This window comes from Cupriavidus alkaliphilus (genome assembly GCF_014191175.1).
Classification (GTDB): domain Bacteria; phylum Pseudomonadota; class Gammaproteobacteria; order Burkholderiales; family Burkholderiaceae; genus Cupriavidus; species Cupriavidus alkaliphilus.
Genome location: NZ_JACHWE010000013.1, coordinates 1 through 55,504, shown reverse-complemented (window position 1 = coordinate 55,504; position 55,504 = coordinate 1). Strand labels below are relative to the sequence as shown.

Sequence of the window (55,504 nt, the reverse complement as noted above, 5' to 3'; positions counted from 1 at the left end):
AGGGCGTGTCGGTGCAGAAGCGGTCGTCGGCATTCATGATGGTGATCGCGCTGTATTCGCCCGACAACAGCTACGACCAGACCTTTGTCGGCAACTACGCCAACATCTATGTGCTGGACGCGCTCAAGCGCATTCCCGGCGCCAACCAAGCGTCGATCTTCGGCAGCCCCGACTACGCCATGCGCATCTGGCTGCGGCCGGACCGGATGGCGTCGCTCGGCATCACCGTGGAAGACGTCAAGAACGCGGTCAGCGCGCAGAACCAGCAGTATTCCGCCGGGCGCATCGGGCAGTCGCCCACCGACGGCGAAGTCAAGCTGACCTTTCCGATCGCCACCAAGGGCCGCATGACCGAGCCCGCCGAGTTCGAGAACATGATCCTGCGCGCCCAGTCGGGCGACGCCGCGCTGGTGCGCCTGAAGGACGTGGGCCGGGTCGAGCTGGGCCAGAAGGACTACTCGCTGCGCAGCCGCTACAAGGGCAAGACCGCGACGCTGATGGCGGTCTACCAGCAGCCCGGCGCCAATGCGCTGGACGTGGCCAAGCAGGTGCGCGGCACGCTGGCCGAGCTGAAGAAGTCATTCCCGCCCGGACTGGAGTATGAGGTGGCGCTGGACACCACCGAGTTCGTGCAGGAGTCCATCGGCGAAGTGGTGCACACGCTGCGCGACGCGGTGATCCTGGTGATCCTGGTGGTGTACCTGTTCCTGCAGAGTTTCCGCGCCACGCTGGTGCCGATCCTGGCGGTGCCGGTGTCGATCATCGGCGCCTTCGTCGGCATGAGCATGTTCGGCTTCTCGGTCAACATGCTGACACTGTTCGGCATGGTGCTGGCGATCGGCATCGTGGTCGACGACGCCATCGTGGTGATCGAGAACGTCGAGCGCAACATGACCGAGTTCAACCTGCCGCCCAAGGAAGCCGCCAAGCGCGCCATGGACGAGGTCAGCGGGCCGGTGGTGGCGATCGTGCTGGTGCTGCTGGCGGTGTTTATCCCGGTGGCGTTCCTGTCGGGCATCACCGGGCAGCTGTACAAGCAGTTCGCGGTGACGCTGGCGGTATCGGTGGTGCTGTCCGGCGTGGTGGCGCTGACGCTGTCGCCGGCGCTGGCGGCGATCCTGCTCAAGCCCGGCGAGCAGAAGAAAAACCGATTCTTCCGCTGGTTCAACGCCAAGTTCGACCGCCTGATCGATCGCTATGACGCCGCCAACCAGGCAATCATCCGGCGCACGGTGGTGTCGCTGGGGGTGATCGTGGCGATGCTGGCGGCGATCGGGCTGATGTTCGCGCGCATCCCGTCGTCGTTCCTGCCGGTGGAGGACCAGGGCTATCTGCTGGGTGCGGTGATCATGCCGGATGCGGCCAGCCTGGACCGCACCCAGGCGCTGTCGCGCCGCGCCGAGGACTGGTTCGCCAAACAGCCGGGGGTGGCCGCGGTGGCCGCGCCGACCGGCTTCAGCCTGATCGATTCGCAGAACAAGTCCAACGCCGGCACGCTCTTTGTCTCGCTCAAGGGCTTCAGTGAGCGCGGCGACGGCGAAAGCGCGGCCGACCTCATCGCCAACGCCAAGAAGGAGTTCTCCACCTACCGGGACGGCGTGGTGATCCCGATCAACCCGCCTTCCATCCCGGGCCTGGGCAGCACCGGCGGCTTCGAGTTCTGGCTGCAGAGCACTGGCGACGGCACCTACCAGCAGCTCGAGGGCAAGGTGCGCGCCTTCATCGCCAAGGCGCACGAGCGGCCCGAGCTGACCGGCGTGAACTCCACCATCAACACGCGCTCGCGCCAGCTGATGGTGGAGGTCGACCGCGAGCGCTCCGAGACCCAGGGCGTGCCGGTGGAGCAGGTCTACTCGGCGCTGCAGACCATGTTCGGTTCGCTCTACGTCAGCCAGTTCCCGAAGAACAGCCGGCTGTTCCAGGTGATCCTGCAGGCCGAGCCCGACTACCGCTCGCGTCCGGAGGATATCGACAAGGTCTACGTGCGCAACCGCAACGGCGAGATGGTACCGATCAAGGCCGTCACCACCGTCAAATACGTACCCGGGGCCGATATCGTCACGCGCTTCAACAACTTCCCGGCCGCCAAGATCATGGGCGACGCTGCGCCCGGCTACAGCTCGGGCCAGGCGCTGCAGGCGATGGAAGACATTGCGAAGGAAGTGCTGGGCGAAGGCTACAGCTACTCCTGGAGCGGCCAGGCGTACGAGGAGAAGAGCGCGGGCTCCACCGCGATCTATGTGTTCGCCTTTGCCTTGCTGATGGTGTTCCTGATCCTGGCGGCGCAATACGAGAAGTGGTCGCTGCCGATCGGCGTGCTGCTGGCGGTGCCGTTTGCACTGTTCGGCGCGTTGCTGGCGATCCTGATGCGCGGCATGCAGAACGATGTGTACTTCCAGATCGGCCTGACGGTACTGATTGCGCTGGCGGCCAAGAATGCCATCCTGATCTTCGAGTTCGCGGTGGAGATGCGTCACAAGGAAGGCCTGAGCGCCTACGACGCCGCGCTGCACGCGGCCAGGCTGCGGCTGCGGCCCATCATCATGACCTCGCTGGCGTTCATCCTCGGCTGCGTGCCGCTGGCGATTGCCAGCGGCGCCTCGGCGGCGAGCCGGCAGTCGCTCGGCACCGGCGTGATCGGCGGCATGCTCGGCGCTACGGTGATCGCGCTGTTCTTTATCCCGCTGTTCTTCTGGGGCCTGGAGACGATGTCCGAGCGCAAGCCCAAGCCCAAGGGCGCCGCGCCGACAACAACTACACCACCCACAACGCCACCGGCCACGCCGCCGACCGGAGAGCCGTCATGAGCGCGCGCCGCAAGCTGGCCGGCGCCTGCGTGGCCGCGCTGCTGGGCGGCTGCGCCATTGGCCCCAACTACCAGCGCCCCGAGACTCCTGACCCGGCGCAATACCGCCTCGACACCGGCGTGCTGACGGTGGCCGCCGACAGCGCCTGGTGGGACAGCTTTGGCGACCCGGTGCTCAATGCGCTGGTGGATGCGGCGCTGCGCAGCAACTACGACGTGCGCATCGCCGCGGCCCGCATCGACGAGTTCCGCGGCCAGCTGATGGTGGCGCGCAGCGGCTTCTTCCCGCAGCTGGGGCTGTCCGCGTCGGCGGCGCGCCAGCGTGCCGGCACCTTCAACGGCACGCCCTTCGCGGGGCTCGACGGGCCGCGCAATTCGTACCAGCTTCTGGCTAATGCCAGCTGGGAACTGGACCTGTGGGGCCGCATCCGGCGCCAGGCCGAGGCCGCCGAAGCCGAGCTGTGGAATGCCGAGTACGGGCGCCGCGGCGTGGTGCTGGCGCTGGCGGCGTCGGTGGTGCAGGGCTATGCCACGCTGCGCGGGCTGGATGCGCAGCTGGAGATCGCGCAGCAGACGCTGGCGTCGCGCGCCAGCGGGCTGGATATCTTCCGCCAGCGCTACGAAGGCGGCGTGATCTCGCAGGTGGAACTGGCGCAGGCGGAAAACGACTACTACTCGACCGAGGCGTCGATCCCGCCGCTGCGTACCGCCATCGCCCAGACCGAGAACGCGCTGTCTCTGCTGCTGGGGCGCGAGCCCGGTCCGGTCGAGCGCGGCAAGCCCGTGCACGATCTGCTGCCGCCGCCGGCGGGCGCCGACCTGCCGGCGGCGCTGCTGTCGCGCCGCCCCGACGTGCTGCAGGCCGAGCAGGCCGCCATCGCCGCCAACGCGCAGCTGGGCGCGGCGCAGGCGCTGTACCTGCCGGCGGTAAACCTGAGCGGGCTGTTCGGTGCCATTGCCAGCACGCCCGGCGCGCTGTGGCACAGCGCCTCGCAGGTGTGGGGCATCGGCGCCGGGCTGACCCAGCCGGTCTTCCAGGGCGGCGCCATCCGCGGCCAGGTGCAGAGCGCCGCGGCGCAGCGCCAGCAGGCCATGCTGGCCTATCAGGGCACGGTGCTGGCGGCGCTGGCCGACGTCAACAGCGCGCTCGCCAACAGCATCGAGACCCGCAAGCGGCTGGTCAGCCTGCGCCAGCAGGAGAAAAGCCTGCTGGTCTATGCCGACCAGTCCAGCGCGCGCTACGAGGGCGGCTATTCCAGTTACCTGGAAGTGACCACCGCGCAGGAGAAGCTGTTTGCCACGCAGCTGGCGGCGGTGCAGGGCCAGGTCAATGTGCTGACCGGCGCCGCGGCGCTGTACAAGTCGCTCGGCGGCGGCTGGCCCGCGGTGCCGCAGGATGTGCGCGGGGCCGGCATGCAGGGGGATGCGAAGGTGTTGACGCGGTAGCGGTAGATTTACTCACCGCTGTAGGCGGAACTGGCCATCACCTCACGCAGACGCTCCCCTCTCCCGCGAAGTGGGAGAGGGGTGGGGGAGAGGGCCGGAGCATCAACGAAGTAAAGCGCGTCGGTATGCCGGCGCCTGCCCTCGCCCCCGGCCCCCCTCTCCCGCAGGCGGGAGAGGGGAGCAAACCGGCGCGGTGAGTCCGAGCCGGCGCTGCCAACTTCACCGCGCCGACCACTCCCCCTGCCTGACCCCCAGCGCCGTGACCACGCCATACGCCGTGATCCCCAGCGCCACGCCCAGGAAATGCCCGTCCAGCCCCATGCCGAACGTATTGGCCAGCACCCAGCCGCCGCCCGCGGCCAGCGCGATCCGGCACAGGCCGGCCGCCACCGGCCAGCGCATGCGGCCCGCGCCCATCGAGGCGAAGTACAGCGCCATGCCGAGCCCGAAGCCGCCGAATGCCGGCCCCACCCATGACAACGCGCGCGCGGCGATGGCGATCACTTCCGGGTCATGGGTGAACAGGCTGGCAAAGCGCACCGGCGCCAGGCCGACGGCGGCGCCCGCGCTGCCGGCGATGCCCAGCGCCAGCAGTGCGCCCACCCATGCCGTGCGCCGCGCCGTATGCCAGTCGCCGGCGCCCACGGCGCGGCCGACCAGCGCCGTCAGCGCCGAGCCCACCCCGAAGGCCAGCGGGATCATCAGGAATTCCAGCCGCGCCGAGATGCCGTAGGCCGCCACCGCGGCGGTGCCATGGTGGCGCAGCTGCGCGGTGACCAGGATGGTGGTCAGGTTGGCGACCGAGGCCAGCGCGCACGCCACCAGCCCCACCGACAGGATGCGCGCGAACAGAGGCCACGACAGCCGCACCCGCAGCACCGGCACGAAACCCGCGCCGCCGCGCGCGACCACGATCGCCATCGCCAGCGCCGCGGCCCACGACACCGCCGCCAGCGCCGCGCCGATGCCGGCCAGGCCCATGCCGGCGGGCTCGGCCAGCAGCCACGACAGCACCGGGAACGCGATCCACATCAGCGCCAGCACGCGCGCCGCCAGCGCATGGCGGCCGCCGCCGCGCAGCACCGATGCCAGCGTGTTGGCCAGCCAGGCCGGGATCGCGCCGGCGCCGAACAGCCAGATCGCATAGGTGGCGGCCGCTTCGGCGGCGGTGGCGCCCGCCACCGCGCCCAGCACCGCGCGCGGGAACCCGGCCAGCGCCACGGCAAACGCCAGCCCGGCGATCACGGCGATCCACAGCGCATGCATCACCAGCGCCGAGGCATCGTCACGCTTGTTGGCGCCCAGCGCGCGCGCGATGGCCGCGACCACGCCGCCGCCCATGGCGCCGGTCGACATCTGCTGCAGCAGCAGCGCAAACGGCAGCACCACGGCCCAGCCGGCCAGCGCCGCCGTGCCCTGGCGCGCGGCCAGCCAGGTTTCGATCAGCTGGGCGGCCGCCTGCAGCAGCGCGATCAGCGCGGTGGGCCCGGCCAGCTTGCCGATGCGGCGGGCGATTTCGGTGGCCGGCACCGCGTCGGCCGGCAGGCTGCCCGCGGGCAAGGCGCGCGTGTCAGTCATGGCCGCGCTCCGGCCTGCTCTCCGGTCCTACCGCCGCGGCTTCGGCGTCGCCGAAGCGGCGGCGCAGGAAGCGGCCGGCACCCGGGCCCGGCAGCACGCGCACATCGTCCAGCGTGATCGCGCTGCCGTCGGCGCGCGTCAGCGCGGGCTCGGCGATTTCCGTGCCGGTACGGCGGTCCTGCAGCAGCGTCAGCGGCCCCTTTTCGTCGGTCATCCAGCGGTCGGCCCAGGCCTTGAGCGCCACATAGGCCGGAAAGAAGTCGCGGCCCTTGTCGGTCAGCTGGTAGACATGGCGGGCGCCGCCCTCGGGCGCGACGCGCGCCAGCAGCCCGTGCGCCACCAGCGTCTTCAGGCGCGCGCTCAGGATGTTGGGGGCGATGCCCAGGTTGCGTTCGAACTCGTCGAAGCGGGTGCTGCCGTAGAAGGCCTCGCGCAACACGAGGATGGCCCAGCGTTCGCCCAGCACGGCCATCGAGCGGGCCACGGGGCAGGGCATCGCGGTGAAATCGGTAGGGGGCATGGGTCTCCGCCGTTATGTGCTGCTTGCTTTCAGTTTGCAAGCTGGCTGCAGCATAGCTTGCAAATCGAAAGTTCGCAGGCGGGCCGCTTCCATGTCCCGGCAAAAGCGTGCGTTCACCGGTCAGCGGTGCCGGCTACTTCACCGCGTCGCGAAATACCTCGAGCTTCTCCAGTTCCTCGCGCAGGAAGCCGATCAGCGCGCGCGTCGCCATCGACGGATGCAGGTTGGGCGTGGTGATGATGAACAGCTTGTTGCCCAGCCCCTCCGGACGCCAGTCCGGCAGCACCGGCACCAGGTGGCCGGCGCGCACTTCTTCCCAGCCGATATAGACCGGCAGCATGCCGATGCCATGGCCTTCGCGCACGGCGCGCGCCAGGAACAGGAAGTGTTCGGACTGCAGCGCGGGCGTCAGCGCCACGTCCACGCGCTGGCCGTCGCGGTACAGCGACAGCGGGAACTGCCGGGGCGGGTAGGGCGGGCACAGGAGGCTGCAGCCGGCGAGGTCCGGCGGCACCTGCACCGGCGCAATCCGCGCGAGATATTGCGGGGATGCATACAGTTGCCAGCGGATATCGCAGATTTCACGCGCTACGTGGTCCAGCGGCGGCGCCGAGGTGACCTTCAGCGCCACGTCGATCTCGGCCGCGATCAGGTCGTTGACGCGGTTGGCAAAGAACACGCGCAGCGTGATGCCGGGATGCTTGTGCGCGAACTGCAGCAGCATCGGCGCGATATAGGCGTCGCCCAGCCCGGTGGGCACGCTGACGCGCACATGGCCGCGCAGGGTCTTGCCCAGGCTGTCGATCTCGGCCTGCGCCGAGGCGACTTCCAGCAGCATGCGCACGCCGTGCTGGTACAGCGCATGGCCGGGTTCGGTCAGCTCCAGGCGGCGCGTGGTCCGGCGCAGCAACTGCGCGCCCGCCTGGTGTTCCAGCTCGCGCAGCTGGCGGCTGACCTGCGAGCGCGTAACGCCGCGCCGGCGCCCGGCTTCGGCGAGGTTGCCGGCATCGACGATGTCGACGAAGGCCTGGATCAAGTTAAGGTCCATCGGGGATTGCCTGCAGCATTGTCACGTCTGGCGCAACATTGTGATTCCGCCCGGCCTGATTGTCGATACGGGGCTACGCCGATACAGTGGTCGGCTGACAGAACCCGGCAAGGAGACAGCGGATGGCCACGGACCTTTGGTATCAAGACCTGCACCGCAGCGGCGAGGACTTGCTGGCGCGCGGCGCCCGCCTGGGCGGCGGCCTGCGCGCGCTCGGCGTGCAGGAGGGCGACGTGATCGCGGTACTGCTGCGCAACGACCCGGTGTATGCCGACGTGGTCCATGCCTGCCGCATCGCCGGCTGCTACTACTGCCCCATCAACTGGCACTTCACCGCCGAGGAAGTGCGCTTCCTGCTGAGCGACAGCGGTGCCAAGGTGCTGCTGGCCCAGGACGACCTGCTGCCCGCGGTGCGCGACGCGGTCCCGGCCGGCGTGCCGGTGCTGTCGGTGGGCGGTCCCGCCGCAGGCGCGACTGAATATGAGGCGTGGCTCGCGCAGCAGCCCGCCTATGACGGCCCGCGCGTGGCGCCGCGCGGCCATATGGCGTACACCTCGGGCACCACCGGCCGCCCCAAGGGCGTGGTGCGCCAGGCGCTGCCGCTGGACGGGCTCGAGCAACAGCTTGCGCGCATGCGTTCGGTGGTGCGGCAGACCTACGGGCTGGAGCCGGGCTGCCGCGCGCTGATGTCGGCGCCGCTGTACCACAGCGCGCCGGGCTCGTTTATCCAGAACGCGCTGCAGATGGCCGAGCGCCTGGTGCTGACGCCGCGCTTCGACGCCGAGCAGGTGCTGGCGCTGGTGGAGAAGCACCGCATCGACGTGCTCTACCTGGTGCCGATCATGTACGTGCGCCTGCTCAAGCTGCCGGCCGAGGTGCGCGCCAGGTACGACCTGTCTTCGATCCGCTTCGTCGCCTCCACCGGGTCTCCGTGCGCGCCCGAGGTCAAGCGCGCGATGCTGGAGTGGCTGGGCCCGGTGATCCATGAAACCTATGCCTCCAGCGAAGCCGGCATGATCACCGTGGCCACGCCGGCCGACGCCGCCGCGCGCCCGGGCACCGCCGGCAGGCCGGTCGACGACGCGCAGCTGCGCATTCTCGACGAACACGGCCGCGAGTGCGCGCCGGGCGAAATCGGCCTGGTCTATGTGCGCCAGCCCGCTTACCCCGACTTCAGCTACCGCAACAATGAGGCCGCGCGCGCCGCCATCGACCGCGACGGGCTGGTGACGCTGGGGGACATGGGCTATGTCGATGCCGACGGCTACCTGTTCATCTGCGACCGCGCCTCGGACATGGTGATTTCCGGCGGCGTCAACATCTACCCGGCGGAGATCGAGCACGAACTGGTGCGCTATCCCGGCGTGGCCGACTGCGTGGTGTTCGGCATTCCCGACACGGAATACGGCGAGCGCCTGCTGGCCATGGTGCAGCCGATGCCGGGCGCCGAGATCCGCGAGGCCGAGGTGATCGACTGGCTGCGCGAGCGGCTGTCCGGATTCAAGGTGCCGCGCAGCATCGTGGTCGAGGCGCAACTGCCGCGCGATGAAACCGGCAAGCTGGCCAAGCGCCGGCTGCGCGACCGATACTGGGAAGGCCGCCAGCGCCGCGTCTGAGCGCACCGGTGGGATTTGCACCAAGCACAAGCCGATAACGACAGGAGGAGACGCGATGCAGAACAAACCGACCAGGACAACCGGTCTCAAGCCAAGGCGCGCCTGGCTCGCCGCGATCGCGGCCGGCGCGGGATGCGCGCTGGCGCTCTGGGGCGGGGCCGCGCAGGCGGCCTATCCCGACCGCCCGCTCAAGCTGGTGGTGCCGTACACGCCGGGCGGCTCGACCGACCAGTTCGGCCGCGCGCTGGCCGACGGCATGTCGCGCCAGCTCGGCCAGACCGTGGTGGTGGAAAACCGCCCCGGCGCAGCCACCATGATCGGCACCACCAGCGTGGCGCGCGCGCCGGCCGACGGCTACACCATGGTGCTGGCGACCAACGGCAGCATGGTGCTCAACCCGATGCTGTACAAGAAGATCCAGTACGATCCGCCCAAGGATTTCCGCATCTTCAGCATCGGCGCCGAGGCGCCGCTGGTGGTGGTCACCAACACCCGGGTGCCGGCCGGCAATATCCGCGAGTTCGCGGCCTACGCCAAGGCCGAGGGCGGCAAGCTCAACTATGCCTCGGTGGGGCTGGGCAACGCGCTGCAGCTGGCCACCGAGATGCTCAAGACCGAACTGGGCATCGGCGTCACGCACGTGCCCTACAACGGCAGCGCCCCGGCGCTGGCGGCGCTGCTGGCCAACGACGTGCAGCTGATGGTGGATGTGGTCAGCACCTCGCTGCCGCATATCAAGGCGGGCAAGCTCAAGGCGCTGGCGGTCACCGGGCGCCGCCGCCTGGATGTGCTGCCCGACGTGCCGACCGTGGCCGAGAGCGGCTATCCCAACTTCCAGGCCGCCACCTGGTTCGGCCTGGCCGTGCCCGCGCAGACGCCGCCCGAAGCGGTGGCCAGGCTGCAGGCCGCCGCCGACCACGTGCTGAAGGATCCGCAGTTCCGCGCCACCTTCAGCGCCCTGGGGCTGCTGGTGCAACCGCCGCGCACGCAGGCCGAGATCGACCGCTATCTCGAGGCCGACCGCGCGCACTGGGGCAAGGTGATCAAGGCGAACAACATCTCGCTGGACTGAGGGGCGGCCGGCATTCATCCGCCGATCACCGGCCGCGCGCCGGTCATCGCAGCGACGATGGGGGTATAGTCGACGCCATCCACGCGCCACGCCCCCGTCATGACCGATCGCGAGCCCAACGATCCCACGCCTCCTGGTTCGGCTGCCGATAACCCGGGCGCCAACCCGGGCACCGGACGTGACCCGCAGGCGTCCGACGCCGGCGCGCCGCCGCCCGATCCCCGCCTGCTGAACCAGATCAGCCGCCGGGCGCGCGTGGCGGCGTGGCGCAAGTCGCGCCAGGCCGGGCGCATCTCGCGCACCACGCTGCGCTATGCCGCGTTCATGTTCGGCGCGGGTTGCGTCGGGCTGTTCTCGCTGGTGTTCGCGTGGATCGCCGAAGTGGCGCTGCGCTGGAACCACCAGCTGACCCAGGCCACGCCATGGCTGGCTTTCGTGATGCTGCCGTTCGGGCTGGCCGCGCTGCGCTGGCTGACCATCCGGCTGGCGCCGCAGGCGCGCGGCAGCGGCATTCCGCAGGTGATCGCGGCGGTGACCTTGCCGCCGTCGGGCCCGGCACAGACGCTGCTGGTGTCGTTGCGCCAGTCGATGTGGAAGGTGGTGCTGACCGCCGCCGCGCTGCTGGCGGGCGCCTCGGTCGGGCGCGAGGGCCCGTCGGTGCAGGTGGGTGCGGCGGCGATGCTGGCCTGGGGGCGCTGGTGCCAGGAGAAGCTGCGCTTTCGCATCGGCCTCCATCCCAATGCGCTGATCGCCGCCGGCGCGGCCGGCGGACTGGCGGCGGCGTTCAACACGCCGCTGGCCGGGGTGGTGTTCGCCATCGAGGAGCTGGGCCGCGGCACGGCGGTGCGCTGGGACCGCCTGGTGCTGTCGGGCGTGCTGACCGCGGGTTTCCTGTCGCTGGCGGCGCTGGGCAACAACCCGTATTTCGTGGTCAAGGTGCCGATGCTGGGCCTGCATGAGGCCTGGGGCCCGGTGCTGCTGTGCGCGGTGGTCACCGGCGTGCTGGGCGGCGTGTTCGCCAAGGCGCTCAAGGGCGGCGTGCCGGCGCTGCTGCCGGCCGCGTGGCGCGACTGGCCGGGGCGGCATCCGGTGTGGACGGCGTTCGGCTGCGGCCTGGTGGTGGCGATCATCGGCTGGGCCACCGCGGGCGCGACCTTCGGCACCGGCTATGAGCAAGCCGCGGCGCTGATCAATGGCGAATCGCATGCCACGCTGTGGTTCGGCCTGGCCAAGCTGGTGGCGACGGTGGTGTCGTACTTCGCCGGCATCCCCGGCGGGATCTTCACGCCCGCGCTGGCGATCGGCGCGGGCATCGGCGAAAACGTCGCGCACTTTGTCAGCGGCATGGCCGAGCCGCGCGTACTGGCGCTGGTGTCGATGGCCGCGTTCCTGGCCGCGGCCACGCAGGCGCCGATCACCGCCAGCGTGATCGTGATGGAAATGACGCGCACGCAGGACCTGACGGTGTTCCTGCTGGCGGCGTCGCTGCTGGCATCGTTCATCTCGCGGCAGTTCTCGCCGCACCCGTTCTACCACCAGGTCGGCCACACCTTCCGGCGCGAGGCCCTGGCGCTGACGCGCAAGGCGCCGGCAGGGTAATGCCGGCGCGGCGCGCAAGTGGCGGCGCCGCCGGCGCCATCGGGTAAGCTAGCGCACGCCCCCTTGTCACCCCTGCCGAGCGCGGCCGCAAGTGAAGCGCTCGGCACGATCTCGCGCCGCGCAGGAACAACCCGGCTGGGGCGGGCTCCAATCCGGAGCCTTTCATCAGGAGTCCGTCTTGAAATTCCCCGTTGCCGGGCTGGCGCTTGCCGGCCTGCTGGGCGCCGCCGGCGCCAATGCCGCCCCCGCCGCCCCTGCCGCCACCCCAGCCTCCGCACCGGCCGCCAGGCCCTCGGCCCAGGCGGAAAACAGCGCGCTGGCGCCGCTGCTGGCCATGCTGGAAATCGGCAACCCGCTGCCGGCGCTGCCCGACTGCGCCGACAAGCGCTCGCCCGACGGCCGCGATGTCACCGGCTTTTGCGTCGAACTGAAGGGCGATGGCCTGATGCGCCAGGTCGGCGTGCCGCGTGCGCAGCGCCCGGCGTTCATGGATGGCCCCTATGTGGTGGCCTTTGTCGATCGCAATGCGCTGGTCGGCCTGGTGGTGCCGACCGCCGGCGCCAATTCGCAGCAGGCCGCGGCCGACAGCATCAGCGCGCTGTACGGCAAGCCCTTCCGCCAGGAGCAGGAGGACATGCCCGACAAGGCCGGCAAGACCGTCAAGACGCTGCATGCCGGCTGGATCCACCGGCCGCTGACGGTGGAGCTGTATGCGATGCCGGAAGATCCCAACACCGGCACCATCGAGATGCTGCTGCCGCAGGCGCGCGCGCTGATGGCGGACAAGGATGCCGAGGTCGACAAGCAGCTCAATCCGCCCCCGGCACCGGCGGCCAAGGGCGGCAAGGCCGCCGCGGCCAAGCCCGCGCCGAAGACGCCGGGCAAGCCGGAAAAGCCCGGCAGCTGGTAACGGCACAGGCCCGCGGCGCACCGCACGCGTGCGCCGCCGGCTGCCTCACAGTCCTTCCATTACCTTGTCCAGCCCCCGCACCACGCCGCGCACGGTGTGGACCTTGCGGATCGCCAGCAGTGCGCCGGCAACATAGGGCTTGGAGCCGTCGCCGGCCTCGTGCTTCAGGTGCAGGCGCTGGCCGTCGGCGCCGAAGATCACTTCCACGCCCAGCTGGTAGCCGGGCAGCCGCACCGCATGCACCTGCGTGCCGGACATGGTGGCGCCGCGGGTTTCCCTGGGGCCGTTGACCTGGTCGAGCGGCACCGCCTGCGCGGCGGCCTTGACCTGGCCGAGCCGGTACGCCAGCTCGCGCACCGTGCCGGAGGGCACGTCGATCTTGCCGGCCTTGGCGTAGTCGATGATCTCCCAGTGTTCCAGGTGGCGCGCCGCCATCTCGGCAAACTTCTGCAGCAGCACCACCGTGATGGCGAAATTGCCGCAGGCGAGCACGCCGCGCTCGGCCTGGCGCGCGGCCGCGTCGATCTCGGCATAGTCGTCGTCGGTCAGCCCGGAGGTGCCGACCACCACGTGCGCACCATGCGCCAGCGCCTGCAGGATGTTGTGCTTGGCGATCCCGGGCCTGGTGTATTCGACGTAGACGTCGTACGGCGTCTCGCCCAGCACTTCGATGCTGGCGGCGGCCACGCCCGGGGTACCGGCATGGCCGGTCAGCTGCGCCAGGGTCTGGCCGGCGGCGCCGCGCGACAGGCCGGCCACCAGGGTCATGTCGGCCGCATGGGCCACGCCGCGCGCCAGTTCGCCGCCGGCCCAGCCGGTCACGCCGCCCACGGCGACACGGATCGGATTGTTCATGTTCTGTTGCTCCGCAAAGGCTGATGGGTCTGGCAGCATACCGCGTCAGCCGGCGGCGCGCCGGCGGTCGAGCTTGCGCGCCAGCACGATCGAGGTGGTGGTGTGGTTGACGCCGTCGAGCATGCCGATCTCGTCGAGCAGCCGGTCGAGCCGGTCATGCGTGTCGCAGCGGATCGCCACCAGGTAGTCGACCGGGCCGCTGACGGAATTGACCTCTTCGATCTCGGGCAACCGCTGCAGCGCGCGCAGGATCGCGGGCGCGGACTTGGGCTGCACCGACAGGCCGCAATAGGCGAGGATGGCGTTGTCTTCCATGCGCTGGCCCAGCCGCACGCCGTAGCCCGCGATCACGCCGCTGCGCTCCAGCCGCGCGATGCGCGCGACCACGGTGGTGCGTGCGATTCCCAGCTGCCGGGCCAGGTTGGCGGCGCTTTCGCGCGCGTTGGCCTGCAGCAGCGACAGCAGGTGGCGGTCGGTGGTGTCGAGTTCGGTCATTGCGTCGGGATACCTCGTCGTTTCGTTCGATTATGGCGGTTTTTCGTCGTTCTTGTGCCTTCATTGTGCCGGCCGGGCTATCCATACTCCAGTCAACGGAATCCTCTTTTTCTTGTGGACGGAGACACCATGCAAGCCTCGAACCTTGGCCGGCAGGCCCCGCGCGACCTGCCCAGGGCGGCCCGCCCGCTGCACGTGACGGTGCTCGGCGCCGGCAAGATCGGCCGCACCATTGCGGCCATGCTGCACGACAGCGGCGACTACCGCGTCAGCGTGGTCGACCATGACGCACGCCGCCTCGATGGCCTGCCGCGCGGCGTGCTGGCGCGCGCCGGCGATCCCACCGAGCCGGGCACCTGTGCCGCGCTGCTGGCCGGCGCCGACGCCGTGCTCAACGCGCTGCCGTTCCATGCCGCGATCAGCGTGGCTTCGGTGGCGGCGCGCCTGGGCGTGCATTACTTCGATCTGACCGAGGACGTCGCCGCAACCCAGGCCATCCGCCAGCTGGCGCAGGGCGCGCGCTCGGTGCTGATGCCGCAATGCGGGCTGGCGCCGGGCTTTATCGGCGTGGTCGGGTACGACCTCGCGCAGCGCTTCCTGCGCGGCGGCGGCGAACTGCTGGACCTGCAGATGCGGGTGGGGGCGCTGCCGCGCTACCCCAGCAATGCGCTCAAGTACAACCTCACCTGGAGCACCGAGGGACTGATCAACGAGTACTGCAACCCGTGCGAGGCCATCGTCGACGGCCGTCGCGTGGAACTGACGGCGCTAGAGGGGCTGGAGAGCTTTGCGCTGGACGGCATCGAGTACGAAGCCTTTAATACATCGGGCGGGCTGGGCACGCTGCCCGAGACGCTGGCCGGCCGGGCGCGCCATGTCGATTACAAGTCGATCCGCTATCCCGGCCACTGCGCGCTGATGAAGCTGCTGCTCAACGACCTGCGCCTGCGCGAACGCCGCGACTGGCTGCGCGATATCTTCGATCGCGCCATCCCGGTGACCGAGCAGGACGTGGTGATCGTGTTCGCCACCGCCACCGGTTATCCGGCCGGCGGCGAACGCGGGCGCGGGCCGCTGACGCAGGCTTCGTTCTCGGCCCGCATCGGCGGGGTCGACGGCGCGGGCGGGCATGTCAATGCGATCCAGCTGACCACTGCCGCCGGCATCTGCACCGCGCTGGACATGGTGGCCACCGGCGCACTGCCGCAGGCCGGCTTCGTACGGCAGGAGTCGATGCCGCTGGAGGCCTTCCTGGCCAACCGCTTCGGTCGCCATTACACGCAGCATCCGCTCCAGGAGAGCCTCGTATGAAAGCACAAGAATTTGCTGCCTGCTGGGATTCGCTGGGCCTGCCACGGCCTTGGCGCGAGGGCACGCCGGCCGGCGCCGTGACGGTGCGCTCGCCGGTCGACGGCGAGGCCATCGGCCACGTGCCGCCCTGCGCGCCGGCGCAGGCCGACGCGCTGATCGCGCGCGCGCACGCGGCGCAGAGCACCTGGGCGCTGCTGCCGGCGCCGGCGCGCGGCGAGATCGTGCGGCGCTTCGGCGAGGTGCTGCGCGAACACAAGGCGGCGCTGGGGCGGCTGGTGTCGCTCGAATCCGGCAAGATCCTGCAGGAAGGGCTGGGCGAGGTGCAGGAGATGATCGACATCTGCGACTTCGCGGTCGGCCTGTCGCGCCAGCTGCACGGGCTGACCATCGCCTCCGAGCGCCCGCAGCACGCGATGCGCGAGACCTGGCACCCGTATGGCCTGTGCGGCGTGATTTCGGCGTTCAACTTCCCGGTGGCGGTGTGGGCATGGAATGCGGCGCTGGCGCTGGTATGCGGCAACGGCGTGATCTGGAAGCCGTCGGAGAAGGTGTCGCTGTGCGCGCTGGCCGCGCACGGCCTGCTGGAGCGCGTGCTGGCCGCGGCGGCGCCGCAGCACAGTGGCATCTCGGCGGTGCTGCCGGGCGGGCGCACCCTGGGTACCCACCTGGTCGCGCACCCTGCGGTGCGGCTGGTCAGCGCCACCGGCTCGACCCGCATGGGCCGCGAGGTCGGCATCGCCTGCGCCGGGCACTTCAAGCGCTGCATCCTGGAGCTGGGCGGCAACAACGCCGCCATCGTCGCCCCTTCGGCGGATATCGAACTGGCGGTGCGGGCCATCACCTTTGCCGCGGCCGGCACCGCGGGGCAGCGCTGCACCACGCTGCGCCGCTGCTTTATCCATGCCGACCTGATGGACACCATGGCGAGCCGGCTGATCACCGTGTTCGACCGGCTGCCGGTCGGCGATCCGCTGCAAGACGGCACGCTGGTCGGCCCGCTGATCGACACCGCCGCCGGCGACGCCATGGCCAACGCGCTGGCGGCGTGCCGCGCGCAGGGCAATATCGTCACCGGCGGCGAGCGGCTGCTGGCCGACCGCTATCCGCATGCGCACTACGTGCGGCCCGCGCTGGTGATGACCGACGCGCAGCACGACACCATGCTGACCGAAACCTTCGCCCCGATCCTGTACCTGATGCCTTACACCACGCTGGACGAGGCCATTGCCCTGAACAATGCCGCCGCGCACGGGCTATCGTCGTGCATCTTCACCGAATCGATGCGCGAGGCCGAACGCTTCCTGTCGTCGGCGGGCAGCGACTGCGGCATCGCCAATGTGAATATCGGCACCAGCGGCGCGGAAATCGGCGGCGCCTTCGGCGGCGAGAAGGCGACGGGGGGCGGCCGCGAGTCAGGCTCCGATGCGTGGAAGGGCTATATGCGCCGCGCCACCAACACCATCAACTACGGCGATTCGCTGCCGCTGGCGCAGGGCATCCGCTTCGAGATCTGACGGCATTCTGGGTTGGGCGGCAGGGCGCGTAGGGAACGGTAACAAGCGTTACACGGCTTTGACGCCGTATTACGCGTTCCGCCCGTATAACGTCAGCAAGGCAGGCACATGCCCGTTGCGACCCCAAGGATGAAATGATGAGAATGCTGACGATTGGACTGGCTGCCGGTGCGGCATCGGTGACCCTGCTGGGCGGCTGCGCCGTCTATCCCACGCCCGCCGGCCCGGCGGTCGGTCCGGCGCCGGTGTACGTTGCGCCCGCCCCGGTGGTGGTGGCGCCGCGTCCGTACTACTACGGCGGCTACGGCTACTATGGCCGCGGTTATCGCCGCTGGTAATCGTTCCCGGTAAGTGCGGCGGCGCGGCTCAGTTCCCGGCCGTGTCGCCGGCACGGGCGTTCAGCCCGCCCCAGCTTGGCGCCAGGGCTTGACCGATCTGGGGCAGGTCCACCAGGTCCAGCACGCGCCCGACCGTATGGTCGACCAGTTCGGCAATGCTCTGCGGCTTCTGGTAGAAGCCCGGCACCGGCGGGAACACGATCCCGCCCATTTCCGTCACCGCAGTCATGTTGCGCAGGTGCGCAAGGTTCAGCGGCGTTTCCCGCACCATCAGCACCAGCTTGCGGCGCTCTTTCAGCGTGACGTCGGCGGCGCGCGTGATCAGGTTGTCCGAGAAACCATGCGCGATCGCCGCCAGCGTGCGCATCGAGCACGGCGCCACCACCATGGCGTGCGCGCGGAACGAGCCGCTGGCGATGGTGGCGCCGATGTCGCGCACGTTGTGCACGACGCTGGCCAGCGCTTCGACCTCGGCGCGGCCGATGTCCAACTCGTGCTGCAGGTTCATCACGCCGGCCGGCGAAATCAGCAGGTGGGTTTCCACCGCGGGCGCCGCGCGCAGCACCTGCAGCAGGCGCACGCCGTAGATGGCCCCGGTGGCGCCGGTGATGGCGACGATCAGCCGTTGCGGTGTGCCGCCAGCCCCGGACATGGCGAGACTCAGCCCTTCAGCAGGGTTTGCAGTTCGCCGTTCTGGTACATCTCCATCATGATGTCCGAGCCGCCGATGAACTCGCCGTTCACGTAGAGCTGGGGAATGGTCGGCCAGTTGGCGTATTCCTTGATGCCCTGGCGGATGCCTTCGTCGTCCAGCACGTTGACCGTGGTCGGCGCGTCGACGCCGCAGGCCTTCAGGATCTGGATGGCGCGGCCCGAGAAGCCGCACATCGGGAATTGCGCGGTGCCCTTCATGAACAGGACTACGGGGTTGCCCTTGACGATCTGGTCGATCTGTTGCTGCACGTCGCTCATGGTTTGCTTTTCAGTGGGGCGAGGCCGTGTCGCGGGCGCCGCCTGGGGAGAATGGAATACCGCGCGGCCGGGCCGCACGGCGGGAATCTGACGGCAATTTTACCGGAATCGCCGCGGCGCTTCAGGGTGCCGCGGCGGTACCGGCGGGCTGCGCGCCCGGCCAGCGTCCGCCGGTGCAGCGCTCCAGCCCGGCCAGGTCACGCGCGGTGAAGACCTCGTCGAAGCCGCTGGCTTGCAGCAGCTGGCGCGTGGCCGCGGCCTGGTCATAGCCGTGTTCCATCAGCAGCCAGCCGCCGGGCAGCAATCGCGCGCCGGCGCCGCCGACGATGGTGCGCAGGTCGGAGAGGCCGTCGTCGTGGTCGGTCAGCGCGTCGATCGGCTCGAAGCGCAGGTCGCCTTCGGCCAGGTGCGGGTCGCCCGCGGCGATATAGGGCGGGTTGCTGACGATCAGGTGGAAGCGCAGCTCCGGCGGCAGCGCCGCGTACCAGTCCGATACCAGGAACGCGATGCGCTCGGCGCCCAGCGCGCGGGCGTTGTCCTGCGCCACCATCAGCGCGCCGGGCGAGATGTCGGTGGCCCAGACCTGCGCGTCGCGCCGCTCGCGCGCCAGCGTCACGGCGAGGATGCCGGAGCCCGTGCCGAGGTCAAGCACGTTGGGCTGCGGCACCGTGGCCAGCCGCGCCAGCGCGGCTTCCGCAGCCACCTCGGTATCGGGGCGCGGGATCAGTACGTCCGGCGTGACGCGGAACTTGCGGCCGAAGAATTCACGCTCGCCGATCAGGTAGGCCATCGGCTCGCCCGCCAGGCGCCGCGCCAGCAGCGTGGCAAACGCGTCGCGCTGGGCGATGGTAAGCACGTCGGTGTCGCGCGTGATCAGCTGCGTGCGGCTCAGGCCGGTGACGTGGGTCAGCAGCATGCGCGCTTCCAGCGCAGGCAGCCCGGCCATGGCGGCGAGGGTCTGCGCCTCGCGCAGCGTGGGTGTTGCCGGCAGCGCGGTGGAGTCGGGGGTGGACATCGCGTGGGTAAAAGACGGTTCTGGTGCCGGCTATAAAAAACCCCACCGGTGCGGGACCTGGCGGGGCTTTGGGGCGGTGCTCTGGTGAAACTTCCGGCTTGGTGCCAGTGTACCGCTCATCGGCGGCGGCGGGCGCAATGACCCCGCCGGGCGATTACTTATTGACCGCGTCCTTGGCCTTGTCGGCGCCGGCGTTGACGGCATCCTTGGCGGCCTGCTTGGCGTTCTCCATGGCGTTGCCGGCGTCTTCCTTGGCCTTCTCGGCGGCGGCGGAAGCGTTCGAGGCGGCGTCGCTGGCGGCAGCCTTGGCGGCATCTGCGGCGTTGCTGGCGGCAGCGGCGGCATCGCTTGCGGCGGCCTTGGCGGATTCCGCGGCGCTCTGCATCGCGCTCTCGGCGTTCGAGGCGGCGGGCGGCGCTTCTTCCTTCTTGCTGCAAGCGGCCATGGCCGCGGTGATCATCAACAGCGCGAGCAGTTTTTTCATGATTTCGTCCTAGATATGTTCTCGGGAGTGACTACCCGGCACCATTCTCCGTTTGCCGGTCGAAGTCGATTATAGACAGCGACCCTACCCCTGCCAGTGCTGTTTCAAGCATTTACAACAAATACAAAGATATCGGCGACTTTACGCGGTGTTCATCGCCGAAGCTTCGGCTATGAGGTGCCAAGTGGCGCTCAGGCGTCTTCGCCCAGCGCCGCCAGCTGGTCCGCCTGGTGCTCGGCGGACAGCGCCGACAGTAGCTCGTCCATGTCGCCGTCCATGATCATGTCGATCTTGTACAGCGTGAGGTTGATGCGATGGTCGGTCACGCGGCCCTGCGGGAAGTTATAGGTGCGGATGCGGTCGCTGCGGTCGCCCGAGCCGATCAGGTTGCGCCGGGTACTGGCCTCGCGCGCCTGCGCCGCGCGCGCCTGCATGTCCTTGATGCGGGCGGCGAGCACCTTCATCGCCTTGTCCTTGTTGCGGTGCTGGCTGCGGTCGTCCTGGCACTCGACCACGATGCCGGTGGGCAGGTGGGTCAGGCGCACCGCGGAATCGGTCTTGTTGACGTGCTGGCCGCCGGCGCCGGAGGCGCGGAAGGTGTCGATGCGCAGGTCGGCCGGGTTGATTTCGACCTCGCCAACCTCGTCGGCCTCGGGCATCACGGCAACCGTGCAGGCAGAGGTATGGATGCGGCCCTGCGCCTCGGTGGCCGGCACGCGCTGCACGCGGTGGCCGCCGGATTCGAACTTCAGCCGCGAAAACGCGGCATCGCCGGCGATCCGGATGATGACTTCCTTGTAGCCTCCCAGGTCCGATTCCGATTCGCTCATCACCTCGACCTGCCAGCGCTGCCGCTCGGCATAACGCGTGTACATCCGCAGCAGATCGGCGGCGAACAGCGCGCTTTCCTCGCCGCCCGTGCCGGCGCGGATTTCCAGCAGCAGGTTGCGGTCGTCGTTGGGGTCCCTGGGCAGCAGCAGGCGCTGCAGGCTGGCCTGCAGCGCTTCCAGCCGGTCGCGCGCGGCGGCGATCTCGTCGGCGGCGAAGTCCTTCATCTCCGGATCGTCGAGCAGCGCCTGCGCGGTGGCGAGGTCGTCCTGGGCCTGGCGGTACTGGCCGTATTGCTCGGCCACAGGCGACAGCTCGGCATGCTCGCGGCTGAGCTTGCGGTACTGGTCGATATTGGCGGTCGCGTCTTCGCGCGCGAGCAGGGCGTTGACTTCGTCGAGTCGCTCGGCCAGTTGGTCGAGCTTGGCAAGCATGCTGGCTTTCATCGGGGCGGACAGGGAATCGGGTGGGCCGGGCCGCGCCCACAAGGACGGGCGGCGAGGGCGTGACGGCGCGGGGCGCCGGCAAGGCAAGCGCGGCTAGCGCTCGGAATGGCTGCTGTGGCGGAACAGGCCCGGCACCAGGCGCAGCAGCGCCTCGCGGTCCTCGCCCTGGGTGTGGTTGAGCGCGTGCGTGGGGCCGTGCAGGAACTTGCGCGTGAGCGCGCCGGAGAGCGCCTCGAGCACGGCCTGCGGATCGTCGCCGCGCGCCAGCATGCGGCGCGCGCGCTCCAGCTCGGCCTGGCGGATGGCTTCGCCGCTGCTCTGCAGTTCGCGTATGACCGGCACCACGCTGCGGGTTTCCAGCCAGTGCATGAAGTTCTGCACGCGGCTTTCGATGATGGCTTCGGCCTGCGCCACCGCGGCCTGGCGCAGGGCGTTGCCCTCGCGCACGACCGCACCGAGGTCATCGACGGTATAGAGGAAGACGTCGTCCAGGCGCGAGACTTCGGGCTCGACGTCGCGCGGCACGGCCAGGTCGACCATCATGATGGGACGGTGCTTGCGCCGCTTGACCGCGCGCTCCACCGCGCCCAGGCCGATGATCGGCAGCGAGCTGGCGGTGCACGACACCACGATGTCGAACTCATGCAGGCGCTCGCCCAGGTCCGACAGGCGGATCGCGTTGGCGGTCAGGCCCTGGCCGCTGAGCTGCTCGGCCAGCTTCTCGCCGCGCTCGACGGTGCGGTTGGCGACCACGATCTGGCGCGGCTGCTGCGCGGCAAAGTGGGTGGCGCACAGTTCGATCATTTCGCCCGCGCCGATAAACAGCACGCGCTGGGTCGAGACGCTTTCGAAGATCCGCTGCGCCAGCCGCACCGCGGCCGCGGCCATCGACACCGAATGTGCGCCGATCTCGGTCTGGCCGCGCACTTCCTTGGCCACCGCGAAGGTCCGCTGGAACAGCTGGTTCAGGTACGTGCCGAGCGAGCCGGCTTCGCCGGCGGTGCGCACCGCGTCCTTGAGCTGGCCCAGGATCTGGGTCTCGCCCAGCACCATCGAATCGAGCCCGCTGGCCACGCGGAAGGCGTGCCGCACGGCTTCGGACTGCGGCAGCGCGTACAGGTGCGGCGCCAGCTCCGTGGCCGGCACGTTGTGATGCTGCGACAGCCAGCGCAGGGTGTGCTCGAATCCGTCCGTGCCCGGCGTCAGCACGTCGGTGGCGCAGTAGATCTCGGTGCGGTTGCAGGTGGACAGGATGGCGGCTTCGGTGCCGCTGCGCCCCGACAGGTGGGAGCGCAGCGCGCCCAGCGCCGGCTTGATCTGCTCGAGCGGAAACGCCACCCGCTCGCGCAGCGAGACGGGTGCCGTAGTGTGATTGATGCCGATCGCGAGCAGTTGCATTGTTGGGGACTGGTACGGTCCGGAGCGCGGCCGGACCGGATGTCATTATACCGCCGGGACCGATCATTGCAGTCAGTCCGCCGCGGTGGGTGGCAGGGCCGTCGGATTGCAGTATCGTTACGCCGCGGCCGCTTGCGGCTGTGATGCGGACAACACAGGAGAAGCGGATGCTGGGCACCTTGATCGTGGGTTTGCTGGTCGGACTGGCGGCACGCCGGCTGCATCCGGCAGGGCGCGTGGTGACCCTGCCGGCCGCGCTGGTGCTGGGCGCGGCGGGTGCGGCGGCGGCCTTCTACACCGGCCGCGCGCTGCACTGGTTTGTCGACGGCCAGCTCGGCAGCTGGCTGGCGGTGATCGCCGGGTCGGCGCTGCTGGTCGGGTTCTGGGGCACGGTGCGGCCGCGCGGACGGTAACGACTGAAGCGACTTTCCGGTCAGGAATCTGCACGCGGCTTGATCCTGGTCAGACGGCCGCGAAGGCTGGCGTCAGGCGCGCGCCGCCAGCAGACGGCGCAGTACGCCGCTGGAATAGTGGCTGGCCACGTCGGTCAGGAATGCCGAAAAATCCACATGCGCGGTGTCGTCGGCGCGGTCGGAGATGGTCCGCATCACCGCGTAAGGCACGCCATATTCATGGCAGACCTGTGCCACCGCGGCGCCTTCCATCTCCACTGCCAGCAAGCCGGGCAGCCGCTCGCGCAGTTCTGCCACCGCGGCGGGCGAGCCGATGAACTGGTCGCCGCTGGCGATCATGCCGTGGTGCAGGGCGGGCGCCGCGACGCCAAACTTCTCGCGCACCGCGAGCGGCACGTCGACGGCCAGGTCATGGCGCAGGAAGTCTGCCGCGGCCGCATGCAGCTCGGCCGTCAGCGCCGGATCGGCCGGGAATTCGGCGCGCTCCAGCAGCGGCACTTCATGGCGGCCGAAGAACGGGCGCGCGTCCAGGTCATGCTGCAGGGTGCGGTCGGCGATGACGATGTCGCCCACCTGCGTGCCCGCGCCGATGCCGCCGGCCAGTCCGGTAAAGACGATCTGCGTGGCCCCCAGCTCCCGGATCAGCGTGACCGTGGTCGCCGACGCCGCCACCTTGCCCATGCGCGCCAGCACCAGCACGCACGGCTGCCCGTACAAATGGCCGGCGTAGTAGTCGCGCATGCCGATGGTGCGCACCGTGGCGCGGCTGTCGTCATGGCGCATGGCGGCGACGAGCCCGTCGACTTCATCGTGGATGGCGGCAAGGATTCCGAGGGTCATGGGGCGTGGGTAAACGGGACAAGGGCCACAGCATACCGGCCCGCGCAGGCAGGGCCTAGATGGCGCGCGACCGCACGCCCCCTCCCACGCAACAGGTGCGGCCCACGTATCACTTTGCTAAAGTCGCCGTCATTCCAGCACGCAAGGGCGAGCATGCAAGCAACCCGCATCGGAGCAAATGGCCCGGACCGCGAAGCCGTCGGCGAGCGGCGCGCCATCCGCCAGGCACTGGCCCACTGGCGCGCGCTTGGCCGCCTGGGGCCAGCGGCGGTCGCCGCCCGGTGGGCGCGCACCGAACCGGTCGCCGCGGACTGGCGCCGCTGGCTCGACACTGCGCTGATGGCGCTTGGCACCGCGCTGCTGTGCGCCGGCGTGATCGTGTTCTTTGCCTTCAACTGGCAGGACCTGCACAAGTTTGCCCGGTTCGGCCTGCTCGCCGGGGCGATCACGCTGCTGGCCGGCTTTGCCTGGCTGCGACCGGCGGGCGATGCCGCCGGACGGGCCGCGCTCGGCGGCGCGCAGGTGGTGGCGGGCGTGCTGCTGGCGGTGATCGGCCAGACCTACCAGACCGGCGCCGATCCCTGGCAGCTGTTCGCGCTGTGGGCGCTGCTGGCGCTGCCGTGGGCGCTGGCGGCGCGCGCGGCGCCGCACTGGTGGCTGGTGATCGTGGTCGGCAACCTGGCGCTGCTGCGGTACTTCAGCCTGCGCTTCGGTGTTGACGGCGTGTTCTCGCTGCTGTTCGATTCTCGCCACGTGCGCACCGCCACGCTGGCGTTGCTGGGCGCGGTGGCGCTGCAGCTGGTGCTGTGGCAGCTGCTGTGCGCGAGGGCGCCGGCGCTCGGCTTCCGCGGGCTCACCGGCGGCCGCATGCTGGCCGCGCTGGCGTGCCTGCATGCCGGCTCGCTCGGGCTGGCCAGCCTGCTGCGCAGCGACTTCGACGGCGCCGCCTTCGCGCTGGCGGTGCTGGCGCTGGCCGCGCTGGTCTGGTGGTTCCGCTGGCATGCCTTCGACATCGTGGTGCTGAGCCTGGCCTGCCTGACCGGCATCGTGCTGGCCGTGGCCGCGATCGCCAAGGTGCTGTTCGAGGGCAAGGACGATTTCGGCGCGTTCCTGTTGCTCGGCCTTCTGACCATCGGCCTGGCCGCCGCCGCGGCCGCCTGGCTGATGCGGGCCTGGCGCAGCCAGCTGGAGCAGGCATGAGCAACGTACTGCAGACCGAGCAACGGCTCTGGCAACAACTCGCCGCACGCGGCGAGGTACAGGGCGAGCCGCCCGCGCATCCCCATACGCCGTGGGCGGTGCGCTGCCTGATGGGTGCGGCGGGCTGGCTCGGCGCCTTGTTCTTCCAGTTCTTCCTGGTCGGCACGGTCTTCGTTGCCGCGCGCGAGAACGGCGTGGCGATGGCCGTCACCGGGCTGGCCATGATCGCGCTGGCGGCGCTGCTGTACTGGCGCGGCGGCGGCATCGCCGCGGGGCAGTTCGCGCTGGCGGTCAGCCTGAGCGGGCAGGGCATGGCCGTGTTCGGCCTGACCGAGGCGTTCGGCTTCACGCGCGTGGCCGAGAGCGTCGGCTTCTGGGCCGCGCTGGCGCTGTCCGAGGCCGCGTTGGCCTGGCTGGTGCCCAACCGGCTGCACCGGCTGCTGTGCGGGCTGGGCGCGTGGATCGGCCTGGCCGGCGCGGTGCATCTCGCCATCGCCGGCGGCAAGCCGGAGGACTGGCTGATGCTGACGTGGTCGCTGGGCTGGCTGGTGCCGCTCGGCGCCGCCTTGGCGGCCGGCTTCACGCTGGCCGAGGCACGCCTGTGCGCGGACGGCCGCCATGCGCTGCTGGAACCGCTGGCCGACGCGACCCTGCTGTTCACGCTGGCGGCGGCGCTGGTGGTCACCGGCATGAGCCATCCGCTGGCCTGGCTGGAGGGCCCGCAAGCGGCGCGCATCCCGCTGGCGCACTGGGCCGCGGGGGGGTTGACCACGCTGATGCTGGCCGGCTTCGCGCTGGCCGAATGCCGCCGCCTGGCGCTCGGGCCGGCGATGCAAGGCGGCGTGCTGGGCGGGCTGGTGGCGTTCGGCGCGCTGATGGCGGCCGCGCCCGCGGTGGTGGCCGGCGCGCTCGCGCTGGGGCTGGCGCTGCGCCGGGCCTCGATGCCGTGGCTGGGCCTGGGCGTTACCAGCATCGCCATCGGTTTTATCTGGTACTACTCGGCGCTGCACTGGACCCTGGTGGCCAAGTCGGCCACGCTCGCCGCGGCCGGCGTGCTGCTGCTGGCCGGCCGCCACTGGCTGCTGCGCCGCGCACAGATGGAGGCCGCATGAAGGAGGCCGCATGAAACGCTGGATCCTGATCGCCTGGGCGCTGACGCTGGCGCTGGCCGCCGTCGGCATCGCCGGCAAGGAGCGCCTGCTGGCGCGCGGCGATACCGTCTTCCTCAAACTCGCGCCGGTCGATCCGCGCTCGCTGATGCAGGGCGACTACATGGCGCTGAACTTCGACATCGGCAACCAGATCCGCGCCGCGCGGGCGCAAGACCGACGGCTTCCGCGCGACGGGGTCGCCGTGATCCGGCGCGACCCGCAGGGCATTGCCAGCTTCGTGCGCGTGCACGACGCCGAGCCGCTGGCGGCGGGCGAGCAACTGCTGCGCTACCAGACCGCGCGCTCGCGCTGGGGCGGGATGCAGGTGCAGGTGTCGACCGATGCGTATTTCTTCCAGGAGGGGCAGGGCAAGCGCTTCGCCGAGGCCGAATACGGCGAATTCCGCGTGGGGGCGGACGGCCAGGCGCTGCTGGTGGGCTTGCGCGGCAAGGGAATGGAGAAGCTGTGAGGCGGGCGCGGGACGCCGCACCTGTGAAAAAGCCCGCATCGGCGGGCTTTTTTTGATGCGGTCTGGCGGGAATCAGACGTTGAACAGGAAGTTCATCACATCCCCGTCCTTCACCACGTATTCCTTGCCTTCGGCGCGCATCTTGCCGGCTTCCTTGGCGCCGGTCTCGCCCTTGAAGGCGATGAAGTCGTCATAGGCGATGGTCTGCGCGCGGATGAAGCCGCGTTCGAAGTCGGTGTGGATCACGCCGGCGGCCTTGGGGGCGGTGTCGCCCACGTGGATGGTCCAGGCGCGCACTTCCTTGACCCCGGCGGTGAAGTAGGTCTGCAGGCCCAGCAGCTTGAAGCCGGCGCGGATCACGCGGTCCAGGCCCGGCTCGTCCATGCCCAGGTCTGCCAGGAACTCGGCCTTGTCGGCGTCGTCGAGGTCGGCGATCTCGGCTTCGATGGCGGCGCAGACGGCGACCACGGGGGAATCGGTCTGCTTGGCGTATTCGCGCACCGCGTCCAGATGCGGGTTGTTGTCGAAGCCGTCTTCACGCACGTTGGCCACGTACATGGTCGGCTTGGCGGTGATCAGGCAGAACGGGCGGATTGCATCCCACTCTTCCGGCGCCAGGTCCAGCGTGCGCACGGCCTTGGCCTGGTCGAGCACGGACTGGGCCTTTTCCAGCACCGCGACCAGGCGCTGGGCTTCCTTGTCGCCGGCGCGGGCCGGCTTGACGTAGCGCGCCAGCGCCTTCTCGACGGTGGCCAGGTCGGCCAGGGCCAGTTCGGTGTTGATGACTTCCATATCCGACAGCGGGTCCACGCGGCCGGCCACGTGGATCACGTTGTCGTCCTCGAAGCAGCGCACCACGTGGGTGATGGCGTCGCATTCGCGGATATTGGCCAGGAACTGGTTGCCCAGGCCTTCACCCTTGGAGGCGCCCGCCACCAGCCCGGCGATATCGACGAACTCGACCGTGGCCGGCAGGATGCGCTCCGGCTTGACGATGTCGGCCAGCTTCGCGAGCCTCGGATCCGGCACTTCCACCACGCCGACATTGGGCTCGATGGTGCAGAACGGATAGTTTTCGGCGGCGATGCCGGCCTTGGTCAGGGCATTGAACAGCGTGGACTTGCCGACGTTGGGCAGGCCGACGATGCCGCATTGGAGGCTCATGGTGTGGTCTTCGGAATCAATGGGTTGCGTGATGCCACCGGTGCCGGCAGAGCCGTGGCGGCCGCGCATCGCGCGCTACCGCCGGAACTGCATCGGGACGCGACAAAGACATCACATCGCGCTGGCTCGGCGAAGTTGCACGCGTTGCCACGGAAAACCGCGATTGTAACCTTTTGGGGGGGCGGAGCGGTGTCAGGGCAGAAGCGACGCCCTGGCAAAGAAATCGGCCAGGGTGTCAGCCTGGCCGTGCATCGTGGTCTGGTGCCGGATCGTGATGGTCGCGATCAGGCGCCGTCGGTGAACTGGTCCCGCATATCCGAGGTTTTCGCGCCGTCCGTGAACGTGTCGCGGGTTCCGCTGGTGCGGGCGCCGTCGGTGTAGACATCAAACTTCGATACCTTCGCGCCATCGGTGTAGACATCGAACTTCGAACCCTTCGCGCCATCGGTGTAGACATCGAACTTCGAACCTTTCGCGCCATCCGTATAGACATCGCGAAGTCCGGTACCCCCGAATGCCGTGCCCATGGCCCCTGCGGTAACGACGGCAATCAATAGTGATTGTTTGAGCATTGTTCCACCTCCCTTCAGGTGGTGAGTTCCCCGGGTCAGAAATATTCGCTTCAATATAAGCCCGGGCGCGGCCGAGGGCGCAAGCGCCAACCCTATTGTTTTGTTCTAAGGCTTATGACGTGCGGCTATAAGGATCGGCCGAAGCGCCGGACACTTGTCAGGGCTGCCCCAGGCGCCGCCTGGCGCGGACGGGCCCCGGAGTGACGTGGCTATAATCCAGCCATGACCCGAACCCACGCGTCCGCGCGACCCGCCGCGCGCAAATCCTCCGCTTTCCAGGTTGCCGTCGTCGGTGGCGGCATCGTCGGCAAGTCTTGCGCGCTGCTGCTGGCCCAGCAGGGCATGGACGTCGCGCTGATCGCGCCGAAGCCGGCGCGCGCCGCGGCCAGCGCCGGGCCGGACGACTGGGACAGCCGCATCTACGCCTTCTCCGCCAGTTCGCAGGCGCTGCTCGAGCGCATGCGCGTGTGGGAGGCGCTGGATCCGGCACGGATCCAGCCGGTGCGCGACATGCGGGTATTCGGCGACGTCAGCGCCGCCGAGACCTCGCCCAGCTTCGACGGCGACCTGCATTTCTCGGCGTATGCCGCGGCGGTGCCACAGCTGGCGTGGATCATCGAGTCGCGCCTGGTCGAGCGCGCGCTCGACACCGCGCTCGGCTTCCAGCACCAGGTGACGTGGCACGACGGCAGCGCCGGCGTGTGCGAACGCGACCCCGACGGCATTACCCTGACGCTGGACAACGGCAGCAAGGTGCGCACCGCGCTGGCGATCGGCGCCGACGGCGCGCGCTCGTGGCTGCGCCAGCAATGCCATATCGGCGTCAGCACGCGCAAGTACCGCCAGCTTGGCGTGGTGGCCAACTTTGCCTGCGAGCGGCCGCACCATGAAACCGCCTGGCAGTGGTTCCTGGGCGCGCCGGAAAAGCTCATGGCCGACGAGGAACCCGCCAACGGCGAAGTGCTGGCGCTGCTGCCGCTGCCGGGCAACCATGTGTCGATGGTGTGGTCCGCCGACGAGGCCCACGCGCGCGAGCTGCTGGCACTGTCGCCCGAGGCGCTCGCCGCCACCGTGATGCAGGGCGCCAGCGGCGCGGTCGGCGCGCAGTTCGGCGCGCTGCGCTGCGTGACCCCCGCGCAGGGCTTCCCGCTGGTGCTGCAGCGTGCCGACCAGTTCGTGCAGCCGCACGTGGCGCTGGTGGGCGACGCCGCCCACGTGGTGCATCCGCTGGCCGGCCAGGGCATGAACCTGGGCTTGCGCGACGTCGCGGAACTTGGCCGCGTGATGGCCGACAAAGAACCTTTCCGCAGCGAGGGCGACCTGCGCCTGCTGCGCCGCTACGAGCGCGCGCGCGCCACCGACCTGTTGTCGCTGACCGCCGCCACCGACGGGCTGCACCGGCTGTTCTCGCTGCCCGGCAGCGTGGCGCGGGTGGTGCGCAATACCGGCATGCGCGCGGTCGGCGGCCAGTCCCTGCTCAAGCGCATGCTGATCGGGCGCGCGCTTGGCTAGGTCCGCACGCAGCGCCCGCCCCCTTACCGAATTCCTGGAGTCCACATGTTCCCATCCCTGCGCCGCCGTCCCGCCGTCTACGCCACCATCACCGCGATCGCAGGCGGTCTGGCCGCGGCCGGCTTCGCGCTGCACGCCATCGCCGCGGGCGAGCCTGGCACCGAGCGCATCAAGGAGTCGCTGCAGAAGATGCTGGGCGGCCGCGCCGAAGTGAAGAGCGTCGGCAAGACCCCGGTGCCTGGCCTGTTCGAAGCCAATATCGGCGGCCAGGTGGTGTACACCGACGCCACCGGCCGCTACATCCTGAACGGCGAGATGATCGACACCCGCACCGGCACCAACCTGACCGAGGAGCGGCTCGCCGAGATCAACCGCATCAAGTGGTCGGACCTGCCGCTGGCGCGCGCGATCAAGTGGACCAAGGGCGACGGCAGCCGCCAGGTGGCGGTGTTCTCCGATCCTAACTGCGGCTATTGCAAGCGCATCGAGCAGACCTTCCAGCAGATGGACAACATCACCGTGTACACCTTCCTGTACCCGGTGCTGTCGCCGGATTCGGAGACCAAGTCCAGGCAGGTCTGGTGCGCGGCCGACCGCACCAAGGCCTGGCGCGACTGGATGCTCAAGCAGGTGGCGCTGACCGGCAACGGCAGCTGCAAGACCCCGCTCGAAGAGAACCTGGCCTTGGGCCAGAGCATGAACGTGACCGGCACCCCGGCGGTGTTCTTCACCGACGGCACCCGCATCCCCGGCGCGGCGGACGTCGCCACGCTGGAGCGCAAGCTCGCCAGCATCAAGAAATAAGCGCGCGCCGGACCTGTCCCGGCTCGAACGACGGCCGGACTTGTCCGGCCGTTGTGCTTTCTGCCTTTCCCATCATTGCATGCGATCGCCGCCAGGCGACCAAGGAGACACCATGACTTTCCAGGCAGTGCTGCTGACCCAGGCCGACGGCGCCACCCAGGCCAACCTCGCCACCCTCGACGAGGCCCAGTTGCCCGCCGACGGCGACGTGCTGGTTGCCGTCGATTACTCCACCATCAATTTCAAGGACGGCCTGGCCATCACGGGCCGCTCGCCGGTGGTGCGCAAGTGGCCGATGGTGGCTGGCATCGACGGCGCCGGCACGGTGCTGGAGTCCGCGCATCCGCGCTGGAAAGCCGGCGACAAGGTGGTGCTGAACGGCTACGGCGTGGGCGAGACCCACTGGGGCTGCCTGGCGCAGCGCGCGCGCCTGAAGGGCGACTGGCTGGTGCCGCTGCCCGCCGCCTTTACCACGCGCCAGGCCATGGCGATCGGCACCGCGGGCTATACCGCGATGCTGTCGGTACTGGCGCTGGAGCGCGGCGGCGTCAACGGTCCGGTGCGCCCGGGCGACGGCGAGGTGCTGGTGACCGGGGCCTCGGGCGGGGTGGGCTCGGTGGCGATCGCGCTGCTGAGCAAGCTGGGCTACAAGGTGGTGGCCTCCACCGGCAAGACGCGCGAGGCGGATTTCCTCAAGGCGCTGGGCGCCGACGACGTGATCGACCGTGCCGAGCTGGGCGTGCCCGGCAAGCCGCTGCAGAAGGAACGCTGGGCCGCGGTGATCGATTCGGTGGGCTCGCACACGCTGGTCAATGCGTGCGCGCAGGTGCGCTACGGCGGCGTGGTGACGGCATGCGGGCTGGCGCAAGGGCTGGACTTCCCGGGCTCGGTCGCGCCCTTCATCCTGCGCGGCATCACCCTGCACGGCATCGACAGCGTGATGGCGGCGATGCCGCTGCGCGAACAGGCCTGGCAGCGCCTGGCCAGCGACCTGGAGCTGGACCGGCTCAATGCGCTGACGCGCGAGATCGGCCTGGGCGAGGCCATCGAGGCCGGTCGCAAGATCATGGAAGGCGCCATGCGCGGGCGCGTGGTGGTGGATGTGAATCGCGGCTGAGCAGCACCAGGCCGTCTCACCGAGCCTCCCCGCGTCGGCGCTGCATGCAGGCGCCGACGTTACAATCCTGCCCATGACGCCGATCCGCTACGCCATCGCCCCGCTTCAGCCTGAAGCGCACTTGTTTGCCGTTACCGTCACCGTGAGCGAGCCCGATCCGGCCGGGCAGTGTTTCTCGCTGCCGGCGTGGATTCCCGGCAGCTACATGATCCGCGACTTCGCCCGCAATATCGTGCGCATCCGCGCCGACGCGGGCGGGCGCGAGGTCGCGCTGACCAAGCTCGACAAGCAGCGCTGGCAGGCCGCGCCGGTCGCCCTGGCCGACGGCCCGCTGACGCTCAGCTACGAGGTCTACGCGTGGGACCTGTCGGTGCGCGCCGCGCACCTGGACACGACCCATGGCTTCTTCAACGGCAGTTCGGTGTTCCTGTGCGTGGAGGGACAGGCCGAGCGGACGTGCACCGTCGACATCCATGCCCCCGCGGGCGAGGCCTACCGCGACTGGCGCGTGGCCACCGCCATGCGCGAGGCGCCCGGCCGCGACGGCGCCAAGCGCTACGGCTTCGGCCGCTACCAGGTGGCGGATTACGACGAGCTGGTCGACCACCCGGTCGAGATGGGCACCTTCCAGCTGGCCAGCTTCCGCGCCTGCGGCGCGCAGCACGACGTGGTCTTCACTGGCCGCGTGCCGCAGCTGGATCTCGAGCGCGTGTGCCGCGACCTGAAGCGCATCTGCGAGACCCAGATCCGGCTGTTCGAGCCCCGCACCGCACAGGCGCCGTTCCTGGACAGCAACCGGCGCTACGTGTTCATGACCATGGTCACCAGCGACGGCTACGGCGGCCTGGAACATCGCGCCAGCACCGCCCTGATCTGCTCGCGCAATGATTTGCCGGTGCGCGGCAACAGCGAGACCAGCGAGGGCTATCGCACCTTCCTCGGGCTGTGCAGCCACGAGTATTTCCACACCTGGAACGTCAAGCGCATCAAGCCGGCCGCGTTCGTGCCGTACCGGCTGGCGCAGGAAACCTACACCCCGCTGCTGTGGCTGTTCGAGGGCTTCACCAGCTACTACGACGACCTGGTGCTGGTGCGCTCGGGCTGCGTCACCGAGGCGCAGTATGTCGAGATGCTGGCCAAGACCTGGAACGGCGTGCTGCGTGGCAACGGCCGCACCAAGCAGAGCGTGGCCGAGAGCTCGTTCGACGCCTGGACCAAGTACTACCGGCAGGACGAGAACGCGCCCAACGCCATCGTCAGCTACTACACCAAGGGCGCGCTGGTGGCGCTGGCGCTGGACCTGACCATCCGCGACAAGACCCGTGGGCGGCGCTCGCTCGACGATGTCATGCGCGCGCTGTGGCGCGGCTATGGCCGCGGCTTCTATGCGCCGGACGCGGTGCAGCGCGGTGTCACCGAGGCCGAGGTCCATGCGCTGTTCGATGAGGTCACGGGCCTGCGCCTGGGGCCGCTGCTGCGCACGCTGACCGAAGGCACCGGCGAGCTGCCGCTGCCGGCACTGTTCAAGGCGTTCGGAATCAAGGCCGAGGCGCAGAAGCCGGCGCGCGCCGCCGCGCTGGGGATCAAGGTCAAGACCGAGGACGGCTGGGTGCGCGTGACCCAGGTGCTCGATGGCGGCGCCGCGCAGGCCGCGGGCCTGTCCGCCGGCGACCTGCTGGTGGCCGTCGACGGCCTGCGCGCGGCGCCGGGCCAGCTCGACAAGCTGCTGGCGCGCTACCGCACCGGCGACCGCATCGAGGTGCACGCGTTCCGCCATGACGAGCTGCAAGTCCTGCCGGTGACGCTGGCGCGCGAGCCGGCGGCGCAGTTCAAGCTCAAGCCGGAGGGCGGACGCCACGCGGCGCGCTCGCGCTGGCTGGGCCAGTGAGCTAGTCTTCTTCCGCGACACCAGCCACCGCCACCGCAGTCCACCGCCCCCGCTGCATGCAATACGCGCACGATCCCCGCACCTTCCTGTATTCGCACTATGTCTACCGGGGGCTGCGCTCGGCCACGGGCGTGATCGGCGCGACGCTGATCGCGCTGCACTTCAGCGACCTGCCCACCGCCATGGTGGTATCGATGGGCGCGCTGTGCACCAGCCTGATGGACCTGCCCAGCCCGCTGAACCACAAGTTCAACGAGATGCTGGCCAGCGTGCTGCTGTGCAGCGTGGTCACGCTGGTGGTGGCGCTGGCCACGCCGTTCCCGCGCGTGATGCCGTTCCTGCTGGTGCTGGTGACGTTCCTGGCCGGCATGATGACGGTGTACGGCAACAAGACGCTGCCGCTGCAGTTCGCGGCGCTGTTCGTGATGACGCTCACCATCAACGAAGACTTCCTGGTGCGACGCGCGCTGGAGCATGCGGCGCTGTTCAGCATCGGCGCGGTCGCCTACCTGGGCTACGCGATGCTGGTGAGCTGGATCACCGAGCGCCGCACCCGGCAGCAGGTGCTGGCCGAATCGCTGTACGAGCTGGCGGGCTACCTCGAGATCAAGGCCGGCTTTTACGACGCCGGCAATGACTTCGAGGCCCAGTTCAACCAGCTGGTGCGCCAGCAGATCGTGGTGGCCGAGCGCCAGCAGGCCGCGCGCGACCTGGTGCTGCGCGGCAACCGCACCCCGCACGACGGGCTGCTGGTGCAGGTGCACCTGCGCATGCTCGACCTGTACGAGTACATCCTGTCGACCAACACCGACTATCCGATGCTGCGCCAGACCTTCGCCGGCACGCCGGTGCTGGACCAGCTGCGCGGGCTGGTGATGCAGATGTGCAAGGACGTGGAAGAGATCGCCTACGAGGTCACGCGCGGGCGGGGCTCGTACGCCACGGTGGAATACCGCCAGGGCCTGCGCGCGGTCGAGGCGGAGATCGCGCAGCTGCGCCACCACCATATCAACCCGGCGGCGATGACGGCGCTGGTCGAGACCCTCGACATGATGCGCGGCGCGATCACGCTGATCGGCCAGCTGCACGAGGCCTCGCGCACCCCGGTGGAACCGGCCAAGGTGCTGCCCGGCTCGGACATGACGCCGTTCCTGACGCGCCAGAAGTACGAGCTGAGCGTGCTGCGCGACAACCTGAAGTGGCGCTCGCCGGCGTTCCGCTTTGCGCTGCGCGTCTCGATGGCGGTGGCGCTGGGGCTGTGGATCGCCGAGCGCCTGCCTTACGTGTCGCACAGCTACTGGATCCTGCTGACCATCATCGTGATCCTGAAGCCCAACTTCAGCATGACCAAGCAGCGCTACAACGACCGCGTGATCGGCACGCTGATCGGCTGCGTGGTTTCGGTCGCGATCCTGAGGGTGGTGCACCAGCCGCTGATCCTGCTGGGCGTGCTGTTCCTGTCGCTGGTGGCCAGCGCGGCATTTGTCACCATCAAGTACCGCTACACCGCGATCGCCGCCTGCATCCAGGTGCTGATCCAGATCCACCTGCTGATGCCGAACAGCCCCACCGTGGCGGGCGAGCGGCTGGTGGATACGGTGATCGGCGGCATCATCGCGTCGCTGTTCAGCTTCGTGCTGCCGAGCTGGGAGTACCGCGCCATCCCCAAGCTGGTGGAGAACGTGCTGCAGGCCAACCGCCGCTATATCGCCGCCACGCGCGACCTGCTGCTGCGCCGGGCCAAGGATGACTTTGCCTACCGCGTGCAGCGCAAGCAGTTCATGGACAACCTGTCGGCGCTGATCTCGTCGTTCCAGCGCATGCTGGACGAGCCCAAGAGCCGGCACCGCGCGGTGGACAACCTGAACCGCTTCATCGTGCAGAACTACCTGGTGGCCGCGCACGTGGCGGCGGCGCGCATCCAGGTGCGTCAGCACTACGAGGAACTCGATCTCCCGGCCGCCGAGGCCGCGATCGAGCAGGCCACCGAGGCCGCCAGCCACAGCCTGCAGGTGGCCAGCGAACGGCTGCACGCCGACGAGCGCGGCGGCGGCCGCGGCGCCGGCTTTATCCGCGGCGCCAAGGCGCCGGTGGAGCGCAAGGAGACCGTGCCCGCGGACGCGGACCGGCCGGTTGCCGTGGCAGCAGAGGCGGTGCCTGAAGCGGCTGCCGAAGCGGCCCCTGAAGCCGTCGTCGAAACCGTCAGCCCCGAAGCGGCCGAAGCCGCGGAAGACGCCGCCGCGGAACGCCGCGCGCGCCTGGCCGATTCCGCCGACAAGCGCCGCACCGACGCGCTGGTGCAGGCTGCCGCGGCGGGCGAGTCGAGCGAACAGGCAGGGGCGACATCCAGCTCCACCGGCCGCCCCGCCAACGCGGTGCTGGAACGCCGGCTGCGCGCGCTGCGCGAGGATGCGGCCAAGATCGCGCTGCGGACAGGGGCGATCGGGCGGGCGATGCGGGCGCGGTCGTAGCGGCTCGATCACGAACCGATAAGTTTCTCCCCTCTCCCGCTTGCGGAAGAGGGGAGTATTACCGGCGGCAGGGTTCAAGCGCCGTGGCCCACCCCCTCATCCTCCGGCAGCGTCAACCTCCCGCTGTTGTAGCTGTACTCGAAGATCTCCCCATACCGCCCCCATCCGATCGCCACGCTCAGCACGCGCTCGGCCTCCGCCGGCTTGAGGAACTGCTCCAGTTCCTCGAGCACCTGTTCCTCGCCGATCTCGCCCGCTTCGCTCGCCATCAGCTCGCGCCGCACATGCGCGGCCAGCGCGACGTTGGCAAGCAGTTGCCGGCCGAAGATGGCCTTGCGCTGCTGCGGCCCGGCGGCGTAGTAGGCGCGGCCCGCGTCTGTCGCGGTGATGTCGCCGGCCTCGATCGACACCAGCTGCACCAGCTGCAGCGCCTCGCAGGCCGGCAGCAGTTCGTCGTCGGTCAGGCCGGCCTCGTCGGCCAGGTGGGGCAGGTCGGCGCGGCCGTGGAAGGGCGCCTCGCACAGCAGGTCCAGGATGGCCTCCATCTGGCTGATATCGGCGTCCGGCAGGCGGTAGCCGATCTCGCGCGCCGGCGCGGGCACGCGCGCTTCGACCGCCGGGGCCGTCATCAGCGCGTAGATCTGGTCGACCAGCGCGCGCACCTGGGCGCTGTCGCGGTTGCGCGGGCGCGGCAGCGCCACCGGCACCTCGGCGCGGATGCGGCCGGGGTCGCTCGACAGGATCACGATGCGATCGGCCATCATCACCGCTTCTTCGATATTGTGCGAAACGATCAGGATGCTCTTGATGTTGGCGCGCCCGCTTTCCCACAGCGCCAGCATCTCGTCGCGCAGGGTCTCGCCGGTCAGCACGTCCAGCGCCGAGAACGCTTCATCCATCAGCAGCAGGTCGGGCTCGGTCACCAGCGCGCGCGCAATGCCCACGCGCTGGCGCATGCCGCCCGACAGCTCGCGCGGCAGCGCGCTGTTGAAGCCGGCCAGGCCGATCATGTCGATCGCGGCCTCGGCGCGGCGCTCGCGCTCGGCCCGGGGCACGCCCTGCGCCTCCAGCCCCAGCTCGACGTTCTGCTGCACCGTCAGCCACGGGAACAGCGCGAACGACTGGAACACCATGGCGATGCCTTCGGCGGTGCCGGCCAGGCGCTGGCCGCGAAATCGCACCTCGCCGCGGTCGGCGCCGACCAGCCCCGCCATGATGCGCAGCAGCGTGGACTTGCCCGAGCCGGACTTGCCCAGCATGGCGACGATCTCGCCCTCGCGCAGGGTCAGGTCCACGCCCTCGAGCACGGCGCGGTCGCTCTGGCTGGCGGTGCGGAAGATCTTGCCGACGCCGCGCAGTTCGATCACCGCCGCGGCGGTGGGGGGTGCAATGTTCTCTGCCATCGTTGCCTTGCCTTACAGGCGTGTGCGCTCCTGCGCAAGTTGGTACAGGCGGTTCCACAACAACCGGTTGAAGCCCACCACGAACAGCGCCATCACGCCGATGCCCAGCGCGATGCGCGGGAAGTCGCCGCGCGCGGTGGTCTCGGCGATATAGCTGCCGAGCCCGGTGGCGACGATGGTGCGATCGCCCCAGGTCACGTATTCGGACACGATGCTGGCGTTCCACGAGCCGCCCGCGGCCGTGACCAGGCCGGTCAGCAGGCTGGGGAAGACCGCCGGAATCAGGAAGCGCTTCCACAGCAGCCAGCCGCGCAGGCCGAAGTTGCGCGCGGCAAGCTTCAGCTCGGTGGGGATGCCCGACGCCCCCGCGATCACGTTGAACAGGATGTACCACTGGGTGCCGAAGATCAGCAGCGGGCTCAGCCAGATCTCGGGGTTCAGCCCGAAGCGCGCGATCAGCATCACCGCCAGCGGAAACATCAGGTTGGCCGGGAACGCCGCCAGGAACTGCGCGATCGGTTGCGCGATGCGCGCCAGCTCCGGGTTCAGGCCGATGCGGATGCCGATCGGCACCCACACCAGCGCCGCCAGCGCAATCAGCACGATCACGCGCGCCATGGTCAGCGTGCCGAGCCACAGCACATGGACGACTTCGGCCCAGCCCACCTCGCTGTGGACGAAATAGCCCAGGCGCAGCAGTGCGGCCAGCGCGACCAGCACGATCGCGGCGTCGCGCACCCGGCCGAGCCAGAGCGCCCGGCGCGGATCGGCCGGCCGGGCCGGTGCCGGCGCGCCAGTGCGCGCGCCCCACGCCAGCGTGCGCGAGGCCAGCGCCGCGGCCTGCGCCAGCAGCGCGCCCACCCACGCCGAGCGGCGCAGCAGGTCCAGCAGCCACGACTGCGGCAGCTTGTCCTGCGCCAGGGTCTCGAAGCGGAAGCGGTCGGCCCATGCCACCAGCGGGCGGAACAGCAACTGGTCGTACAGCAGGATGCCCACCAGCATCGCCACGATGGCCCAGCCGATCGCGGCCAGGTCCTGCTGCTGGATCGCCAGCGCGATGTAGGAGCCGATGCCGGGCAGCCGGATATCGTGGCCCGACACCGAGATCGCTTCGGACGCGACCACGAAGAACCAGCCGCCGGACATCGACATCATCATGTTCCACAGCAGTCCGGGCATGGCGTACGGCACTTCCAGCCGCCAGAAACGCTGCCACGCCGACAGCCGGAACATGGCTGCGGCCTCCAGCAGATCGCCCGGGATGGTGCGGAACGACTGGTACAGGCTGAACGCCATGTTCCAGGCCTGCGACGTGAAGATGGCAAAGATCGCCGCGCACTCCACCCCCGCCAGGTTGCCCGGAAAAAGCGCAATGAAGCCGGTCACGGTGATCGACAGGAAGCCCAGCACCGGGATCGACTGCAGGATGTCCAGCGCCGGCACCAGTACCTTCTCGGCGGTGCGGCTCTTGGACGCCAGCGCGGCAAAGGCCAGCGAGAACAGCAGCGACGCCGCCAGCGCGGCCAGCATGCGGATGCTGGTGCGCATCAGGTAGTAGGGCAGGTAAGCCACGTCCAGGTGTACCGCCAGCGGCTGGTCGGGACGGAACGGGACATTCATCTGCTGCGCGGCGAACGCGACCATCACGATCACGGCCAGGATGATCGGCAGCAGCGCCAGGTCGAAGCGATTGGGCGGGGCGCGCAGCAGCTGGCTGTCGAAGCCAGGGGCTGGCTGGGCCGCGTTGCGGTCGGCGGGTGGCATCATGGGCGCTTGTCGGGCTGTGTCGAGCTGGCAGGGCGCAGGCTTGTGGCCTGCCCCGGGTTCGCGGCCCCGGCGGACAATGGCAGAGCCCGCATGCCGCCGGCTTCATGCTGATCACGCCGGGCGGCGCGCATCCCCTGGTAACGCCCGGCATGGCGGTCTAGTTTACTTGGTGTCGATGACACAACGCGCACGCGTCGCGTGCGCTCGCGGGGAACCCACCATGAACAAGGCAACATGGCGCCTGGTCGCGCACGGGCGCGTGCAGGGCGTGGGCTATCGCGCCGCCTGCGCCGACGCGGCGGACGAACTCGGCCTGGGCGGCTGGGTGCGTAACCGGGCCGACGGCACCGTCGAGGTGATGGCGCACGGCACGCTCAGGCAGCTGGAAGCGCTGCAGGCGTGGATGGAGACGGGCCCGCCGGCGGCGCAGGTGACCTTTGTCGAGGTCGGGCGCGGGGAAGGGGAGTTTGCCGGCTTCGAGTTCCGGCCTACGGTCTAGCGGCCCGGTGGGCTAGGCAGCGGTCCAGTCGATCGCCGTGCGGCCATGGGTTTCGAGCCAGCGGTTGGCTTCGCGGAAGTGGCCGCAGCCGAGGAAGCCCCGGTGTGCCGACAACGGCGACGGGTGCGGCGCTTCCAGCACGCAGTGGCCCGCGCCCAGCAGCGGCTTCTTGGCCTGTGCATGGCTGCCCCACAGCATGAACACCAGGTGCGGCCGGCTGGCGGCAAGGTGCTGGATCAGGCAATCGGTGACGGCTTCCCAGCCGCGCCGCGCGTGGCTGGCGGCCTGGCCCTGCTCGACCGTCAGCACGGTATTGAGCAGCAGCACGCCCTGGCGCGCCCAGCCTTCCAGGTTGCCGGAGGTGCGCGGCGGGCAGTTGCCGTCGGCGCCGAATTCCGCGGCGATTTCCTTGAAGATGTTGCGCAGGCTGGGCGGCACCTTGATGCCTGCCGGCACCGAAAAGGCGAGACCGTGCGCCTGCGGCAGCTCGACGCCGCCGACCGTGCCGGTGCCGTGGTAAGGGTCCTGGCCCAGGATCACCACCTTGACCGCATCGGGCGGCGTCAGGTGCAGCGCGTGGAAGACATGGTGCGGAAACACCGGCTTGCCGGCGGCGCGTTCGCCGTCGACAAAGGCGGCCAGCTCGCGCCACGCCGGCACGGCGATGCAGGGCTCGAGCAAGGCGCGCCAGGCGGCGGGCAGGGCATCGGCCTGCGCTTGCAGGCTGGCGGCGGGAGAGGGTTCGCCGGGGGCGCGAGGCGCTTCGGCAAAGAGATCGGCTTGCATGCTGGGAATGCGCGGCGGGAAAACCGCGATTATGACGCCTTGCCCTCGGCGATTCCGGCCAGGCGATAGCCGCGCGCCGCCTTGCTCAGGTCCGAGGGCGCCAGTGACACCACGGCGGCAAGCCGTGCGGCTAAGGCGCGCAGCGCATCGGCGGCGTGCGCGGCATCGCCGTCGAGCCATTCCAGCTCGAGTTCCTGGATGCGCTCCTGCGCGGCACTGGCCGGCGCGGTGATGGTGCCGGTGTCGAGCGCGGCTTCGATGCGCGCGCCGTCCTGCGTGACGATCCAGCTGCGGCGGACGAAGTCGGTGCGGAACACCGGCGTCAGGCTGCCGATCATCGGCGCCAGCACGGCTTGTGCCTCGGCCGGAAAAGCTTGCAACTCGATCGCATCGCCGGCGATGGCGGTCTCCCACTCGTGCCGCGTAGCCAGTCCACCCTGGCTGCTGCCGGCGGTCTTCAGCGTCTGCAGCCACTGCGCGCCCTTGCGCCGCAGGCGCAGCGCGGCGCGCGCCTGCGCCAGGTCGCGCCGGGCCGTGTCGAGATAGACATTGAGCAGCGTGGCCTCGCCTTGCGGCTGGCCGTTGGCGTCGAGCCAGGCGGCCAGCGGGGCAAGGGCGGCGTCGGGGACGGCGAGCTTGAGTTCGATTTCCTGGGGCATGGTGGGTGCGAGTCAGCCAAACAACCGCGCCAGCTCCACCCCCGGGTCCTTCGCCCGCATGAACGCCTCGCCCACCAGGAACGCATGCACATCCGCGTCGCGCATGCGCTGCACATCGCCGGGGCCGAGGATGCCGGACTCGGTCACCACCAGCTTGTCGGCCGGCATCCGCGGCAGCAGCTCGAGGGTGTTGTCCAGCGAGACCTCGAAGGTGCGCAGGTTGCGGTTGTTCACGCCCAGCAGCGGCGTCTTCAGCCGCAGCGCCACGTCGAGTTCGTCGCCGCCATGGACTTCCACCAGCACGTCCATGCCGAGCTCGTGCGCGCAGGCTTCCAGGTCGGCCATCAGTCCCGGATCCAGCGCCGCGACGATCAGCAGGATGCAGTCGGCGCCCCAGGTGCGCGCTTCATAGACCTGGTACAGGTCGACCATGAAGTCCTTGCGCAGCGCCGGCAGCGGGCAGGCGCCGCGGGCGCGCTTCAGGTAGTCGGCGTGGCCCTGGAAGAAATGCTCGTCGGTCAGCACCGACAGGCAGGCTGCGCCGTGGGCGGCGTAGCTCTCGGCGATGGCCTCGGGCAGGAACTGCTCGCGCAGCACGCCCTTGGACGGCGAGGCCTTCTTGATCTCGGCGATCACGCCGGCGTGGCCGGCGGCAATCTTGTCGCGCAGCGCGCGCTCGAAGCCGCGCGGCGCGAAGCCGGCCTCGGTACGCAGGCTTTCGGCCTCGGCGCGCAGGCTGGGCAGGTCGCGCCGCTTGCGCGCGGCGGCGACTTCGTCGGCCTTTACAGCCAGGATTTTCTGCAGGATGTCGGACATATCGGCGTCTCTTATTTGAACTGCTGCGTGGCCCGCACGAAGGTGTCGAGCTTCTGCCGGGCCGCGCCGCTGGCGATGGCTTCGCGCGCGCGGCGGATGCCGTCCTCGACCGAGTCCGCCACGTTGGCGGCGTACAGCGCGGTGCCTGCGTTCAGCGTCACGATCTCGCGCGGCGTGCCGGGGGCGTTGGACAGCGCCTCGAGCAGCATGTCCTTCGACTCGGCGGCATCGGCCACCTTCAGGCCGCGGTTGGAGATCATCGACAGGCCGAAGTCCTCGGGGTGGATCTCGTACTCGCGCACTTCGCCGTCCTTCAGTTCGCCCACCAGCGTCGCGGCACCGAGCGAGACCTCGTCCATGCCGTCCTTGCCGTACACCACGATGGCGTGCTGCGCGCCCAGGCGCTGCATCACCCGCACCTGGATGCCGACCAGGTCGGGATGGAACACGCCCATCAGGATGTTGGGCGCATCGGCCGGATTGGTCAGCGGCCCCAGGATATTGAAGATGGTGCGCACGCCCATTTCCTTGCGGATCGGCGCGACGTTCTTCATTGCCGGGTGGTGCGTGGGCGCGAACATGAAGCCGATGCCGGTCTCTTCGATGCACTGGCCGACCTGCTCGGGCGTGAGCATGATGTTCACGCCCAGCGCCTCCAGCACGTCGGCGCTGCCCGACTTGGAGCTGACGCCGCGGTTGCCGTGCTTGGCGATCTTCGCCCCGGCGGCGGCGGCAACGAACATCGACGCGGTCGAGATATTGAAGGTGTGCGAGCCGTCGCCGCCGGTGCCGACGATATCGACGAAGTTCCCGCGATCCGTGATCGACCCGAGCGGCACCTTGTTGGCGAACTCGCGCATCACCTGCGCGGCCGCGGAGATCTCGCCGATGGTTTCCTTCTTGACGCGCAGCCCGGTCAGGATCGCGGCGGCCATTACCGGCGAGATCTGGCCCTGCATGATCTGCCGCATCAGGTGCAGCATCTCGTCATGGAAGATTTCGCGGTGTTCGATGCAGCGCGTCAGGGCTTCTTGCGGCGTGATCATGGCGTTCTCGTTGGCAGTCTGCGGGGTGGGTGCGGTGGCGTGGTGGGGGCTGGCAGGCGCGGAATCGAGCAGTCTCATCGCGGCGCCTTGACGAAGTTGGCCAACATCGCATGGCCGTGCTCGGACAGGATCGACTCGGGATGGAACTGCACGCCTTCGACGGCGAGCGTCTTGTGGCGCACGCCCATGATCTCGCCGTCCGGGGTCCAGGCGGTGATCTCCAGGCAATCGGGCAGGGTCTCGCGCTCGATCGCCAGCGAATGATAGCGCGTCACGTCGAAGTGCCTGGGCAGCCCGCTGAACACGCCTTGCTGCGTGGTCTCGATGGTGCTGACCTTGCCGTGCATCACCTGCTTGGCGCGGATCACCTTGCCGCCGAAGGCCTCGCCGATGGCCTGGTGGCCCAGGCACACGCCCAGCATGGGGATCTTGCCGGCGAAGTGCTGCAGCGCCGCCACCGAAATGCCGGCCTCCTTCGGGCTGCACGGGCCGGGCGACACGCAGATATGGTCGGGCTTCAGTGCCTCGATTTCCTCGATGGTGATCTCGTCGTTGCGATAGGTGCGCACGTCCACGCCCAGTTCGCCGAAGTACTGGACCAGGTTGTAGGTGAACGAATCGTAGTTGTCGATCATCAGCAGCATGGCGTCTGTCTCCTGTTCTCTCAGATGTCGGAGTCCAGGCCATCCTGGACCTGCTCGGCGGCGCGGATCACGGCGCGCGCCTTGGCCTCGGTTTCCCTCCATTCGGCTTCGGGGTCCGAGTCGGCGACGATGCCGGCGGCGGCCTGCACATAGAGGTTGCCGTCCTTGACGATGCCGGTGCGGATGGCGATGGCCAGGTCCATCTCGCCGCCGAACGACAGGTAGCCCACCGCGCCGCCATAGATGCCGCGCTTGCGCGGCTCCAGCTCGTCGATGATCTCCATCGCATGGACCTTGGGCGCGCCCGACAGCGTGCCGGCCGGGAAGGTCGCGCGCAGCACGTCGAGGTTGCTCATGCCCTCGCGCAGCGTGCCCTCGACCGAGCTGACGATATGCTGCACGTGCGAGTATTTCTCGATCACCATCTTGTCGGTGACCTTGACCGAACCGGTCTCGGCAATGCGGCCGATGTCATTGCGCGCCAGGTCGATCAGCATCACGTGCTCGGCAATCTCCTTCGGGTCGTTGAGCAGCTCGGTCGCCAGCTGCGTGTCCTTGTCCGGCGTATTGCCGCGCGGGCGCGTGCCGGCCAGCGGGCGGATGGTGACGATGTGTTCGCTGCGGGTGTCGCTGTTGGTGCCGACCTTGCGCTCTTCCTGGCGCACCAGGATCTCGGGCGAGGCGCCCACCACCTGGAAGTCGCCGAAGTTGTAGAAGTACATGTACGGCGACGGATTCAGCGAGCGCAGCGCGCGGTACAGCGACAGCGGCGCGTCGCGGTAGGGCTTGACCAGGCGCTGGCCGATCTGCACCTGCATCATGTCGCCGGCCATGATGTATTCCTTGGCCTTGTGCACCGCGGCCAGGTAGTCGGCCTTGGCGAACTCGCGGTAGACCTCGGTCTGCACCGACGGGCTGGTCACCGGCACGTCGACCGGCTGGCGCAGCTTCATGCGCAGCTCGCGCAGGCGCTGGCGCGCGCGGGAATAGGCCTCGGGCGTGGTCGGGTCGGCGTAGACGATCAGGTAGAGCTTGCCCGACAGGTTGTCGATCACCGCCAGCTCTTCGCACAGCAGCAGCTGGATGTCGGGCAGGTTCAGGTCGTCGGGCTTCTGTGTGTTGGCGAGCTTCTTCTCGATATAGCGCACCGCGTCGTAGCCGAAGTAGCCCGCCAGGCCGCCGCAGAAGCGGGGCAGGCCGGGGCGCAGCGCCACCTTGAAGCGCTTTTCGAACGCGGCGATGAAGTCCAGCGGATTGCCTTCGTGGGTTTCCACCACCTTGCCGTCGGTCACCACCTCAGTGCGGTTGCCGAACGCGCGCAGCAGCGTGCGGGCATGCAGGCCGATGAAGGAATAGCGCCCGAAGCGCTCGCCGCCGACCACCGATTCCAGCAGGAAGGTGTTGACGCCGCGGGTCTGCGACTGGGCCAGCTTCAGGTACAGCGACAGCGGTGTTTCCAGGTCGGCAAAGGCTTCGGCGATCAGCGGGATGCGGTTGTAGCCCTGGTCGGCCAGCGATTTGAATTCCAGTTCGGTCATGTCGGTCCTCTTGTTCGGCCCGCGCCGCGGGCGATGGCAGGCGCGGTGCCGCTTGTCGGCAGAGTTGGCTGGAGCGTATGGGAATTCCGCCCCGGTTGCGGACCGTGATGCAGCCAGCTTGCGGACAAGGCTGCACACGGCCGGAAGGAGGGCGTGCGGCGCGTTCTTGAGCTAAACGTAGCAGAGAAATGACTACGCTGGCTTTTGGCGGGTTTGGGTGGTGATGTCCGGCATGGCTGGTCGCCTGGGCCGGTGGTGGCAACGCCTTCGGATCGAAGGCGTGTCAGCAGACTCGCGAACGCACTTTACGCCTGTTGGGAGGCGCGCCAGCGACGCCAGGGCCAGGCCTGCCGATCACTGCCAGAAAAGATGCGTTTGCGGTTGAGAAACATTGAAGGTTCAGGATTTGGTCGGGATCGACGGGCTATCGATGACCGGCCCAGTGTGCGGCAAAAAGCGCTGCGGCATGGGCAATGGAGTCGACTATACCATCGGCGTCGACGCCTTGTACAGGGTTGCCATGGTTGTAGCCATAGGGCACCAGCAGCACTCCCATGCCGGCCGCGCGGGCTGCCTGCGCGTCGTTTTCGGAGTCGCCCAGCGCTGCCATCGCCGACGCCTCCAGGCCGAAGGCGTCGGCCACTTTCAGCAGCGGGAACGGGTCGGGCTTGCGCAGGGGGAAGGCATCGCCGCCATAGACCAGTTCGAAGTACTGGGCCAGGCCGGTCTTGGCCAGCAGCGGCTCGGTGAAGCTGTAAGGCTTGTTGGTCACGCAGGCCAGGCGCAGCCCGGCCGCCTTCATCGCCGCCAGGCCTTCGCGCACGCCCGGGTAGACCTGCGAGAACTGGCCGTTGATGCGGATGTACTCGCGGTCGTACAGCGCGTAGGCATCGGCAAAGAGGCCGTTGGCGTGCAGCGGCGAAAAGCGTGCGTCGAGCACCCGCCGGATCAGGTTTTCCGAGCCCTTGCCGACGTAGCTGACGATCTCCTGCTCTGACATCGGTGCCACCGGCCCCAGGTTGGGGTGCTGGCGGCCCAGCGTCAGCAGCATGGCGTTGATCGACGCATGGAAGTCGCCTGCGGTGTCGACCATGGTGCCGTCCAGGTCGACGATCACGCCTTCGATGCCGCGCCAGTCGGCGCGGCGCAGCGCCACGCCCGCGGTCATCGGGCGGCCTTGGCCAGTTCGCCGCGCAGCGCCGAGATGATGCCGCGGTAGCCGCCGTCGGCGTCCGGCTTGCCGAATACTGCCGAGCCGGCCACGAAGGTGTCGGCGCCGGCCGCGGCGATCTCGGCAATGTTGTCGACCTTCACGCCGCCGTCCACTTCCAGCAGGATGGCGCGGCCGGTGCGCGCGGTGTAGGCGTCGATGCGCTGGCGCACGGCGCGCAGCTTGTTCAGCGTCTCGGGGATGAACGACTGGCCGCCGAAGCCCGGGTTGACCGACATCAGCAGGATCACGTCCAGGCGGTCCATCACGTGGTCCAGGTGGTGCAGCGGCGTGGCCGGGTTGAACACCAGGCCGGCCTGGCAGCCGTGGTCGCGGATCAGCGCGAGCGAGCGGTCGACGTGTTCGCTGGCCTCGGGGTGGAAGGTGATGATATTGGCGCCGGCCTTGGCAAAGTCGGGGATGATCCGGTCCACCGGGCGCACCATCAGGTGCACGTCGATGGGGGCGGTCACGTGGGGGCGGATCGCCTCGCACACCAGCGGACCCACGGTCAGGTTGGGCACGTAATGGTTGTCCATCACGTCGAAGTGGATCCAGTCGGCGCCAGCCTCGGTCACGCGGCGCACTTCCTCGCCCAGGCGGGCAAAGTCGGCTGACAGGATGGAAGGGGCGATGCGGAAGGTGGGCTGGGTCATGGTGGCGCGCGGTGAATGCAGGGAATGCTGTTATCGCCGCTGGCAGCGGGCCGCGGGCGCCACCGCCAGGCCGCGAACACCAGCAGGGCGGCAAGTGCGGCAAGGGCGGCCGGGGCCACGGCGGGCGGCACGGCGTTGAAAGACCGCTATTCTACGCCCGCCCGGGGCGATCGCGGCCGGCCGCGCCGGACCCGCGCTCTTGCCCGTCCCGCGCCCATCCCGCACAATGCGGCTACCCATTTCCCTGCCGGCCGGTCCCGCCGCCGGCCCTGCCCAAATGAGCGAGTACGCCTTCTCCGTGTCGGTGCGCACCCAATACCTGCCTGACCAGTCCGACCCCGAGCGCGGGCGCCATGCCTTCGCCTACACCATCACCATCCACAATACCGGCGAGGTCGCGGCACAGCTGATCTCGCGCCACTGGATCATCACGGACAGCGACAACGGCACGCAGGAAGTCGCCGGGCTGGGGGTGGTCGGCCACCAGCCGCTGCTCAAGCCGGGCGAGCATTTCGAGTACACCAGCTGGGCCACGATCTCGACCCCGGTGGGCTCGATGAAGGGCGAATACTTCTGCGTGGCCGAGGACGGCCACCGCTTCGAGGTGCCGATTCCTGAATTCGCGCTGGTGCTGCCGCGCATGCTGCACTGAACGTGCCGGGAACCTACGGCCGCGGTGCGCTGTCCTGATCCTGCTGCGGCGCTGGCGGCTCTGCCTGCGCCGGCTGCTGGCGCGACGGATGTTCCGACGGCGCGCGGGTGGGACGCGGATGCTTTTTTGCCGTGCCCATGGTCCAGACCACGATAAAGATCAGCAGGAACAGCGCCACGCCGGCTTCCAGGGCGAACAGCAGCATGGGATGGGCTTCGAAGAACTTGCTCATGGCAGATGCAGCGCGGCCCGCGGGGGCGCAGGCGGTGGTTGACGGATGACGGTGGCATTGTAGGGGCAATCCGGCGCCATGCGGCGCCCCAGGCTGCGCCCCTGAGAACTTTGAACAATAGCAAGATGGCATACGCGGACGCTTTCCCGACTTTCCAGGTTTCCCAGGTTTCTTCCCGGCCGGTGCGCCGCCTGCGCGGCTGGCTCGCGCTGGCCGGCGCCGCGGTGCTGCTGGCCGGCTGCATGAGCGGCCCGCCGCCGCGCATCGAGACCACCCCGTCTGGCACCGCGCCGCCGACGGCGTCGTCGCAGAAGGGCCGGCTACAGGCGGCCAGCTGGGCCGAGATCGGCGGCTGGGCGCAGGATGATGTGCGCGCCGCCTGGCCGGCGCTGCAGCAAAGCTGCCAGGCGCTGAAGAAGCGCGCGGAATGGAGCCGCGCCTGCGCCGCCGGCATGATGGTCAATGCCGGCGACATCAACGCCATGCGCGCGTACTTCGAAAGCAACTTCCAGCCCTACCGCGTGGTCAACGGCGACGGCACCGACAGCGGCCTGATCACCGGCTACTACGAGCCGATCCTGCATGGCTCGCGCACACGCCAGGGCAGGTTCCAGGTGCCGCTGTACCGCAAGCCGGCGCAGTTCGGCAACCGCGCGCTGCCGGCGCGCGCCGAGCTGCTGCAGAACCCGGCCATGCGCGGCAACGAACTGGTCTGGGTCGACGACGCGGTCGAGGCTGCCTTCCTGCAGATCCAGGGCTCGGGCCGCATCCGCATGGCGGATGGCAGCGTGATGCGCGTGGGTTTCGGCGGCACCAACGACCAGCCGTTCCGCTCGTTCGGCAAGTGGCTGCTCGACCGCGGCGAGATCACCCCGGCGCAGGCGACCATGCAGGGCATCAAGGCGTGGGCGCGGGCCAACCCGGGGCGCGTCGAGGAGATGCTGAACATCAACCCGCGCTTTGTCTTCTTCCGCGAGCTGCCGCCGAACAATGACGGCCCGGTGGGCGCGCTGGGCGTGCCGCTGACCGCGGAGCGCTCGATCGCGGTCGACCCGGCCACGATCCCGCTGGGCGTGCCGGTGTTCCTGTCGACCACGCGCCCGCTGTCGACCGAGCCGATCCAGCGCCTGATGTTCGCTCAGGATACCGGCAGCGCCATCAAGGGCGGCGTGCGTGCGGACTTCTTCTGGGGCGCCGGCGATGCCGCCGGCGAGACCGCCGGACGGATGAAGCAGGGCGGCAGGATGTGGGTGCTGATGCCGCGCAGCTAGCAGGTAGCACGGGGTGCCCCCTCTCCCGCAAGCGGGCGAGGGCGGCAAGATCAGCGGATTCAGCGGCTGCGCTGATCCACGATCCGCCTGGCCTTCCCCACCGACCGCTCGATTCCGCCTTCCGGCAGCACCTCGATCCCCGCGGTCACGCCGATATAAGACTTGATCTCGTGCGCGAGCCGCTCGCGCGCGGGCTGCGCCAGCGCCGTGTCGCTGCCATGCGCGCATTCGACCCGCACCGTCAGCGTATCGAGGTGGCCTTCCTTGGCCAGCACGCACTGGTAGTGCGGCGCCAGCTCGGCGTGCCTGAGGATCAGTTCCTCGATCTGCGACGGAAACACGTTGACGCCGCGCACGATCATCATGTCGTCGGTCCGGCCGGTGACCTTCTCCATGCGGCGAAATGCCGCGCGTGCCGTGCCCGGCAGCAACCGGGTCAGGTCGCGCGTACGGTAGCGCACCACCGGCATGGCTTCCTTGGTCAGCGAGGTGAACACCAGTTCGCCGAACTCGCCGTCGGGCAGCACCGCGCCGGTGTCGGGGTCGATGACCTCCGGGTAGAAATGGTCTTCCCAGATGGTGGGGCCGTCCTTGGTCTCGGCGCATTCGTTGGCCACGCCCGGCCCCATCACTTCCGACAGGCCGTAGATATCGACCGCCGAAATGCCCATGCGCTTCTCGATCGCCAGCCGCATCTCCGGCGTCCACGGCTCGGCGCCGAAGATGCCCACGCGCAGCGAGGTGCTGGCCGGGTCGATGCCCTGGCGCTCGAATTCGTCGGCGATCGCCAGCATGTAGCTGGGGGTCACCATGATCACTTCCGGCTTGAAGTCCTGGATCAGCTGCACCTGCCGCTCGGTCTGCCCGCCGCCGAACGGGATCGCGGTCAGGCCGGCCTTCTCGACCCCGTAGTGCGCGCCCAGTCCGCCGGTGAAGAGTCCGTAGCCGTAGCTGATATGCACCTTGTCGCCGCGCCGCGCGCCCGAGGCGCGGATCGAGCGCGCCATCACCGTGGCCCAGTTGTCGATGTCCTGCAGCGTGTAGCCGACCACGGTCGGCTTGCCGGTGGTGCCCGAGGAGGCATGGATGCGCGCCACCCGGTCCTGCGGCACCGCGAACATGCCGAACGGGTAGTTGTCGCGCAGGTCTTGCTTGCTGGTGAACGGAAAGCGGGCCAGGTCGGCCAGCGCTTGCAGCTGGTCCGGGTGCACGCCGGCCTCGTCGAACTTGCGCCGGTAGACCGGCGAATTGGCGTAGGCGTGGTGGAGCGACCATCTCAGGCGCTCCAGCTGCAACGCCTGCAGCTCGGCGCGGCTGGCGGTCTCGATCGGGTCCAGGGGCAGATCGGTCAGGCGCGTGCTCATGGGGTCTCCTGCACGGGGGGCGTTGGTCTTCAGTATCTTGCCGGGGCTGGCTCAGGCGCCTTCGGTTGCGTCGGGCGGCGGTACCACGTGTCCCTTGATTTGCGCCGACTTGCCGCGGAACATCGCCACCACCTGGCCCGCGGCGTTGGTCACGCGGATATCGTAGATGCCGTGCCGGCCGGACAAAACCTGCTCGGTGGCCTCGGCGGTGAGCACGTCGCCGCCATGCACGGGCCGCAGGAACTCGATGCTGCAGCCCGCTGCCACGGTGTTGATGTTATGGCTGTTGCAGGCAAAAGCGAAGGTCGAATCGGCCAGCGTGAACATCAGGCCGCCATGGCAGATGCCGTGGCCGTTGAGGAATTCCTTGCGCACCGGCATGGTCAGCCGGGCAAAGCCCGGCCCCACCGCGTCGACCGTGATGCCAAGCCAGCGGCTGCAGGTGTCGGCTTCATACATCGCGGCCGCGGCGGCTTCCGCGAGGGCCTGGGGGTCCTGTTTCAAGCTGGTCTCCTGTCAGGGAATGCGGGGCGGGCCCGCGGTCTACTTGCCGGTGAAGTGCGGGGCGCGCTTGGCGAGGAAGGCGTTGACCCCCTCGGCATAGTCGGCGGACTGGCCAAGCTCCCGCTGCAGGTCGCGTTCGAGATCTAGCTGGGCGTCGAGCGTGGCCGTGGCGCTGGCATACATGGCGCGCTTGATCGCGGCCAGCGCGCGCGTCGGCTGCGCGGCCAGGTGGGTGGCCAGCGCCAGCGCCTGTTCCGGCAGCAGCGGGTCGTCCATGGTCTGCCACACCAGGCCCCAGGTTTCGGCCTCCTCGGCGCTCAGGCGCTCGCCGGTCATGGCCAGGCCCAGTGCGCGCGCCATGCCGATGCGCTGCGGCAGCAGCCAGGTGCCGCCCGAATCCGGTACCAGCCCGATCTTGACGAAGGCCTGGATAAAGCTGGCGGAGCGCGCCGCCAGCACCATGTCACAGGCCAGCGCCAGGTTCGCGCCGGCACCAGCCGCGGTGCCGTTGACCGCCGCTACCACCGGCAGCGGCAGGGCCTGCAGGCGTCGGATCAGCGGATTGAACCAGGTGTCGATCAGCTCGCCCAGGTCGGTCATGTGCCCCGGCGTGAAATCCAGGTCGGCCAGGTCCTGGCCGGCGCAGAAACCGCGGCCCGCGCCCGTCAGCAGCAGGGCACGGGCGCCGCCGGCCTCGACATGGTCGAGCGCCTGCTGCAGCGCCTGGTGCATGGCGCGGGTGAAGCTGTTGAGCTTGTCGGGACGATTGAGCGTGATGACCGCGACCGGACCCTGCCATGCCAGCAGGATGGGTCCGCTCTCGATGCTGACCGGCTGGCCAGCGGGCGTGGACGTCGGGGGCATTGTTTGTCTCCTGCCGGTGGAATCGAGGACTCCGGAACTCGCGGGCGGTGCGGTCGGTACGGGCTCGGGTCTCTAAAATAAACCGACCAGTCGGTCGGGCAATGTTAGCACTAATTTCTACCCGCTGGCGAGGTGGGATTGGGCGCGAATGCCGGCCAGTCCGCAATGCCGGCCTGCGGTACCGCTCTATAATCGCGCTGCCAACAACAATCTGAAAACCCGCCGGCCTGCGCAAGCGAAGCCTGGCGCGCTCTCCCATCGCATTGGAAATCCTATGAAGAAGTTTGCCGCATTGCTCCTGATTTCATCCGTCGCGCTGTTCGCCGCGTGCGGCAAGAAAGAATCCGCCCCCGCGCCGGCTGCCGGCACGGAAACGGCTGCCAAGATCATCGTGGGCCTGGACGACAATTTCCCGCCGATGGGTTTCCGCGATGCCAACAATGAGCTGGTCGGCTTCGATATCGACATGGCCAAGGAGGCCAGCCGCCGCCTGGGCATGACGGTCGAGTTCAAGCCGATCGACTGGAGCGCCAAGGAGGCGGAGCTGAACGGCAAGCGCGTCGATGTGCTGTGGAACGGGCTGACCATCACCGAAGAGCGCAAGAAGAACATCAGCTTTACCGCGCCCTACATGACCAACCACCAGATCGTCATCGTCGGCGCCCAGTCGCCGGTGAAGGCCAAGGCCGACCTGGCTGGCCGCACCGTCGGCGCCCAGGACGGCAGCAGCGCGGTGGATGCCATCAAGAAGGAAACCCAGATTGCCGCGAGCCTGAAGGAACTCAAGACCTTCGGCGATAACGTGACGGCGCTGATGGACCTGTCGGCGGGCCGCCTCGACGCGATCGTGGTCGATGAAGTGGTGGGCCGCTACCTGATCAGCAAGCGTGCCGGCGAATACCGCGTGCTGGAGGAAAACTTCGGCACCGAGGACTACGGCGTCGGCGTGCGCAAGGATGACGCCGAACTGCTCGGCAAGCTCGACCAGACCCTGGCGTCGATGAAGCAGGACGGCACCGCGGCGCGTATCGCCACCCAGTGGTTTGGTGCCGACATCACCAAGTAATCCAGACCTGGCGTGACACCCCTCGCGGTTGGGGCGAGGGGCACGCCAACTCCGGACCCGTTTGCCGGGCATCCCGGAGGCCTTACCTCCTTCTGTACGCGCGAGCATGGATTACGTCTTATCTCTTCTGCTGCCGCTGGCGCAGGGTGCCAAAGTCACGCTGTCGCTGTTCGCCATCACGCTAGCCCTGTCGGTGCCGCTCGGGCTTGCGCTGGCACTGGCACGCATTTCGTCATGGCCGCTGCTGAGCGGCCTGGTCAACGGCTATATCTGGCTGATGCGCGGTACGCCGCTGATGCTGCAGATGCTGTTCATCTATTTCGCGCTGCCGTTCGTGCCGGTCATCGGCGTGCGGCTGCCTGATTTTCCCGCGGCAGTGGTGGCCTTCGCGCTCAACTACGCCGCGTACTTCGCCGAAATCTTCCGCGCCGGGATCAAGTCCGTCGACCGCGGCCAGTACGAGGCCAGCAAGGCGCTGGGCATGACCTACTTCCAGACCATGCGCCGCGTCGTGCTGCCGCAGATGGTCAGCCGCGTGCTGCCGCCGGTCAGCAATGAAACCATTACGCTGATCAAGGACACCTCGCTGATCTACGTGCTGGCGCTCAACGACATCCTGCGCACCGCGCGCGGCATCGTGCAGCGCGATTTCACCACCACGCCTTTCCTCGTCGCCGCGCTTTTCTACCTGGTGATGACGCTGATTCTGACCTGGTTCTTCCAGAATCTAGAAAAACGCTATGCCAAACATGATGACTAGCCCGAACGGCGCCCCTTCCCACGATGCGTCCGGCGTCATGATCGCGGCACGGGACATCTATAAGTCGTTCGGACCGTTGCAGGTCTTGCGCGGCGTTTCGCTGACCTTGCGCAAGGGCGACGTCACCGCGGTGATCGGCCCGTCGGGCTCGGGCAAGAGCACCTTGCTGCGCTGCCTGAACCATCTCGAGGTGATCGACCGCGGCGCCCTGCACATCGAGGGCGAAACGCTGGCCGCCGCCGGCCCCGACGGTGCGGCCCGCTATGTGGCGGACGCCGAAGTGCGCCGCATCTGCCGCAAGATGGGCATGGTGTTCCAGTCGTTCAACCTGTTTCCGCACATGACGGTGCTGCAGAACATCATCGAGGCGCCCGTGACCGTCAAGGGGCTGCGGCGCGATGCGGTGATTCCGAAGGCAGAGGAACTGCTGCGCAAGGTCGGCCTGCTGGCCAAGCGCGACAGCTATCCGGCGCGGCTGTCCGGCGGCCAGAAGCAGCGCGTGGCAATCGCGCGCGCGCTGGCGATGGAACCCGACATCATGCTGTTCGACGAACCGACCTCGGCGCTGGATCCGGAACTGACCGGCGAGGTGCTGCGCACCATGCGGCAGCTGGCGGAGGAGCATATGACCATGCTCGTCGTCACCCATGAAATGGGGTTTGCGCGGGAAGTGGCGAACCACGTCGTGTTCATGGACGAGGGCCGGATTCTGGAGGAAGGCCCTCCCGGCGAAGTGTTCGGAGCGCCGGCCCACGCGCGCACCCGCGAATTCCTGGCGCACATGCTCTAGCCGGCGCCGCCACGCCGCAACCGATGGCAGAATAGCCCGCAGCCGGTGGCGACATGCCATCCGCCTGACCACACATAGATAGGAGAAGACATGCCGTACGAAAACATCCTGGTCGAGACCCGCGGCCGCGTTGGCCTGGTCACGCTGAACCGTCCGAAGGCCCTGAATGCGCTCAATGATGCGCTGATGGATGAACTGGGCGCCGCGCTGACCGCCTTCGACCAGGATGACGGTATCGGCGCCATCGTCATCACCGGCAGCGAGCGTGCCTTCGCCGCCGGCGCCGATATCGGCATGATGGCCCAGTACTCCTTCATGGACGTCTACAAGGGCGACTACATCACCCGCAACTGGGAAACCATCCGCAAGATCCGCAAGCCGGTCATCGCGGGCGTGGCCGGTTATGCGCTTGGCGGCGGCTGCGAACTGGCGATGATGTGCGACATCATCATCGCGGCGGACTCGGCCAAATTCGGCCAGCCCGAGGTCAAGCTCGGCACCATGCCCGGCGCGGGCGGCACGCAGCGCCTGCCGCGCGCGGTTTCCAAGGCGAAGGCGATGGACCTGTGCCTGACCTCCCGCATGATGGACGCCGCCGAAGCCGAGCGCTCCGGCCTGGTGTCGCGCGTGGTGCCGGCCGACAAGCTGCTGGAAGAAGTGCTGGCGGCGGCAGAGACCATCGCCGGGTTCTCGCTGCCGGTGGTCATGATGATCAAGGAATCGGTCAACGCGGCCTACGAGACCACGCTGGCAGAGGGCGTTCACTTCGAGCGTCGCCTGTTCCACGCCACCTTCGCCACCGAAGACCAGAAGGAGGGCATGGCCGCCTTTGTCGAGAAGCGCAGCCCGGATTTCCAGCACCGTTAAGCGCCGGGATCAGGGAATACCCGAGGCTGGAGCAGGGGTATTGCCTCGTTTTGATCACGTGCCAGGGCGATTTCCCGTTGCCGTTCAAGGCCTTACGCGAGAACCGCGGGAACGTTTAGCGCATCGTCGTGACAAAGGTGTTGCAAGGGCGGCGAAACCGGCCTACTATTCGCCCCCTCGCAACACAACGCGGCCCCTGCAAGGCAGGCGCAGCAAGGGTTGCGGGGTCGGCCGGGAGGTTGGCGCAGCGAGGTTCGC

53 protein-coding genes (1 of these 53 cut by a window edge) are annotated in these 55,504 nt (G+C 69.1%); 25 read left to right on the top strand and 28 right to left on the bottom strand.

From position 1 onward, the window contains the following. Both FHX60_RS27005 and FHX60_RS27000 read left to right on the top strand, forming a co-directional pair. A protein-coding gene (locus tag FHX60_RS27005) for an efflux RND transporter permease subunit (RefSeq protein WP_112776744.1) crosses the window boundary here: on the top strand, positions 1-2,807 show its 3' portion. Its footprint begins 379 nt before the window's first position; only the last 2,807 of its 3,186 coding nucleotides appear in the window; its start codon lies beyond the left edge, outside the window; it ends in the stop codon at positions 2,805-2,807. Next, entirely contained in the window at positions 2,804-4,252 is a 1,449-nt protein-coding gene (locus tag FHX60_RS27000; RefSeq protein ID WP_183285137.1) for an efflux transporter outer membrane subunit, read from the top strand. The genes FHX60_RS27005 and FHX60_RS27000 overlap by 4 nt, the downstream gene beginning before the upstream one ends. Before the next feature lie 219 nt (positions 4,253-4,471). Here FHX60_RS27000 and FHX60_RS26995 read toward each other — a convergent pair whose 3' ends face one another. The 3 genes from FHX60_RS26995 to FHX60_RS26985 form a co-directional block, all read right to left on the bottom strand. After that, entirely contained in the window at positions 4,472-5,830 is a 1,359-nt protein-coding gene (locus tag FHX60_RS26995) for an MATE family efflux transporter (protein WP_112776746.1), read from the bottom strand. After that, the gene (locus tag FHX60_RS26990) at positions 5,823-6,350 is read right to left on the bottom strand and encodes a winged helix-turn-helix transcriptional regulator (protein WP_112776747.1); all 528 of its coding nucleotides are present in this window, start codon (positions 6,348-6,350) and stop codon (positions 5,823-5,825) included. Before FHX60_RS26990 ends, FHX60_RS26995 begins: the two co-directional genes overlap by 8 nt. A 133-nt stretch (positions 6,351-6,483) precedes the next feature. Beyond that, entirely contained in the window at positions 6,484-7,398 is a 915-nt protein-coding gene (locus FHX60_RS26985; protein ID WP_112776748.1) for a LysR family transcriptional regulator, read from the bottom strand. Positions 7,399-7,520: 122 nt separating this feature from the next. Here FHX60_RS26985 and FHX60_RS26980 point away from each other — a divergent pair, with 122 nt between their 5' ends. The 4 genes from FHX60_RS26980 to FHX60_RS26965 all read left to right on the top strand — a co-directional run bounded on the left by FHX60_RS26980 (position 7,521) and on the right by FHX60_RS26965 (position 12,595). Continuing rightward, positions 7,521-9,014, top strand: a complete 1,494-nt coding sequence (locus FHX60_RS26980; RefSeq protein WP_183285136.1) for an acyl-CoA synthetase — start codon at positions 7,521-7,523, stop codon at positions 9,012-9,014. Between the two features lie 55 nt (positions 9,015-9,069). Next, on the top strand, positions 9,070-10,086 hold the full coding sequence (locus tag FHX60_RS26975) for a Bug family tripartite tricarboxylate transporter substrate binding protein (protein WP_183285135.1): 1,017 nt from the start codon (positions 9,070-9,072) through the stop codon (positions 10,084-10,086). 99 nt (positions 10,087-10,185) lie between these two features. Next, positions 10,186-11,685 carry a chloride channel protein gene (locus tag FHX60_RS26970; RefSeq protein ID WP_183285134.1) on the top strand — a complete coding sequence of 500 codons (1,500 nt, stop codon included), beginning with the start codon at positions 10,186-10,188 and terminating at the stop codon, positions 11,683-11,685. Between the two features lie 178 nt (positions 11,686-11,863). Further along, positions 11,864-12,595 (top strand): hypothetical protein, encoded by a 732-nt coding sequence (locus tag FHX60_RS26965; protein WP_183285133.1) that lies wholly within the window; start codon positions 11,864-11,866, stop codon positions 12,593-12,595. A gap of 45 nt (positions 12,596-12,640) precedes the next feature. On the opposite strand, the gene dapB is transcribed toward FHX60_RS26965, so the two are convergent. Then, positions 12,641-13,450 (bottom strand): 4-hydroxy-tetrahydrodipicolinate reductase, encoded by an 810-nt coding sequence (gene dapB / locus FHX60_RS26960; RefSeq protein ID WP_092318020.1) that lies wholly within the window; start codon positions 13,448-13,450, stop codon positions 12,641-12,643. A gap of 45 nt (positions 13,451-13,495) precedes the next feature. Next, positions 13,496-13,945 (bottom strand): Lrp/AsnC family transcriptional regulator, encoded by a 450-nt coding sequence (locus FHX60_RS26955; protein WP_183285132.1) that lies wholly within the window; start codon positions 13,943-13,945, stop codon positions 13,496-13,498. A 129-nt stretch (positions 13,946-14,074) separates the two neighbouring features. Between FHX60_RS26955 and FHX60_RS26950 the strand changes: the two genes are divergently transcribed. The 3 genes from FHX60_RS26950 to FHX60_RS26940 all read left to right on the top strand — a co-directional run bounded on the left by FHX60_RS26950 (position 14,075) and on the right by FHX60_RS26940 (position 17,108). After that, positions 14,075-15,256 (top strand): saccharopine dehydrogenase family protein, encoded by a 1,182-nt coding sequence (locus FHX60_RS26950; RefSeq protein WP_183285131.1) that lies wholly within the window; start codon positions 14,075-14,077, stop codon positions 15,254-15,256. Then, positions 15,253-16,770 (top strand): L-piperidine-6-carboxylate dehydrogenase, encoded by a 1,518-nt coding sequence (gene amaB / locus FHX60_RS26945; RefSeq protein ID WP_183285130.1) that lies wholly within the window; start codon positions 15,253-15,255, stop codon positions 16,768-16,770. The genes FHX60_RS26950 and amaB overlap by 4 nt, the downstream gene beginning before the upstream one ends. Positions 16,771-16,913: 143 nt before the next feature. Next, the gene (locus FHX60_RS26940; RefSeq protein ID WP_112776756.1) at positions 16,914-17,108 is read left to right on the top strand and encodes a hypothetical protein; all 195 of its coding nucleotides are present in this window, start codon (positions 16,914-16,916) and stop codon (positions 17,106-17,108) included. Between the two features lie 28 nt (positions 17,109-17,136). Here the strand turns inward: FHX60_RS26940 and FHX60_RS26935 are convergent, their stop codons facing one another. The 6 genes from FHX60_RS26935 to hemA form a co-directional block, all read right to left on the bottom strand. Further along, positions 17,137-17,760 carry a UbiX family flavin prenyltransferase gene (locus FHX60_RS26935; RefSeq protein ID WP_183285129.1) on the bottom strand — a complete coding sequence of 208 codons (624 nt, stop codon included), beginning with the start codon at positions 17,758-17,760 and terminating at the stop codon, positions 17,137-17,139. Positions 17,761-17,768: 8 nt separating this feature from the next. After that, on the bottom strand, positions 17,769-18,080 hold the full coding sequence (gene grxD, locus FHX60_RS26930; protein WP_012354019.1) for a Grx4 family monothiol glutaredoxin: 312 nt from the start codon (positions 18,078-18,080) through the stop codon (positions 17,769-17,771). A 121-nt stretch (positions 18,081-18,201) separates the two neighbouring features. Next, positions 18,202-19,095: a peptide chain release factor N(5)-glutamine methyltransferase gene (gene prmC / locus FHX60_RS26925; protein ID WP_112776758.1), complete on the bottom strand. Its 894-nt coding sequence runs from the start codon at positions 19,093-19,095 to the stop codon at positions 18,202-18,204. A gap of 154 nt (positions 19,096-19,249) precedes the next feature. Continuing rightward, positions 19,250-19,579, bottom strand: a complete 330-nt coding sequence (locus FHX60_RS26920) for a hypothetical protein (protein ID WP_092318002.1) — start codon at positions 19,577-19,579, stop codon at positions 19,250-19,252. A 191-nt stretch (positions 19,580-19,770) separates the two neighbouring features. Beyond that, positions 19,771-20,853 carry a peptide chain release factor 1 gene (gene prfA, locus FHX60_RS26915; RefSeq protein ID WP_092317999.1) on the bottom strand — a complete coding sequence of 361 codons (1,083 nt, stop codon included), beginning with the start codon at positions 20,851-20,853 and terminating at the stop codon, positions 19,771-19,773. Positions 20,854-20,946: 93 nt separating this feature from the next. Then, positions 20,947-22,251: a glutamyl-tRNA reductase gene (gene hemA, locus FHX60_RS26910; RefSeq protein ID WP_062801867.1), complete on the bottom strand. Its 1,305-nt coding sequence runs from the start codon at positions 22,249-22,251 to the stop codon at positions 20,947-20,949. A gap of 167 nt (positions 22,252-22,418) precedes the next feature. Between hemA and FHX60_RS26905 the strand changes: the two genes are divergently transcribed. Further along, positions 22,419-22,664 (top strand): hypothetical protein, encoded by a 246-nt coding sequence (locus tag FHX60_RS26905; protein WP_092317996.1) that lies wholly within the window; start codon positions 22,419-22,421, stop codon positions 22,662-22,664. A gap of 72 nt (positions 22,665-22,736) precedes the next feature. Here the strand turns inward: FHX60_RS26905 and FHX60_RS26900 are convergent, their stop codons facing one another. Further along, entirely contained in the window at positions 22,737-23,504 is a 768-nt protein-coding gene (locus tag FHX60_RS26900) for a 5'-methylthioadenosine/adenosylhomocysteine nucleosidase (RefSeq protein ID WP_112776760.1), read from the bottom strand. Positions 23,505-23,657: 153 nt separating this feature from the next. On the opposite strand from FHX60_RS26900, the gene FHX60_RS26895 reads away from it, so the two are divergent. From FHX60_RS26895 to FHX60_RS26885, 3 genes are read left to right on the top strand one after another with little or no spacing between them, the layout of a single operon-like run. Then, on the top strand, positions 23,658-24,704 hold the full coding sequence (locus tag FHX60_RS26895) for a DUF2157 domain-containing protein (protein ID WP_183285128.1): 1,047 nt from the start codon (positions 23,658-23,660) through the stop codon (positions 24,702-24,704). Then, positions 24,701-25,816 carry a DUF4401 domain-containing protein gene (locus FHX60_RS26890; protein ID WP_112776762.1) on the top strand — a complete coding sequence of 372 codons (1,116 nt, stop codon included), beginning with the start codon at positions 24,701-24,703 and terminating at the stop codon, positions 25,814-25,816. The genes FHX60_RS26895 and FHX60_RS26890 overlap by 4 nt, the downstream gene beginning before the upstream one ends. Positions 25,817-25,826: 10 nt before the next feature. Then, on the top strand, positions 25,827-26,324 hold the full coding sequence (locus FHX60_RS26885; protein ID WP_183285127.1) for a GDYXXLXY domain-containing protein: 498 nt from the start codon (positions 25,827-25,829) through the stop codon (positions 26,322-26,324). A 72-nt stretch (positions 26,325-26,396) separates the two neighbouring features. Here the strand turns inward: FHX60_RS26885 and ychF are convergent, their stop codons facing one another. Beyond that, complete coding sequence (gene ychF / locus FHX60_RS26880; protein ID WP_183285126.1) at positions 26,397-27,488, bottom strand: redox-regulated ATPase YchF; 1,092 nt, start codon at positions 27,486-27,488, stop codon at positions 26,397-26,399. A gap of 284 nt (positions 27,489-27,772) precedes the next feature. Continuing rightward, entirely contained in the window at positions 27,773-28,060 is a 288-nt protein-coding gene (locus tag FHX60_RS26875) for a hypothetical protein (RefSeq protein ID WP_112776764.1), read from the bottom strand. Between the two features lie 222 nt (positions 28,061-28,282). Here FHX60_RS26875 and FHX60_RS26870 point away from each other — a divergent pair, with 222 nt between their 5' ends. From FHX60_RS26870 to FHX60_RS26850, 5 genes are all read left to right on the top strand, one after another. After that, positions 28,283-29,572 (top strand): UbiH/UbiF family hydroxylase, encoded by a 1,290-nt coding sequence (locus tag FHX60_RS26870; RefSeq protein ID WP_183285125.1) that lies wholly within the window; start codon positions 28,283-28,285, stop codon positions 29,570-29,572. A gap of 45 nt (positions 29,573-29,617) precedes the next feature. After that, complete coding sequence (locus FHX60_RS26865; protein WP_092317976.1) at positions 29,618-30,376, top strand: DsbC family protein; 759 nt, start codon at positions 29,618-29,620, stop codon at positions 30,374-30,376. Between the two features lie 112 nt (positions 30,377-30,488). Continuing rightward, a complete protein-coding gene (gene acuI, locus FHX60_RS26860; RefSeq protein ID WP_112776767.1) occupies positions 30,489-31,493 on the top strand; it encodes an acrylyl-CoA reductase (NADPH) in 1,005 nt (334 codons plus the stop codon). Positions 31,494-31,566: 73 nt separating this feature from the next. Continuing rightward, a complete protein-coding gene (locus tag FHX60_RS26855; protein WP_183285124.1) occupies positions 31,567-33,381 on the top strand; it encodes a M61 family metallopeptidase in 1,815 nt (604 codons plus the stop codon). A gap of 56 nt (positions 33,382-33,437) precedes the next feature. Continuing rightward, positions 33,438-35,852 (top strand): FUSC family protein, encoded by a 2,415-nt coding sequence (locus FHX60_RS26850; protein ID WP_183285123.1) that lies wholly within the window; start codon positions 33,438-33,440, stop codon positions 35,850-35,852. Positions 35,853-35,926: 74 nt separating this feature from the next. On the opposite strand, the gene FHX60_RS26845 is transcribed toward FHX60_RS26850, so the two are convergent. Beyond that, positions 35,927-37,255 carry an ABC transporter ATP-binding protein gene (locus FHX60_RS26845; protein WP_183285122.1) on the bottom strand — a complete coding sequence of 443 codons (1,329 nt, stop codon included), beginning with the start codon at positions 37,253-37,255 and terminating at the stop codon, positions 35,927-35,929. 12 nt (positions 37,256-37,267) lie between these two features. Beyond that, on the bottom strand, positions 37,268-39,022 hold the full coding sequence (locus tag FHX60_RS26840) for an ABC transporter permease (protein WP_183285121.1): 1,755 nt from the start codon (positions 39,020-39,022) through the stop codon (positions 37,268-37,270). Between the two features lie 220 nt (positions 39,023-39,242). On the opposite strand from FHX60_RS26840, the gene FHX60_RS26835 reads away from it, so the two are divergent. Then, a complete protein-coding gene (locus FHX60_RS26835; protein ID WP_092317960.1) occupies positions 39,243-39,521 on the top strand; it encodes an acylphosphatase in 279 nt (92 codons plus the stop codon). Between the two features lie 12 nt (positions 39,522-39,533). On the opposite strand, the gene FHX60_RS26830 is transcribed toward FHX60_RS26835, so the two are convergent. The 8 genes from FHX60_RS26830 to rpe form a co-directional block, all read right to left on the bottom strand. After that, the gene (locus tag FHX60_RS26830; protein WP_183285120.1) at positions 39,534-40,307 is read right to left on the bottom strand and encodes a uracil-DNA glycosylase; all 774 of its coding nucleotides are present in this window, start codon (positions 40,305-40,307) and stop codon (positions 39,534-39,536) included. Between the two features lie 29 nt (positions 40,308-40,336). Beyond that, a complete protein-coding gene (locus FHX60_RS26825) occupies positions 40,337-40,966 on the bottom strand; it encodes a CYTH domain-containing protein (RefSeq protein WP_183285119.1) in 630 nt (209 codons plus the stop codon). 12 nt (positions 40,967-40,978) lie between these two features. Then, positions 40,979-41,782: an indole-3-glycerol phosphate synthase TrpC gene (gene trpC, locus FHX60_RS26820; protein WP_112776774.1), complete on the bottom strand. Its 804-nt coding sequence runs from the start codon at positions 41,780-41,782 to the stop codon at positions 40,979-40,981. Positions 41,783-41,793: 11 nt separating this feature from the next. Next, complete coding sequence (gene trpD / locus FHX60_RS26815; protein ID WP_112776789.1) at positions 41,794-42,828, bottom strand: anthranilate phosphoribosyltransferase; 1,035 nt, start codon at positions 42,826-42,828, stop codon at positions 41,794-41,796. A gap of 74 nt (positions 42,829-42,902) precedes the next feature. Beyond that, entirely contained in the window at positions 42,903-43,472 is a 570-nt protein-coding gene (locus FHX60_RS26810) for an aminodeoxychorismate/anthranilate synthase component II (protein WP_092317948.1), read from the bottom strand. Between the two features lie 20 nt (positions 43,473-43,492). Next, entirely contained in the window at positions 43,493-45,010 is a 1,518-nt protein-coding gene (trpE, locus tag FHX60_RS26805) for an anthranilate synthase component I (RefSeq protein WP_183285118.1), read from the bottom strand. A 424-nt stretch (positions 45,011-45,434) separates the two neighbouring features. Further along, complete coding sequence (gph, locus tag FHX60_RS26800; protein ID WP_183285117.1) at positions 45,435-46,178, bottom strand: phosphoglycolate phosphatase; 744 nt, start codon at positions 46,176-46,178, stop codon at positions 45,435-45,437. Then, positions 46,175-46,876: a ribulose-phosphate 3-epimerase gene (gene rpe / locus FHX60_RS26795; protein ID WP_183285116.1), complete on the bottom strand. Its 702-nt coding sequence runs from the start codon at positions 46,874-46,876 to the stop codon at positions 46,175-46,177. The genes gph and rpe overlap by 4 nt, the downstream gene beginning before the upstream one ends. A gap of 277 nt (positions 46,877-47,153) precedes the next feature. On the opposite strand from rpe, the gene apaG reads away from it, so the two are divergent. Next, on the top strand, positions 47,154-47,528 hold the full coding sequence (gene apaG / locus FHX60_RS26790; protein WP_012353991.1) for a Co2+/Mg2+ efflux facilitator ApaG/CorD: 375 nt from the start codon (positions 47,154-47,156) through the stop codon (positions 47,526-47,528). A 13-nt stretch (positions 47,529-47,541) separates the two neighbouring features. Here apaG and FHX60_RS26785 read toward each other — a convergent pair whose 3' ends face one another. Then, positions 47,542-47,760: a hypothetical protein gene (locus tag FHX60_RS26785; RefSeq protein WP_112776778.1), complete on the bottom strand. Its 219-nt coding sequence runs from the start codon at positions 47,758-47,760 to the stop codon at positions 47,542-47,544. Between the two features lie 125 nt (positions 47,761-47,885). Here FHX60_RS26785 and mltA point away from each other — a divergent pair, with 125 nt between their 5' ends. Further along, positions 47,886-49,031, top strand: coding sequence for a murein transglycosylase A (gene mltA / locus FHX60_RS26780; protein ID WP_183285115.1), 1,146 nt, complete (start codon positions 47,886-47,888; stop codon positions 49,029-49,031). Positions 49,032-49,090: 59 nt separating this feature from the next. On the opposite strand, the gene paaK is transcribed toward mltA, so the two are convergent. From paaK to paaG, 3 genes are read right to left on the bottom strand one after another with little or no spacing between them, the layout of a single operon-like run. Further along, positions 49,091-50,395: a phenylacetate--CoA ligase PaaK gene (paaK, locus tag FHX60_RS26775; RefSeq protein ID WP_183285114.1), complete on the bottom strand. Its 1,305-nt coding sequence runs from the start codon at positions 50,393-50,395 to the stop codon at positions 49,091-49,093. Positions 50,396-50,446: 51 nt separating this feature from the next. Continuing rightward, positions 50,447-50,899, bottom strand: a complete 453-nt coding sequence (gene paaI / locus FHX60_RS26770) for a hydroxyphenylacetyl-CoA thioesterase PaaI (protein WP_183285113.1) — start codon at positions 50,897-50,899, stop codon at positions 50,447-50,449. 39 nt (positions 50,900-50,938) lie between these two features. Then, entirely contained in the window at positions 50,939-51,763 is an 825-nt protein-coding gene (gene paaG, locus FHX60_RS26765) for a 2-(1,2-epoxy-1,2-dihydrophenyl)acetyl-CoA isomerase PaaG (RefSeq protein ID WP_092317924.1), read from the bottom strand. Positions 51,764-52,037: 274 nt separating this feature from the next. Between paaG and FHX60_RS26760 the strand changes: the two genes are divergently transcribed. The 4 genes from FHX60_RS26760 (at position 52,038) to FHX60_RS26745 (ending at position 55,246) form a co-directional block, all read left to right on the top strand. Beyond that, on the top strand, positions 52,038-52,829 hold the full coding sequence (locus tag FHX60_RS26760) for an amino acid ABC transporter substrate-binding protein (protein WP_183285112.1): 792 nt from the start codon (positions 52,038-52,040) through the stop codon (positions 52,827-52,829). Between the two features lie 106 nt (positions 52,830-52,935). Further along, the gene (locus tag FHX60_RS26755; protein WP_092317918.1) at positions 52,936-53,589 is read left to right on the top strand and encodes an amino acid ABC transporter permease; all 654 of its coding nucleotides are present in this window, start codon (positions 52,936-52,938) and stop codon (positions 53,587-53,589) included. A gap of 37 nt (positions 53,590-53,626) precedes the next feature. Further along, positions 53,627-54,379 carry an amino acid ABC transporter ATP-binding protein gene (locus FHX60_RS26750; RefSeq protein WP_183285154.1) on the top strand — a complete coding sequence of 251 codons (753 nt, stop codon included), beginning with the start codon at positions 53,627-53,629 and terminating at the stop codon, positions 54,377-54,379. Positions 54,380-54,469: 90 nt separating this feature from the next. Continuing rightward, complete coding sequence (locus tag FHX60_RS26745; protein ID WP_183285111.1) at positions 54,470-55,246, top strand: enoyl-CoA hydratase; 777 nt, start codon at positions 54,470-54,472, stop codon at positions 55,244-55,246. The last annotated feature ends 258 nt before the right edge of the window (positions 55,247-55,504 follow it).

Bases quoted from the DNA above. Each gene is read 5' to 3' on its own strand.
- FHX60_RS27000 (WP_183285137.1), top strand. From the start codon at position 2,804: ATGAGCGCGCGCCGCAAGCTGGCCGGCGCCTGCGTGGCCGCGCTGCTG.
- FHX60_RS26995 (WP_112776746.1), bottom strand. From the start codon at position 5,830: ATGACTGACACGCGCGCCTTGCCCGCGGGCAGCCTGCCGGCCGACGCG.
- FHX60_RS26990 (WP_112776747.1), bottom strand. From the start codon at position 6,350: ATGCCCCCTACCGATTTCACCGCGATGCCCTGCCCCGTGGCCCGCTCG.
- FHX60_RS26985 (WP_112776748.1), bottom strand. From the start codon at position 7,398: ATGGACCTTAACTTGATCCAGGCCTTCGTCGACATCGTCGATGCCGGC.
- FHX60_RS26980 (WP_183285136.1), top strand. From the start codon at position 7,521: ATGGCCACGGACCTTTGGTATCAAGACCTGCACCGCAGCGGCGAGGAC.
- FHX60_RS26975 (WP_183285135.1), top strand. From the start codon at position 9,070: ATGCAGAACAAACCGACCAGGACAACCGGTCTCAAGCCAAGGCGCGCC.
- FHX60_RS26970 (WP_183285134.1), top strand. From the start codon at position 10,186: ATGACCGATCGCGAGCCCAACGATCCCACGCCTCCTGGTTCGGCTGCC.
- dapB (WP_092318020.1), bottom strand. From the start codon at position 13,450: ATGAACAATCCGATCCGTGTCGCCGTGGGCGGCGTGACCGGCTGGGCC.
- FHX60_RS26955 (WP_183285132.1), bottom strand. From the start codon at position 13,945: ATGACCGAACTCGACACCACCGACCGCCACCTGCTGTCGCTGCTGCAG.
- FHX60_RS26950 (WP_183285131.1), top strand. From the start codon at position 14,075: ATGCAAGCCTCGAACCTTGGCCGGCAGGCCCCGCGCGACCTGCCCAGG.
- amaB (WP_183285130.1), top strand. From the start codon at position 15,253: ATGAAAGCACAAGAATTTGCTGCCTGCTGGGATTCGCTGGGCCTGCCA.
- FHX60_RS26940 (WP_112776756.1), top strand. From the start codon at position 16,914: ATGCTGACGATTGGACTGGCTGCCGGTGCGGCATCGGTGACCCTGCTG.
- FHX60_RS26935 (WP_183285129.1), bottom strand. From the start codon at position 17,760: ATGTCCGGGGCTGGCGGCACACCGCAACGGCTGATCGTCGCCATCACC.
- grxD (WP_012354019.1), bottom strand. From the start codon at position 18,080: ATGAGCGACGTGCAGCAACAGATCGACCAGATCGTCAAGGGCAACCCC.
- prmC (WP_112776758.1), bottom strand. From the start codon at position 19,095: ATGTCCACCCCCGACTCCACCGCGCTGCCGGCAACACCCACGCTGCGC.
- FHX60_RS26920 (WP_092318002.1), bottom strand. From the start codon at position 19,579: ATGAAAAAACTGCTCGCGCTGTTGATGATCACCGCGGCCATGGCCGCT.
- prfA (WP_092317999.1), bottom strand. From the start codon at position 20,853: ATGAAAGCCAGCATGCTTGCCAAGCTCGACCAACTGGCCGAGCGACTC.
- hemA (WP_062801867.1), bottom strand. From the start codon at position 22,251: ATGCAACTGCTCGCGATCGGCATCAATCACACTACGGCACCCGTCTCG.
- FHX60_RS26905 (WP_092317996.1), top strand. From the start codon at position 22,419: ATGCTGGGCACCTTGATCGTGGGTTTGCTGGTCGGACTGGCGGCACGC.
- FHX60_RS26900 (WP_112776760.1), bottom strand. From the start codon at position 23,504: ATGACCCTCGGAATCCTTGCCGCCATCCACGATGAAGTCGACGGGCTC.
- FHX60_RS26895 (WP_183285128.1), top strand. From the start codon at position 23,658: ATGCAAGCAACCCGCATCGGAGCAAATGGCCCGGACCGCGAAGCCGTC.
- FHX60_RS26890 (WP_112776762.1), top strand. From the start codon at position 24,701: ATGAGCAACGTACTGCAGACCGAGCAACGGCTCTGGCAACAACTCGCC.
- FHX60_RS26885 (WP_183285127.1), top strand. From the start codon at position 25,827: ATGAAACGCTGGATCCTGATCGCCTGGGCGCTGACGCTGGCGCTGGCC.
- ychF (WP_183285126.1), bottom strand. From the start codon at position 27,488: ATGAGCCTCCAATGCGGCATCGTCGGCCTGCCCAACGTCGGCAAGTCC.
- FHX60_RS26875 (WP_112776764.1), bottom strand. From the start codon at position 28,060: ATGCTCAAACAATCACTATTGATTGCCGTCGTTACCGCAGGGGCCATG.
- FHX60_RS26870 (WP_183285125.1), top strand. From the start codon at position 28,283: ATGACCCGAACCCACGCGTCCGCGCGACCCGCCGCGCGCAAATCCTCC.
- FHX60_RS26865 (WP_092317976.1), top strand. From the start codon at position 29,618: ATGTTCCCATCCCTGCGCCGCCGTCCCGCCGTCTACGCCACCATCACC.
- acuI (WP_112776767.1), top strand. From the start codon at position 30,489: ATGACTTTCCAGGCAGTGCTGCTGACCCAGGCCGACGGCGCCACCCAG.
- FHX60_RS26855 (WP_183285124.1), top strand. From the start codon at position 31,567: ATGACGCCGATCCGCTACGCCATCGCCCCGCTTCAGCCTGAAGCGCAC.
- FHX60_RS26850 (WP_183285123.1), top strand. From the start codon at position 33,438: ATGCAATACGCGCACGATCCCCGCACCTTCCTGTATTCGCACTATGTC.
- FHX60_RS26845 (WP_183285122.1), bottom strand. From the start codon at position 37,255: ATGGCAGAGAACATTGCACCCCCCACCGCCGCGGCGGTGATCGAACTG.
- FHX60_RS26840 (WP_183285121.1), bottom strand. From the start codon at position 39,022: ATGATGCCACCCGCCGACCGCAACGCGGCCCAGCCAGCCCCTGGCTTC.
- FHX60_RS26835 (WP_092317960.1), top strand. From the start codon at position 39,243: ATGAACAAGGCAACATGGCGCCTGGTCGCGCACGGGCGCGTGCAGGGC.
- FHX60_RS26830 (WP_183285120.1), bottom strand. From the start codon at position 40,307: ATGCAAGCCGATCTCTTTGCCGAAGCGCCTCGCGCCCCCGGCGAACCC.
- FHX60_RS26825 (WP_183285119.1), bottom strand. From the start codon at position 40,966: ATGCCCCAGGAAATCGAACTCAAGCTCGCCGTCCCCGACGCCGCCCTT.
- trpC (WP_112776774.1), bottom strand. From the start codon at position 41,782: ATGTCCGACATCCTGCAGAAAATCCTGGCTGTAAAGGCCGACGAAGTC.
- trpD (WP_112776789.1), bottom strand. From the start codon at position 42,828: ATGATCACGCCGCAAGAAGCCCTGACGCGCTGCATCGAACACCGCGAA.
- FHX60_RS26810 (WP_092317948.1), bottom strand. From the start codon at position 43,472: ATGCTGCTGATGATCGACAACTACGATTCGTTCACCTACAACCTGGTC.
- trpE (WP_183285118.1), bottom strand. From the start codon at position 45,010: ATGACCGAACTGGAATTCAAATCGCTGGCCGACCAGGGCTACAACCGC.
- gph (WP_183285117.1), bottom strand. From the start codon at position 46,178: ATGACCGCGGGCGTGGCGCTGCGCCGCGCCGACTGGCGCGGCATCGAA.
- rpe (WP_183285116.1), bottom strand. From the start codon at position 46,876: ATGACCCAGCCCACCTTCCGCATCGCCCCTTCCATCCTGTCAGCCGAC.
- apaG (WP_012353991.1), top strand. From the start codon at position 47,154: ATGAGCGAGTACGCCTTCTCCGTGTCGGTGCGCACCCAATACCTGCCT.
- FHX60_RS26785 (WP_112776778.1), bottom strand. From the start codon at position 47,760: ATGAGCAAGTTCTTCGAAGCCCATCCCATGCTGCTGTTCGCCCTGGAA.
- mltA (WP_183285115.1), top strand. From the start codon at position 47,886: ATGGCATACGCGGACGCTTTCCCGACTTTCCAGGTTTCCCAGGTTTCT.
- paaK (WP_183285114.1), bottom strand. From the start codon at position 50,395: ATGAGCACGCGCCTGACCGATCTGCCCCTGGACCCGATCGAGACCGCC.
- paaG (WP_092317924.1), bottom strand. From the start codon at position 51,763: ATGCCCCCGACGTCCACGCCCGCTGGCCAGCCGGTCAGCATCGAGAGC.
- FHX60_RS26760 (WP_183285112.1), top strand. From the start codon at position 52,038: ATGAAGAAGTTTGCCGCATTGCTCCTGATTTCATCCGTCGCGCTGTTC.
- FHX60_RS26755 (WP_092317918.1), top strand. From the start codon at position 52,936: ATGGATTACGTCTTATCTCTTCTGCTGCCGCTGGCGCAGGGTGCCAAA.
- FHX60_RS26750 (WP_183285154.1), top strand. From the start codon at position 53,627: ATGATCGCGGCACGGGACATCTATAAGTCGTTCGGACCGTTGCAGGTC.
- FHX60_RS26745 (WP_183285111.1), top strand. From the start codon at position 54,470: ATGCCGTACGAAAACATCCTGGTCGAGACCCGCGGCCGCGTTGGCCTG.